Below are 57671 nucleotides of genomic sequence, written 5' to 3' on the forward strand. Positions count from 1 at the left end.
ACAGGATTTGGGTTTTCAGTCCGCTAAAACTGAAATTAAGTCCCGGTACTTTCGGTTTGGTAAACTGAAATGCTTTTGGATTTCCTTCCTGTGCATACTTGTCAATTAACGGTCCGCCCGGATAAGGCAGACCTAATATTTTGGCACTTTTATCAAAAGCTTCGCCTACAGCATCATCGGTAGTTTCGCCAATTACTTCCATAGTAAAATAATCGGTTACCTTAACGATTTGCGTATGCCCTCCGCTAATAGTCATAGCCAGGAAAGGAAATTCAGGCTTATCGAAACCTTCTTCGGTGATAAAATGCGCCAGTATATGTGCCTGCATATGGTTTACCGCTATAAGGGGCACGTTTAATGCCATAGCCATCGACTTGGCAAACGAGCTGCCCACAAGTAGTGATCCCATTAGTCCCGGACCCTGAGTGAAAGCCACAGCACACAACTCTTCGCGCTTAACTCCGGCTTTTTTTAAGGCTACATCTATAACAGGTACAATATTTTGCTGGTGTGCCCTCGAAGCCAGTTCGGGTACTACACCGCCATATTCTTCGTGTACGGCCTGTCTGGCCACAACATTAGAGAGTACTTTGTCGTTTTTTAATATAGCGGCAGCCGTATCGTCGCACGAACTTTCTATGGCTAATATATATGTGGGTTTTTCCTGCATAATTTAGGCACGGATTTTGAATTACAAAATTGGGTTAAAGCAATTTAAACAAAGGTCAAAAATTCCTACTTTTGCAGTAAATTGCACAAATCCCTTTTCAGACGCAAAATTAAAACAAATAGCAGTATCAAAAAATTTAAAAAAATACTTATTCGCACCATAATAGGAATAATCCTGTTTTTGTTACTGCTCGCTATTGCGTTATCGCTTCCTTTTGTACAAACACAAATAGGCCGAATAGCTACTAACAGCCTTAATAAACAGTTTGGTACACATATCACTGTAGATAAAGTTGCCATAACCATTTTTGGTAGTGTAAAGCTTAAAGGTGTACTTATTATGGATCACCATAATGATACGCTTATATCGGCAAACAGATTACAAACAAACCTGCTTAGCTTTAAAAATGTAGCAAACAGCAGGCTGGAATTTGGAGAGATAAAAGCCGATGCCCTTAACGTACACATGAAAACCTATAAGGGAGAAGACAACTCAAGCCTTGATGTTTTTGTAAAATCGTTTGATAACGGAAAACCGGGATCGGGTAAATTCAGACTTAAATCAGGTAAGGTGTATGTGGAAAACGGAAGATTCCGTCTTACAAACGAAAATACCAATACGCCAAAAGCGCTCGATTTCCAAAAGCTTAACGGCGAATTAAAAGACTTTTATATTAAGGGTAGTGATATATCGGCAGATATTCAAAAGCTATCGCTACTGGATCATAGGGGGCTTTTTGTAAAGAACTTAAAGGCACAGTTTTCATACACCTTAACCAATATAAAACTTGAGGAACTGGAACTTGTAACGGCAGAGTCGGCCTTAAAAGGTGATGTGACCCTGACTTACACCCGCGAGAAAATGCGCGACTTCCTTAATCAGGTAGAGTTTGACTTTAAGGTAGACAGGGCTAATGTATCGTCTAACGAGCTTAATTATTTTTATGATGAGTTTGGGGACAACCAAAAGTTCTATCTGTCAACCACATTAAAAGGTCCTCTTAACAACTTTATACTATACAACCTTAAACTGCTGGATGCCCAGCAGTCGGAAATTATAGGTACGGTAAACTTCAGGAACCTTTTTGATAAAACAGGACCGGGCTTTTACATGAATGGTGATTTTGACCGTATCACATCAAACTACCTTCACCTTAGGGATATAATGCCAAGAATACTTGGTAAGAGTTTGCCTCCGGTACTGGAAAATCTTGGTATGGTAAACCTAACGGGTAACGTGGTACTTACCAAAACCGACCTGACCACAAACCTGTATATGGGTAGTGAACTGGGAGAAGCTACCACGAATCTTTCTATCAAAGATTTTAATAATCCCGATATTGCTACCTATACCGGTACTATTGATACTGACAGACTGAACCTTGGAAAACTATTTGACCAAAAAGGATTAAAAAGTACTACTGCTCATTTAGAAGTAGAGGGTAGAGGCTTTAATAAGCAATCACTTAATACCATTGTTAAAGGAGATATTAAACAAATGGTGTTTAATGGCTATAACTACAAGAAAGTAGATATAGACGGGCGTATGAAATGGCCGTACTTTAAAGGGGTAGTAAACAGTAATGACGAAAACTTACGCATGTCGTTTAACGGACTTGTTGACATGAGTAAGAAAACTAAAGAATATGATTTCCACGCTGCTGTTGATTATGCCGATTTAGCCCTGCTTAAACTGGTTAAAAACGATACTATATCCATATTTAAAGGAGACTTTAATTTTAAAGCAAAAGGTAATAACCTTGATGATCTTGCCGGCAAGCTTGAAGTTACCCAGTTGTCTTATCAAAACAGTTATGGTAATTACTTTTTTGAAGACTTCCAGTTAGAGTCGGTTTTTGATAAGGATGCTGTAAGGACTATTACCATAAATTCACCCGATATTATTGAAGGTAGGATAAGAGGTAAGTTTTACACCAAGGAAATACCTGATTTAGTAGAAAATGCACTAGGTAGTCTTTATGCCAACTATTCGCCTAACAAAATTAAACCGGGGCAGTTTTTAAACTTCCACTTTAATATTTATGATAAGATTGTAGGTATACTGTTACCGGGAGTTTCTATTAGTAAGGATACGCATTTAAAAGGAAGGATAAACGGAGATGAAGGGATATTTAAACTTGATTTTGATTCGCCTAATATTGAAGCGTTTAAAGACGTTTTCTATAATATAAATCTTGATGTAGATAACAGGAATCCGCTTTACAATGCCTATGTAAATGTAGATAGCATGAGAGTAAAGAGGTACAAAATTTCTGATTTTGAACTTATTAACATTACTCAAAACGATACGCTACACGTAAGAACTAAATTTAAAGGAGGTAATAAAAATCAGGATTTCTTTAACCTTAACCTTTATCATACTATTGATGAGGAAAACAAATCGGTAGTAGGTTTAAAAAAATCAGAGGTTAATTTTAAAGAGTACATGTGGTATCTTAATGAGGATGATACCCGAGACAATAAACTTGTATTCAATAAAAAGCTAACTGATTTCACTATTGATAAAATCGCTTTATCACACAAAAATCAAAAAGTTGAGCTTGCAGGTGTGATGAAGGATTCTACCTATAAAGATTTAAGGTTAAGTTTTAAGGATGTAGACCTGCATAAGGTAACACCAAGTATTGACAGTCTTGATTTTGGCGGTAAGCTTAACGGTCAGGTAAGCTTTAAACAGCAGAAAAATATATATGAGCCATCGGCAAAAATAAATATAGATACACTGTCTCTAAATAATCACAAGCTGGGAGATCTTAGTCTTGATGTTGTAGGTAACGAATCGTTAAGGCAGTTTAAGGTTAATACCTCTATAGTTAAAGATTATAAGGAAACTTTCTTTACGGTAGGTACGCTTGATGTTGTAGAGGGGCAAACACAAATGGATCTTGATGCCACGTTTAGTGATTTTGATTTAGAACCGCTTGAGATATTCCTTAAATCAATATTCCCCGATATTAGGGGACAGGTGTCGGGTAGGGCTACCATTGCAGGTCCGGCAAAAGAACCGAAGATTGACGGTAGGCTATACGTGAAAAACGGAGGGCTTAAGGTTGGGTATCTTAATACCGATTATAACTTTGAACAGAATGCCGTTGTAGATATTACTGAACATACCCTGTACTTTAGGGATATGGAGCTAACAGATACTAAGTTTAATACTAAAGCAATACTTAGAGGTCATATAAACCATACTTATTTTAAAGACTGGAAACTGGCTCTCGATTTACAGGCTCTTGATAATGTATTGGTGCTTGATACAGAAGATAGTGAGGGGGTGTTGTTTTACGGGCGTGCATTTATTAGTGGTAAGGCAAGTATTAGCGGACCTACAAGTGCACTGGTAATTAAGGCAAATGCAAAATCGGAAAAAGGTACAAACATCAAAATACCTATTGCTAATGTGAACGAATCATCTGACGGAGATGTTGCTTATATACATTATTACAGTCCGGAAGAGAAAAACAACCTTAACAACGGTACCTATGTAAAGACCAAAACCTTTAATGGTATTGAGATGGATTTTGACTTTGATGTTACCCCCGATGCTACTATTGATATTATTATTGATAAAGATAGTGGGCACAGTCTTTCGGCACAGGGGTATGGTACATTACTGCTTAAAATCAATACGCTTGGTAAATTTGATATGAACGGAGATTTCTCGGTAACTAAAGGTAAATACTTCTTTAAGTACGGAGGGATATTTGATAAAACCTTTACAGCAAGGCCGGGAGGTACCATTGTTTGGGATGGCGACCCTACCAGGGCACGTATTAATATAGAGGCGGTTTATACAACATGGGCAAACCCATCGGTACTATTGGAAAATCCGGCATATAACCGTAAAATACAAATTAATGTGGTTACCCTGCTTACGGGTAATATAATGAATTTTGACCCTGAGTTTAATATTGAATTCCCTAATGTTAACTCTGTAATGAAAGCCGATTTGGATTACAGGTTAAGTGATCCTAACAATAGGAAAACACAGGCGCTGGGGTTATTAACCACAGGTAGCTTTATTAGTCCTAGTAGTGTAAATGCTTATGGTGCATTGACCGAAACTGCCAGTGGTATGTTTAGTAACCTGTTTAAGGAAGATAACAGTAAGATTAATGTAGACTTTAGATATAACGGTGCCGAACGTAACCCATATGCTGATACGTATTCGACATTGGGATTAACGCTTAACAGCCAGATAAACGACAGGATTACCATTAACGGTCAGCTGGGTGTACCTGTAGGCGGGGTGAACGAATCGGTGATTGCGGGTAACGTTGAGGTACAGTTACGCCTTAATGACGACGGTAGCCTAAAAGCCCGTGTGTTTAATAGAGAAAACGATATTAACTTCCTTGGAGAAGGTATAGGTTATACCCAAGGGGTAGGTATAAGTTATTCGGTAGGATTCAATACGTTTAGTGAATTATGGAAAAAGATATTTAGTCCTGAGGTAAAAAAACCAGGAGATGATAATAATTCTAATGACATACCGGATTCTGAAATGAGCCCTGAATATATTCAGTTCATTAACGACAGGGATAAGAATAAGAAAAAAACGAATGTAGAAGAAAAAGAGCCGGAAAGGGTGCCTGATCCTTATGGTATGTAATTTTTGTTCGATAAAATTTTATATTTCGTAAAAAGCGGATGATTTTTCAGAATTATCCGCTTTTTTCATTTTCGTAATGTTGAAATGTAAAAAAACTTATTAACGAAAACGATTGAAATCTTGCATATTTAATAATATAATATATATTATAGTGAAATAATGGTATAAAATTGTTAGTTTTACAATTAAATACTAAAAAATGTCTAGTAATATTAAAAAAATAGGTGTGCTTACATCGGGTGGTGATTCACCGGGAATGAATGCCGCCATCAGAGCCGTTGTTAGGGCGTGCGCATATCATAATATAGAATGTACCGGTATTTACCGTGGTTACCAGGGAATGATTGAAGGAGATTTTAAGGAAATGGGTGCCCGTAGTGTAAATAACATTATTAATAAAGGAGGAACTATCCTTAAATCAGCAAGATCTAAAGAGTTTATGACTCCTGAAGGTCGTAAAAAAGCTCACGAAAATCTTGTAAGTAATAATATAGATGCTCTTGTAATAATAGGTGGTAACGGTAGTTTTACCGGAGGACTTATTTTTAACGAAGAGTATAATTTCCCTGTAATAGGTATACCGGGTACCATTGATAATGATATTTATGGTACAAGCCACACTCTGGGTTATGATACTGCACTTAACACCGTTGTAGAAGCGATTGATAAAATCAGGGATACGGCGAGTTCTCACAACAGGCTTTTCTTTGTTGAGGTTATGGGGCGTGATGCAGGTCACATTGCTCTTAATGCAGGTATTGGTGCAGGTGCCGAGGAAATATTGATTCCTGAAGAGGATATGGGGCTTGACAGGCTATTGGATTCTTTAAGGAAAAGTAAGGCATCGGGCAAATCTTCAAGCCTTGTAATAGTGGCAGAAGGGGATAAGATTGGTAAAAACGTATTTGAACTTAAAGATTACGTTGAGGAAAACATGCCGGAGTATGATGTTCGTGTATCTATACTTGGGCACATGCAGCGCGGTGGTTCGCCATCATGCTTTGACAGGGTACTGGCGAGCAGGCTGGGCGTAAAAGCTGTAGAAACGCTGCTTGAAGGCAAATCAAACTTCATGGTAGGTCTTATTAAAGATGAGGTTGAACTTACACCACTGGATATGGCTGTTAAAGGTAAATCTCATATTGATAAAGAATTAATTAAAGTATCGGATATTGTTTCGATATAATTAATAATAAGTGTATCTATAAACAACAAAAAACAATTTAATTCAAAATGGCAACAGTAAAATTAGGAATTAATGGTTTCGGAAGGATCGGCCGCATCGTCTTTCGTGAAACTATTAACCGCGATAATGTTGAAGTAGTAGCTATAAACGATCTTCTTGATGTTGATCACTTAGCATATCTTTTAAAATATGATTCAGTTCACGGTAACTTTAAAGGAACAGTTGAAGTAAATGACGGTAACCTTTATGTGAACGGAAAACACATACGTGTAACTGCAGAGAAAGATCCTGCTACCCTAAAATGGGATGAGGTAGGTGTTGATGTAGTTGCAGAATGTACTGGTATATTCACCACTTTAGACAAAGCTCAGGCTCACCTTGATGGTGGTGCTAAAAAGGTAGTTATCTCTGCTCCGTCTGCAGATGCTCCTATGTTTGTAATGGGTGTTAACCACGATAAAGTAACAGCTAACGATAAAATCGTTTCAAACGCATCTTGTACTACTAACTGTTTAGCTCCTCTTGCTAAAGTAATCAACGATAACTTTGGTATCGATGAAGGTTTAATGACAACTATCCATGCTACTACAGCTACTCAGCTTACTGTAGATGGGCCTTCAAGAAAAGACTTCCGTGGAGGTAGAGCAGCTTTACTTAACATTATCCCTGCAAGTACAGGTGCTGCTAAAGCAGTAGGTAAAGTAATACCAGAACTTAACGGTAAACTTACAGGTATGTCTATGCGTGTTCCTACTGCAGATGTATCGGTAGTTGACCTTACAGTTAAACTTAAAAAAGAAACTACTTACGAAGAGATTATGAGCGTACTTAAAAACGCTTCTGAAACTGATCTTAAAGGTATTCTTGGTTTCACTGAAGACGATGTAGTATCTCAGGATTTCATTGGTGATTCAAGAACAAGTATTGTAGATGCTAAAGCCGGTATTGGTCTTAACTCTACTTTCTTTAAACTTGTATCATGGTATGATAACGAATATGGTTACTCAAGCAAGCTTATAGATCTTTCTGTACACGTTGCTTCGTTGTAATAACTTTTATATTATCCCGTCTTTCTAAGATAAAGACGGGATTTTTTATTTTTACAGACTCAAACTTAACGCTATTTTAATATAAGGTAGGCTGAGTACATAATAACAAAACTCAAACTTAACTCAAAACACACTTAATTTTTAAAGATGAAATTACTAGTAGACAGCGGTGCTACAAAAGCCGACTGGATTGCTCTTGATGATAATGGCAATCGGCTTTTTACAACGCAGACTTTAGGACTGAGTCCTGAGGTTATTGGTAAGGAAGAAGCCATACAAAGGCTTGAGGCCCGCTTTGATATTTCTAACAATCGTAAAGATGTAACTCATTTATATTTTTATGGTGCCGGTTGTGGTACAGACAGGATGAAAAAATTTATGACAGATATTTTTGTTGAATTTTTTCCAAATGCCGAAGTGTCTGTACAGGAAGATACTTATGCTGCTGCCTATGCAACAAATCCTTCAAAAGAAAAATCTATTATTTGTATATTAGGTACAGGTTCTAACTGTAGTTACTTTGATGGTGAAGTGCTTCATCAAAAAGTACAGTCTTTAGGTTATATCGCTATGGACGACTGTAGCGGTAACCGTTTTGGTAGGGATCTTATCCGTGCTTATTACTTTAATAAAATGCCGGAAAACCTTGCAAAACTATTTGCTGCAGAATATAATCTTGACCCTGATGTAATTAAGCATAACCTGTACAAGGAGCCAAATCCAAATGCTTACCTTGCTACTTTTGCTAAGTTTTTAATTCAACATAAAGATGATAGTTTCATAAAAGGAATTATTGTTGATGCTATGCAAACTTTTGTAGATTGCTACATCACTCAGTACGACAATGCACATGAAGTGCCTGTACACTTTGTTGGTTCGATTGCATTTTACCTTAAAACCGAACTGGGTGAGGTATTATCTAAAAACGGACTTAAACTTGGTAATGTATTGAGAAGGCCTATAGATGGTCTTATTGAATACCATAAGTTAAACTAACAATATATACTCTTTACTATGGAAATTGCTATTATTGCCCACGATGGTATGAAAGCCGAAATGGTACAATTTTTAAACAAGAATAAGCCTCTTTTGGATAAAGAGCATATTAATCTTGTTTCAACAGGTACTACGGGCAGTAAGGCAGAAAAAGCCGGGTTTAAAGTAAATAAGATGCTTTCGGGACCACTGGGCGGTGACGCTCAAATTGCCGCCAGGGTAGCCGAAGGGAAAACACAAATGGTTTTCTTTTTTAAAGATCCGCTTGCGAGTCATGCTCACGAAGCGGATATTAATATGCTTATACGTGTTTGTGATGTGCATAATGTGCCACTTGCTACAAACCCTGCCACGGCAGAGCTGCTTTTACAGGCTATTTCACAGCAACCATAGAAATTTCTACGTTAACATTTTTTGGAAGGCATGCTACCTGAACCGTTTCTCTTGCAGGTGCAGTTTTTTCGTCAAAATAAGCGCTGTATACGCCGTTTATTTTCCCGAAGTTATTCATATCACTAATAAAGATAGTTGACTTAACCACGTCGCTAAAAGTCATGTCAGCCGCTTCAAGAACTGCTTTCATGTTCTCCATTACCTGTTTGGTTTCGGTTTCAATATCATCAAGTACCAGTTCTCCGTTTGCAGGATTAATGGCAATTTGTCCTGATGTATAAAGTGTATCGCCGCTAAGTACAGCCTGATTGTAAGGTCCTATAGGAGCAGGAGCCTTATCTGTAAAAATTATTTTTTTCATACTATATGATAATGCTAAATCTGCTTTTCAGATAAAATCAGATTTAAGGTTTTAACAGTAAAAAATTATATAACGATTACTAGTTACCTACGGTTCTGTCTGGCACCTGGCGTTTATCCCACTTAATATCGCTAAGTACTGATGACTTAATACCGATAAAGAAGCTCCAGTATTTATTATATCCGTTAGGTACCCAGTTAAAGTCCATACGCCAGCTGGAAAGATCGCGTTCAAAACGCAGCTGTGTAAATGTTATACCGTTATTTACAAAGTCGTAACCGGTAGAAAAGCCCATTTTCCATTTAGGTGTAATATCTATATTACCCGACACCATTAGGGAGTTACCCGTAATTTCCTTTTGTCTTCTGGCGTTATTGTAATTAAGTGAATAAGCAAGCCTTAAATCAAAAGGGATAACGGCATTAAAAAATGTTCCTCCGGCTTTATCCGGTTTATCTTCATCATCCTCATTAAACATACTTTGTCTTTGGTCGCTCATATCGGTACCTGTACCAAAAAGGTCATCTTCACGACCACCGTTACGTGCTGTTTGGTTATCAGAGTTCTTTTTAGAGCCCGAATCACCACGGCTTGTAAACGAATATCCTAATGTAAGGTTAGCATTTGTTAGCCTGAAAAGACTTCCACCATTGTTAATGTTGTAAGTATCTATTCTGGTTCCGCTATTATCTAAGGCATAAGGGTCAAGAGAGGCGCCAAAGTTTACGTTAAGCTTTTGGTTAAATAATGCTGTACCACCTGTTATTCTTAAAGGTGACCATGCAAGCGAATCGGCTGCAATGTTATAGTTTGTTGTAAAATTAAGGTTGTTAAGCAGCATTACTTTTTTAGGCTCATCTGATGATTCGTCATCATTTCGCATTTTGGCTTCAAAGGTATTGTTAAGGCCAAGACCTATACTGTTTGAGATATTTCTTCCGGGAGCACCAAAAAGACCACCTTCAAATCGGGTATAGTATTTTTCGTAATTTTGATTGGCATCAGTAGGATAAGTATCATAATACTGATCGAAAGAAGGGGTATAGCTATACGATACCGATGGTCTCATAACGTGACGTATTGCCTGTATTTTACCATCGGGATTAAAGTTAAACGTACCGTAAATAGTGGTACCTATACTTGAAGTAAAGTTATAAGTTCTGTATGCATCAAAACCTTTAAGATCTGTAGTTTCTACTTTACCGCTTGTTTGGTTGTACTCTCGGTTAATAGTGTTTAGCACCCAGGTTTCCTGAAAGTTTGTTCCTGCAGAAACACTAAAATATTTAAATACCTTAAAGTTGGTGCTTATAGGTATGCTGTGTTGTAAACCTGTTCTCATGTCTTTAAACATTTGAGGTTTAAAGAAAAGGGAGTCGGTAGTGTTTACACTGTTTTCACCTCTAAGGTTATACTGAAGGTTTATGTTTTTGATGAAGCCTTTTTTAGGCTCATCTGCAGATGCAAAAGGGAATATCCTGTCTACACTGGCTTGTAGTGTAGGTAGGCTCATGGTAATGGTTTCGGTATTGGTATTTTGCGAATGTCTTGCTGTTAACGACAGGTTTACCTGAGGCACAGTTTGGAACGTTTTGGAATAACTAACAGATGAGCTTAAGGTATTATTAAGACTCGAACCTACGTTTACTGTATTTAACGACTGCCTGAAGTACTGGCTACTACCTAAGTTAACACTGGCAGAAAACCTTGAGTTTGGATTTGCTTTGGAGTCCTGACTGTGTGACCATTGTATATTGTATTGCCTTGCGCGAGAATAATCGGGAAAACCGCGCTCACTTTGTACAATATTTTCAAAACGTACATTTACATTACCTCTATACTTATATCGTTTTGCGTAGTTTGACTGTCCTCTTAAACCATAACTTCCGTTTGTATAATAGTCACCGGTAACGGCTAAGTCCATATAATCACTTATGGCAAAATAGTAACCACCGTTTTGTAAAAAGTATCCCTGATTGTTGTTATCACCAAAAGTTGGTACTATAAAACCCGATGCAGCTTCTTTTGTCATAGGGAAGTAAAAAAACGGACCTATAATAGGCGTAGGTACATCCTGTATCCACATTACAGTTACACCAACAACAACTTTTTTATTGGGTACAAATTTAATTTTATTGGTTCTAAATTCGTAATCAGGATTCTCTATGTCTTTAGAAGTAGTGAAGCTACCACGATATATGTAATATACAGAATCGTTTTCTTTTTTTGTTATCTCGCCTTTAACCCAAAATTCACCCTGGTCTGTTCGGGTATTCCAAACACGTGCTTTTTTAGTAATGGTGTTAAAGTGAATAGAGTCGGCTTCAATAACCTGGCTTCCCTGTTTAAAATAAGGGTATTGAGAGTAAGCGCCTGTAGAGTCTTTCATTCTACCGGCAAAAACCTCATTGGTAACTTTGTTGTATTTAATAACACCGGCCTTAAGCTGCATGTCCTGATACTCAATTTCAGCATTATCATATAAAGTACCAATGTTGGTGCGCATATCGTACCCTTCATATTTAGAAGCTTTACGTTTAATTATATCATTAATACCACCATTTTTCTTATTAGTGTCGTTTTCTACCTTTTTAACGGGTTCCTGTAATGATACTTCAAGTGTGTCATTAGGTTTAGGTTCAGCTATTTCGGTAGTTTCCTTATTCTCAGCAGGTATCTCTTTTCCTTCTGTGCGAATTTCCTGTGCATGGGAATTCCAACTCATAATTGTTAGGAAAATTGCTGATAAAACGATATGAAATAAGTTTGTGCGCAACGGTTTTAATGCTATTTTTGTAAAAATATGGCTTACTTTTTGAAGTGTCAAACATACAATAATTTTGCCAAAAAAAATTGCTAAATCTTATTATAAACCTAAGCTGAACAATAACAAGAAGATAATGAAAGGGAACATAAAAAAAATGCTTGGGCTATTTCTGTTTATAATGGTGTTTACAACCGGTTACGGACAGGGAAGCCAAAAATTTAAAGTTGTACTTGATGCAGGTCATGGTGGTAAAGACTATGGTGCCAGCTATGGTGGATATGTAGAAAAAAACATTGTACTCGATGTTGCTTTGAAAGTAGGAAAGATACTGGAAAAAGAAAGTGATATAGAAGTTATATACACCCGTAAAACAGATGTATTTATTGAACTTATAGACAGACCTAAAATTGCAAACAAGGCAGATGCAAATCTTTTTGTTTCTATACACTGTAATGCAGAGTCCAAAAGAACAGCACACGGGGCGGAGACCTTTATTATGGGTTTAACTAAAAATGCTTCTAACCTTGAGGTAGCAAAAAAGGAGAATGCCGTGGTAGATATGGAGGATAATAAGGAGGTGTATAAAAACTTTGACCCTAATAACCCTGAGACTGTTATAGCTATTAAACTTATGCAGGAAGCATACAGGCAGGAAAGCTTTGAGGCAGCTGTTGCAGTACAACAGGGCTTTACCAGTGGTTTAAAACGTAATGACAGGGGAGTGAAAGATGCTCCTTTTTGGGTGCTTCATGGTATAGCCATGCCAGGTATATTAATCGAAATGGGCTTCATATCTTATAAGTCAGAAGGTGCTTACCTTAATTCTGATAAAGGGAAAAAAGACATGTCAGAATCTATTGCTAATAGTATAATTAAATATAAAAAAGAACATTTTTCTTCCGGGAGTGCTTCACCTGTAAAAACTACACCTAAAAGTAATGATAAAGATGATGTGAAACCTGCAGTACAGCCTGCTAAAAACGGAGCCGTATTTAAGGTTCAGATTTCTGCAAGCACTACAGATCTTGCTACTACACCATCTAACTTTAAGGGACTTAACAATATCAGTAAACTTAAGGACGGAAAAATGGTACGCTATTATTACGGAGAGGTGTCTGACTATAATGAGGCTAAAAACCTATTGAGTGAAGCTAAGGATAAAGGTTATAAAGATGCATTTTTAGTAGCCTTTAAGGATGGAAAAAAGATATCTGTTAGCGAAGCTTTAAAATAATATTTGCAATAAAATTATTTATTTACCCTACATTTGTTTTTTATTAAAATAATCAGTTTTGAAAGTAACGAGAGAAGTTAAAACGGCAATATTAGTTATAGGTGCTGTTTTATTATTTATTTGGGGCTTTAGCTTCTTAAACGGTAAGGATTTATTTAATTCTTACAAAACATATTATGTTGTGTATGATAACGTGGAAGATTTATCACCTTCTGCACAGGTAACTATAAACGGTCTTGCTGTAGGTAAGGTGCATGGTATAACTATAGATAAAGAAACCGGTAAGCTTAAAGTGGAAATGCAGGTAGATACTGATTTTCCTATTTCTAAAACCAGCCGTGCCGTATTATATTCTCCGGGATTGATAGCAGGTAGGAAAATTGCTATTGCTCCGGATATGAACAATCCTGTAGCTGCCGAAAACGGAGATTATCTAACAGCAGGAGTAGAGCCGGGTACTATTGATATGGTTACCGAAAAACTGGGGCCGCTTCAAAGCAAAGTAGAAGCTACTGTTGTAAGTGCTGACAGTCTTTTGACAAGTATAAATCAGGTTATGGACCTGAAAACACAACAAAACCTTAGGGTAGCTATTGCAGAGATGAGACAGACTATGGAGCAGTTTAATCAGGCTTCACATTCTCTTAATGGTATGCTGTCTGATAACAAGTCTAAAATTAACGGTACACTTACTAATATGGAAGTTGCTTCGGCTAACTTTGCTAAGATTAGTGATACTATTAATAATGCCAATATAGGTGAGGCGGTTAGAAAGCTGGAAAACTCACTTGATAATGTAGATAAAATGCTTGCCGATGTACAGGCAGGAAAAGGTACATTAGGTAAACTAATGAAAGACGAGGCTATGTACAATAACCTTACAGATGCTTCAAACGAACTTAAAGAGCTGCTTGCCGACTTTAAAAACAACCCGAAACGCTATGTGCATTTTTCGGTTTTCGGAAAGAAAGCAACACCATATAACGAAACAAAAGAATAAAGGAAACGAGGTATATATAACATAATCACCCTACAATAACATGAGCTATATAGACAATATACTTTTTGTACTTATACTTGCCGCAGGCTTTGGTTATTTTGCGCGTAATATAAAAAAACTAATCAGGAACATTAAGCTGGGCAGGGATATAGACCGTACCGATAACCCAAAGGAACGCTGGGCTAACATGACAAGAATAGCCCTTGGGCAGTCTAAAATGGTTAGAAGACCGGTTGCCGGTATACTGCACATTATTGTTTATGTGGGATTTGTTGTTATAAATATTGAACTTTTAGAAATTATTATAGACGGTATTTTTGGTACCCACAGGCTGTTCTCATTTATGGGAGGCTTTTATAATGTTCTTATAGGATTTTTTGAAATACTTGCACTGGGTGTTATCGTTTCTGTTGCAATATTCTATATCAGGAGAAACATAATTAAACTGTGGCGTTTTGCTCATGGCGACCTTAAAGGCTGGCCAAAAAGTGACGGTAACATTATCCTGTACTTTGAAACGGTACTAATGTTATTGTTCCTTACCATGAATGCTGCCGATTTTCATTTACAAATGGCAGGAGCCGAGCATTACATAGCAGCCGGCTCATTCCCTATATCTCAGTTTATAGAACCTATATTTAGAGGAATGAGTGAAGGTACTGTAATCATTATAGAGCGTGCTGCATGGTGGATGCACATTACAGGTATCCTTATTTTTATGAATTACCTGTATTTCTCTAAACACTTACACATATTATTGGCTTTCCCTAATACATTTTATGCTAACCTTAAACCTAAAGGTCAGTTTGATAACCTGGAATCGGTTACAAATGAGGTTAAGTTAATGATGGACCCTAATGCCGATCCGTTTGCTGCTCCTGCAGGAGATGCTGCCGAGGCTCCGGCTAAATTTGGTGCCAGTGATGTTCAGGATTTAAATTGGGTTCAGTTAATGAATGCCTATACCTGTACTGAGTGTGGTAGATGTACATCTTCGTGCCCTGCAAACCTTACAGGTAAAAAACTTTCGCCTAGAAAGATTATGATGGATACCAGGGACAGGGTAGAAGAAGTAGGCAAAAATATTGATGCCAACAACGGTACGTTTGTAGATGATGGTAAATCACTACTTAACGATTATATCACTCAGGAAGAGCTTTGGGCATGTACAAGCTGTAACGGCTGTGTAGAGGCCTGCCCGGTAAATATAGATCCTCTTTCCATTATAATGGATATGAGAAGGTATCTTGTAATGGAACAAAGCGCTGCCCCAACAGAGCTTAACAATATGATGACGAATGTGGAGAACAATGGTGCTCCATGGCAATACAGTCAGATGGATAGGTTAAACTGGAAAGATGAAGCATAATGAAAAAAGAAGAAATAGATAAAAATTTACTTCCGTTAACTATTAACGGTGAGCATTTGAGTCCGGTACTTCCTCCGGGGATAAAAAACTATCTTATCGATATAGACGGTACTATTTGTGACGATATCCCAAATGAAGAGCCGGAAAGAATGGCAACTGCCGAGGTGTACCCAGATGCTTTAGTTACCCTTAATAAGTGGTATGATGAAGGACACGTGATTTTCTTTTTCACATCACGTACCGAAGAGCATAGAGGTGTAACCGAAGAGTGGTTAAAAAAACACGGCTTTAAATACCACGGTATGCTTATGGGCAAACCAAGGGGAGGTAACTATCACTGGATAGATAACCACCTTGTTAAGGCTACACGTTACAGAGGAAAATTTACAGATTTAGTAGAAAAAGAAGTGACCATCCAGGTTTTTGACGATGGCAAACACGAATAAGATATGAGTCAGGAAAATTTAACAGTGCCAACAATGGCCGAAATGATGGCCCAGGGTAAACAACCCGAAGTTTTATTTTGGGTAGGTTGCTCAGGGAGTTTTGACGACAGAGCAAAAAAAATAACAAAAGCATTTGTTAAGATACTTAATCAGGCTAATGTTCCGTTTGCAGTATTAGGTACAGAAGAGAGTTGTACAGGAGACCCTGCGAAGAGAGCCGGAAATGAGTTTCTTTTCCAAATGCAGGCCATGATGAATATTGAGGTACTAAACGGTTATGAGGTTAAGAAAATTGTAACTGCTTGTCCGCACTGTTTTAATACAATTAAAAATGAATATCCCGGTTTAGGGGGCAAATATGAAGTGGTTCACCACACTGAGTTTTTAAAGTCGCTTTTAGATGATGGCAGGCTTACAATTGAAGGTGGCCAGTTTAAGGGTAAGAAAATTACTTTTCACGACCCGTGCTACCTGGGCAGGGCAAACAATGTATATGAAGCACCACGCGACCTTATAGAAAAGCTGGATGCCGAACTGGTTGAAATGAAACGTTCCCGTCGTAACGGGCTTTGCTGTGGTGCCGGTGGCGCGCAGATGTTTAAAGAGCCTGAAAAAGGGGATAAGGATGTAAATGTGGAAAGGACAGAAGATGCCCTTGAAACCAATCCGGAGATTATTGCAGCGGGCTGTCCGTTTTGTAATACCATGTTAACCGACGGTGTTAAGGCCAAGAACAGGGAAGCGAATGTTCAAGTAATGGATGTGGCAGAACTAATTGCCAATGCGAAGGATTTATAAAAATTAATTATGTACGTTCCCTTTGATACACTACCTGAGGAATCCAGAGTTTGGATTTATCAGTCAAACAGGAAATTCTCCGATGAGGAAATTTCCGAAATAGATGAGGCATTAAAAGCTTTCATAGAAAACTGGGCTGCACACGGCTCGGGCTTAGAGGCTTCTTATCAAATAAAATATAGCAGGTTTATTATACTGGCTGTTAACCAGGATAGTCAGGCAGCAACAGGCTGTTCTATAGATGCTTCAGTGCATTTTATACAGGAGCTTGAAAAGAAATATGATGTAGACCTGCTGGACAAAATGAATGTAACCTTTAAGCAGGGTGAGCACATTACTCATAAACCGCTTATTGAGTTCAGGAAAATGGCAAAAGCCAAATCGGTTTCTGCAAATACCATCGTTTTTAATAATCTTGTGAATACCGTAGGAGAATGGCAGGATTATTGGGAGGTACCTGCAGGAGAGAGCTGGCACAGTCGTTTCTTTTAAAAAGGACTGATATTAGTATGTAAATCATCATTCTACGCCAGTATAGTGATGATTTTGTTATTTTTAAAAAGCATATATTTAATGAGGTTTTACACGATACTTTTTCTTCTTTCGATAAAAGCTGCCTTTGCGCAGTACAATCCCGACTTTACTGACTATAAAACGGAAGCCGAACGAAAATGGGCTGACAGTGTTTATACTTCGCTGAGTTTTGAAGAGAGGGTAGGACAACTGTTTATGGTAGCGGCATATTCTAACAAGGATGCAGCTCATGAGCAGGAAGTGGAAAACCTTGTTAAGGATTATAAGGTAGGCGGACTGATATTTTTTCAGGGTGGTCCTGTTAGGCAGGCAAAGCTTACCAACCGTTATCAGGCAGCAGCAAAAACACCTCTTTTTATAGGTATAGACGGCGAGTGGGGATTAAGCATGAGGCTGGATTCCACCTACCGTTATCCGTGGAATATGACACTTGGTGCCGTTCAGGATATGCGCCTTATTGAAAAAATGGGAGAACAAATGGGCATGCAGTCCCGCCGAATGGGAATCCATTTCAATTTTGCTCCGGTATTGGATATTAACGTAAATCCCGAAAATCCTATTATCGGTAACCGTTCTTTTGGAGAAGATAAAGAGAACGTAACCGAAAGGGCTCTAGCCTTAATGAAAGGTTTGCAAAGTCAGGGAGTGTATGCAACTGGTAAACACTTCCCGGGACATGGTGATACGGCTTCTGATTCGCATTACTCATTACCATACTTACCATTTACCGAAGAACGTTTAAGAAACTTAGAGTTCTATCCGTATAAAAAACTCTTTAACGAAGGACTTGCCAGTATAATGGTGGCTCACCTTAATGTACCAAGTATAGAGGCTACCGAGAATTACCCTACGTCGTTATCATACAATGTGATAACCAATATCGTGAAAAACGAAATGGGTTATGACGGACTTATTTTTACTGATGCACTTAATATGAAAGGTGCCAGTAATTATATGCAGCCGGGCGAGATAGATCTTGAGGCTTTTTTAGCTGGTAATGATGTTCTACTGTTTGCCGAAAATGTGCCACTTGCTATAGAGAAGTTTAAGGAAGCCTATGCTAACCGTGTACTTAGTGAGCAAAGGCTGGCTTATTCGGTTAAAAAAATATTGGCTTATAAATACAGGGCAGGACTTAATAAATACAAAGCTATAGACCTGAAGCATCTGTATTCAGACCTTAATGATTATGCTTACGACGATTTAAATTACCAGTTATACGAAAATGCGGTAACCGTATTTAAAAACGAGGATAATATATTACCTGTTCGCAGCCTTGTAAACGAAAAAATCGCCTATATAAAAATGGGTGATGCCGATAATGATGACTTTGTAGAAAAGCTTCAGGCGTATGCCGATATTACTATTCTTGAAGAAGAATCATTACCGCTTTATAAGGAAAAACTAAAAGATGTTACTAAAGTAATTATTGGTTTCCATAAGGCAGACGGAGCCTGGAAAAACCATAATTTCAAACAGGAAGAACTAAACTGGATTCAGGCTATAGCTAAGGAAAGACCTGTTATACTTGCTGCTTTTGTAAAACCTTATGCGTTGATGCAAATCAAGGACTTCGGTAATATAAAAAGTGTAGTATTGGCATACCAGAATAATACTATTGCCGAAACTGTAGCTGCCGAGGTTATTTTTGGTGCTGTGGGTGCTAAAGGTAAACTGCCTGTTTCTATAAACAGTATGTATAAGGTTAATACGGGTATTGATACCGAAACTGTAAACAGGCTGGGCTTTACAACTCCGGGGAATGCCGGTATGGATGCAGCAAGGCTAACACAAATTGACCTTGTTGCTCAAAAAGCCATTGATGGTAATATGACTCCTGGATTACAGGTGCTTGTTGCCCGTAACGGTAAAGTGGTATATCAAAAATCATACGGTTATCATACTTATGATAAGGATACTAAGGTTAGTAACGCTGATACGTATGATGTGGCTTCGCTTACCAAAATACTATCTACATTGCCACACGTAATGCAACTGTATGATAAGGGTAAAATAAAAATGGACACTAAACTGGGTGATATGCTTGCCGAGTTTAAAAATACTGATAAAAAGGATATTATATTAAAAGACATGCTGCTACACCAGGCACGTTTACAGCCCTGGATGCCTTTTTATGTAGCAACGCTTGACAGTACAAATCATCCGTCGCAAAAATATTACAGGGATACTTATTCGGCAGAATTCCCAAATCAGGTGGCAGAGATGCTGTACCTTAGAAAGGACTACCCCGATACTATTGTACAACGTATAGCCGATAGTAAACTGCTTACCGAAAAGAAATATCGTTATAGTGATTTTACCTTCATTTTGCTTAAAACATATCTTGAAAGGCTTAACAAAAAAAGTCTTGCAGTGTTAAGTGATGAGGCTTTTTATAAACCACTGGGTGCGGCACATACTACTTATAACCCGTTACGTAAATGGGATATGAGTTTAATTCCGCCAACAGAGGTTGATAACTACTTCCGTTACCAAACCATACAGGGTTATGTACACGATATGGGGGCAGCAATGGAAGACGGAGTAGGTGGCCATGCCGGACTGTTCTCTAACAGTCTTGACGTTGCCAAGATTATGCAGATGTACCTTAACGGAGGAGAGTATGGAGGACACCGTTTCTTTTCTCAGGAAACTTTTGATACCTTTAATACCTGCTATGGTTGTGATGAAGGCAATAGGAGAGGACTTGGCTTGGATAAACCTCAAATTGAGAATCCGGGACCTACGTGTGACTGTGTTTCAAAATCGAGTTTTGGTCATACAGGCTTTACCGGAACTATGGCATGGGCCGACCCTGTAAACGGAGTTGTGTATGTTTTCCTTTCTAACAGAACGTACCCTGAAGCAAAAGAAAACAAACTTTCTAAAGAGAATATAAGGGAAGATATTCAAAAGATAATACAGGACGCCGTTATCAAATAGTAATAAACTATAAAACCAAAGGATATGCAGTATAAAGCCGACAGTGTTGAAGAATACCTAAACGCCATCCCCGAAGAAAGAAGGGATGTAATTGAGAAACTTCGTGCAACTATTGTAAGCAATTTGCCAAAGGGTTTTCAGGAAGGTATTTCGTATGGTATGATAGGATGGGTAGTACCGCATTCTGCTTACGCACCGGGGTATCATTGTGATCCTAAGCTGCCGTTGCCTTTTATGAGTATTGCTTCCCAAAAAAACTTTATAGCTTTATACCACATGGGGGTATATGCTGATAAGGAACTTTATGACTGGTTTGTGGCAGAGTATCCTAAACATGTTAAAACCAAACTGGATATGGGGAAAAGCTGTATACGCTTTAAAAAGCCCGAAAACATTCCGTTTGAACTTATAGGTGAACTGGTTTCTAAAATGACACCACAGCAGTGGATAGATTTGTATGAAGCCAATTTAAAATCAAAATAATTTTTATTAGGGTATTTATTACGTTAATTTCTGAATAAAGACGGTTCCGACCGTTTTTTTTATTTAATTTCGTTACTCTTTATTTAGTTTAAATCTTATATGAAAATCGCTATAGTTTGTTATCCAACCTTTGGTGGTAGTGGAGTTGTCGCTACCGAACTTGGCTTGGAACTGGCACGCCGCGGTCACGAAATACACTTTATTACCTACAGTCAGCCCGTGCGCCTTGCCCTATTGAATCCTAATTTACATTATCACGAAGTACACGTTCCCGAATATCCTTTGTTTCATTATCAGCCTTATGAACTGGCACTTTCCAGTAAACTGGTAGATATGGTAAAGCTTCACGGTATAGAACTACTGCACGTGCACTATGCCATACCACATGCCTATGCAGGGTATATGGCTAAAAAGATGCTGAAGGAACAGGGAATTAAAATCCCTATGGTAACCACACTTCACGGTACCGATATTACCCTTGTTGGTAACCACCCGTTCTATAAGCCGGCAGTAAGTTTCAGTATTAACCATAGTGATGTGGTAACATCAGTATCTCAGGCTTTAAAAGATGATACCTACAAGCTGTTTGATATTAAAAGAGATATTGAGGTTATCCCTAACTTTATAGAGGTGGACAAGAAAAAACTGGAGGAAAACTCTCCGTGTCACCGCTCTATGATGGCTACCGAAAAGCAAAAAATCATTACACACATCAGTAACTTCAGGAAGGTGAAACGTATACCTGATGTTATAAGGATATTTAACGAGGTACAAAAGGTCATGCCTGCCAAGCTTATGCTTGTGGGTGACGGACCAGAAAAAGAACCTGCAGAAAAGCTTTGTGATGAACTGGGGCTTACCGATAAAGTTATCTTTTTTGGTAACAGTAATGAGATCAACGAAATTTTATGTTTTAGTGACTTGTTCCTTTTGCCATCTGAAACTGAAAGCTTTGGTCTTGCCGCTCTCGAAGCCATGGCAAACGGAGTTCCGGTTATATCAAGTAACACGGGAGGTTTACCGGAGGTTAACAGGGAAGGCTATTCAGGCTACCTTGCCGATGTAGGTGATGTAGAAACTATGGCAAAAAGGGCAATCTCTATTTTGGAAGATGACGAGATATTACTTAAATTTAAAAATAATGCCTTAAAAGTGGCTCAGGAGTTTGATATTCAGAATATCGTACCTTTATACGAAAGATTATATAAAAAAGCCTTAAAACACAAATAATGAAAAAACTAGCCAGCCTTTTTATCGTACTTTTGGTAGTAACCGGATGCCGAATCAACATTGTTAATAATATTAATGCTACAGGTATAGTGAGCTTTGAAATTTTACAGCAGTCGGCTTACGGCGGGAGAGAACAACGTTCTGATATGGTTATAACCAACCAGGATGATTTACAGTCGTTATACAGCGAACTGAACCTAGGAGATGCTCCTCATGTTGATTTTGATACGAATAACGTGGTGGCGCTGTTTTTAGGTCAAAAATCATCGGGAGGTTACAGTATAGGTGTACGCAGTGTAATGGTTGAAGGTAATGTTGCTACGGTAAAAGTAAGCATAAGGAAACCGGAACCGGGAGAAAATGCAACAATGGCAATTACTACTCCATACAGTATAACTGTAATACCAAAAACTGAACGAGTAATAATAGAAGAATAAATAAAAAATCCCGGTACTACCGGGATTTTTTATTTATAGGAGTGTTTTATTTTACTTTTAGCTCCACATACACCGGTAAGTGGTCTGAAGGATACCTACAATCCTTAGAGTCGCTTAAAACAGCATATTTTACAACTTTCACACCTTTTTGAGGTACAAATATGTAATCTATTCTGTTGGTTACCGGTTTATGAAATTCAAAGGCATTGAATGTACCGTCAGGCCCAAAAACCATCTTAGCTACTTTTTTAGAATCGTTAAGCAGTGATGACATCAGTTTAATACTTTCGGTATTTTCTTCCAGATTAAAGTCGCCCGTAACCGCAAACGGAAGATTGTCTTTATTTACTTCCTTAATCTTATCTGTTATCATTTTAACGCTGTTTGTACGTGCAACATTGCCTACATGGTCAAAATGAGTATTGAATATCCATATTTTCTGTTTGGTTTTGTTGTTTTCAAACAATCCGTAAGTACAAACGCGGTTGTAGGCAGCATCCCATCCTTTAGAAGGTACATCGGGAGTTTCAGATAACCAGAAAGTATGATTTTCCAGCATTTTGTATTTTGACTTATTATAGAATATAGCCGAGAATTCACCTTTATTTTTTCCGTCATCACGACCTACACCTATATGATCATATTGAACCAGTGTACTGTCCAGATACTGCATTTGGTGTGGTAGTGCTTCCTGCACTCCCATAAAGTCGGGTTCAAAAAAAAGTACCTGCCCTGCAAGCATGTCTTTACGGTTATCCCATCGGTTTTCTCTGTCGCTTGCTACATCAAGACGGATGTTGTAGCTCATTACTTTTACATCCTGAGCTTTTGCCACTACGGCAAACATGGCTAATGCCAAAACAAAAATATTTCTCATTGTTATTGATTTACGGCTCTTAGGTAGCCGTGGGTTATTAACTTTAGGGTTGTGCATTGCCTGCAGAAAGGTTTGAATTAGTCGCGTTTGTTACGACTTACAAGAAGTTTATCTATAATGCTTTTTGACATTGGGTCGGTGTCCTGCTCATCACCGGTTACCAGTATACCTTTAATTCCGCTTTTAGATTCAATACCATATACGGTAGCTTCATCTCCAGGATTGCTATCGCCTTCGTAGTAGTAAATATGAGAGATTTCAAAATCATCTACCTGAAACTTATCGGTATTGCAAACAAGGCAGTTTTCATGTAGGTTAAAGTCTTCGGTAAATCCTTTTTCTCTTAATTGCTCAATGGCTTTTAGTACCGTGGCATAGTGATATACAGGTTTCATAGTAGTAATAATTATAAGTAGTCTTATCAAATTTAAGCTTAATCCCCCGATTACAGGTTACAAAAAAGTAAAAAACAATCGTTATTACAGCTTTTTTGTGAACTTAAAATGGGTATCGGCAAAACCGTTATTAATATAAAAACGGTGTGCTTCCGTTCTGCGTTTGTTAGAGGTTACTTCCAGTAGGTTGTATCCTTTTTCTTTAAGCAGGCTTTCCATTGTTTCCAGCAAAAACCGTCCTACTTTATTGTTGCGGTATTCCGGAGTTACATATAATTCCTGTATTTCAAAAACCATGCTAAGATGATGCAGTAGTAACTGACCATGGCAACTGCAAAAGCCAATTACGTTTTGTACGGCATCTGTCACCACTATATAGATGTAGTTTTTGTTTTCCAGATTTTCAAAATAGTACTGTTCAAAAACTCCGTAATCAAAAACGGTATTTTCGAGTTCGTTTATAAAGCCGTAAATAGCTTTTACATCCTGTTTTGTGGCAAAACGTGCAGTCATATCACTAATAATAAGTGATTTAAATATAAACAAAAAAAACGCTGGTTTAATACCAGCGTCTTTTCTTTTTCTTTGAAGCTTCCGATTTTCTTGATTTCGAGTTGTTGCTTCCCGGTTTTGATTTGCCACTGCGGGCATTATTCTTTTTATTTCTAAGGTCAGGTTTCTGTCCTTCTTCATTTTTGCTTTCTCCTTCCTGATTCCCATAAGGATAAGGATGCTCATCAATAACTTTAATTTTTAGCCTTATAAGTTTTTCAATATCTTTTAGGTAAGGAAGTTCGTCCCGACCGCAAAACGATATTGCCAGTCCTGAGTTACCCGCACGTCCTGTACGTCCTATACGGTGTACATACGTTTCGGGGATATTAGGCAGGTCAAAGTTTATTACAAACGGCAGACTTTCTATATCAATACCCCTTGCAGCAATATCTGTAGCTACAAGAACCGATATTTCCTTGTTTTTAAAGCCTTCAAGCATACGCTGGCGTGCACTTTGTGACTTATCACCATGTATGGCTCCGGCTTCAATACCATTCTTTTTAAGAGCCTTAACCACATTATCGGCACCGTGTTTGGTACGTGTAAATACCAATACGTTTTTAAGGTTCTCGTTGCGTATAAGGTGGTACAGCAATTTACGTTTATCGGCTTTATCTACTAAGTAAAGTTGTTGTTTAACTAACTCGGCAGTACTTGATATTGGTGCTACCGAAACATATTTAGGGTCGGTTAGGAAAGTATCTGCAAGCTCACGTATAGGTAACGGCATAGTAGCCGAGAACAATAGTGTTTGTCTGTTATCAGGTGTTAGCTTTATAATCTTTTTTACATCATTAATAAAGCCCATATCCAGCATTAGGTCGGCTTCATCAAGCACTAAAAAGTGTAGGTGGTCTAAATTAATAAACCCCTGTTTGTGAAGGTCCAAAAGTCTTCCCGGAGTTGCAATAAGTATATCAACCCCTTTTTTAAGCTGGTCTACCTGTGGTGCCTGGTTAACCCCACCAAAAACGGTTAACTGACGTATATTGGTGTATTTACCATAGTTATCAAAGCTTTCGCCTACCTGTAACGCCAGTTCGCGTGTAGGTGTGATTACTAAAGCCCTGATACTTTTTCTTTTCTTGGCCGAACCCACTATAGGGTGCAGCATATTAATCATAGGTATAGCAAAGGCTGCAGTTTTACCTGTACCTGTTTGTGCCGTACCCACAAGATCTTTTTCGTCTAAAATGGCAGGTATTGCCTGTTGCTGTATAGGAGTAGGGCTCTCATAACCTTCGTCACTAATAGCTTGGAGTATAGTTCGGTGTAAATTTAAGTCGCTGAATTTCATCATATAAAAAAGCATGCCCGATTAAAGTTTACCGGGTGCGCTGCAAAGGTACGTTAAATAAAATTAGTGTTACTCTCCGTTTTTAGCTTTAATAAAATCGGTTACCAGATAAGCGATAAGCTTTCCGGTTAAATGGCTGTTCTTTTCGTTATCTAATGCCGGGGCTCCTTCACAAAGATGAAGGTAAGCTGCATTTTTGTTTTTCCCGAAGTAATGTATAAACTGCCTTACCTTTTCTACACTAAACCCGCTGGGTGTCATGGCACTACTGGCAACATTAGGTAGGGAGTCAAGATCGATTTCAATACCGAATTTTTCATCTTCTATATAACCAAGGGCATGAGCCATTTCGTCACTAAAGCTCTTTTCTTTCCTTACGGCAATTTGCTCATACGTATTATAACGTACGCGCTCACTTAATTTTTTAATACTTTCCATTACACCTTTTGAGGCATAATTTTCATGTAGTCCGAAAATATAGTACTTTTTAAGGAAGCCTTCTTCCATAGCATAAGAGAATCCGTTACCACTATGACGGCCTTCCAGCTGACGGAAATCAGTATGGGCATCAAAGTTAATAGCGTTTACAGGCTTACCGTTAGCCAGTGCTGCACCTTTTATATTACCGTAGGCATTGTTGTGACCTCCGCCAATAATAATAGGTGTTTTACCTGCTGTTATAATTCGGGCAACAATGTGAGAAACCTCTTTGTCAACTTTTTCTACCAGAAGAGAAAGTTTTTTACGGTCTTCCTTTTCGTTTATGTTTAAGGCTTCTGCCTCCTTCATGGCATCTGTAACATCAATATGCCCAAGGATAAGCACTTTATTTCCTTTACTGAATTTATTATGCTGAAGGTTAACAATAGCTTTTATAGCACTTTCCCATGCCGATGAAGCACCTGCACGCCCAAAGTTAGCGCGTACACCTAAGTCTTCGGGCACGCCCAAAATAACATAATTGGCTTCGCATGATTTAAGAAATTCAAAGGGTTTTTCGTCCTTTGGAATGGTAAGCATACGCTCCCCAAATTTAATCTCTCCGCTACGGTGGGAGGTATATTTAGATAAGTCTGTGGCTGTAAACCTGATGATGTTTTCCATACAATAATAATACGATTCAAAAATACGATTTTCCTATAAAATTTCGTTAAAATGAACCCATAGAATTAAAATATGTATAAATTTGGCAAAAACAATTTAATAAATAATGGAACAACAAAAAAGTAACTCTAGTTTAAAAGCGATTATAGTAATACTATCCATATTACTAGTTGGTAGCCTTGCGTACATGTACAAAATGAGCACCGACAACGAGGCAACAGAAAAGCAGTATATCTCTGAAAAAGATCAGCTTCTTAGTGATCTTGAGAGCGCTAAAGCCAGCTATGATGCTGCTATTGCTGATAACTCCGGTTTAAAAAGCGAACTTGAAGCTGAACGTGCAAAAATTGAAGAACTTATTGCACAGGTTAAAAAAGCAGAAGGTGATGTTGCTTCTTTACAAAAATATAAAAACAGCTACTTTAAGCTGAAAAACGAGATGGATAACCTTCTTGCAGAAAACGAAGAGCTTAAAAAACAAAACGAACTACTTACTGTAGAACGCGACAGTACTGCTGTGGCTCTTAATGAAACAAGACAGTATAACGATACACTTGTTGCACAAAACATGAAAATTACTGAGAAAGCTTCTAAACTTTCAATTGTTAATTTAACTGCCGAAGCATTTAAAGAAAGAAGCTCAGGTAAACTTGTTGCTACAGATAAAGCAAGACGTGTAGACAAACTTAAAATATCGTTTACAATAGCTGCTAACGAAGTAGCTCAAACCGGTAACAGAATGTTTTATGTACAGGTTATAGACAGTAAAAACAATGTTCTTGGTGAGAAACAAACAGAAACGTTTGGTGAATACACTTTAACTTACAGCTTTGTTACCAATGCTATTTATGAGAACAAAACTGTTACTGTGACAGAAATCCTTTCGGGATCTGACTTTGAAAAAGGTCTTTACCACGTAAACCTTTTTGATAAAGACAAGCTTGTTGCAAATGATACTTTTACTTTAAGATAATAAGTAACAGATATAAAATAAAAAAGGAGCCATATGGCTCCTTTTTTATTTTGATTTATTCTATAACTTTTCCTTCAACAATTACCGTGTCTATAAGATTACTGCCAAAAGCATAAGGCAGCTGATAATAGGAGGTAAGCGGTTTAGTTATAATAAGGTTGGCTCGTTTACCTTTAGTGATACTACCGTGTGTTTTTGATAAATCCATGGCATAAGCACCATTTATGGTTGCTGCATTTATGGCCTCTTCCGGTGTCATTTTCATTTTAATACAGGCGGTTGCCACTACGAGGTTCATGTTGCCGGACGGAGTAGTACCCGGGTTAAAATCGGTAGCAAGTGCCAGAGGTAATCCGGCTTCCATCATTTTACGTGCCGGTGTATAAGGTATACTTATAAAGAAAGAACATGTAGGCAGTGCTACAGGCATTGTTTTAGTGTCTTTAAGTACTTCAATATCCTCATCGGTTACAATTTCAAGGTGGTCTACACTAAGCGCATCATACTTCACACAGGCTTCAATACCCTTAATAGCGGTAAACTGGTTTACGTGAATTTTAGCCTGTAGTCCGTATTTTTTACCGGCTTCCATAATACGTTCGGTTTCCTCAACAGAGAAGTAACCCGTTTCAAGGAAGGCATCAATATAGTCTGCCAGTTTTTCCTCTGCTATTTTAGGAAGCATTTCGTTTATAATAAGGTCTATATAGGCACTGTGATTCTCCTTGTATTCTGCCGGGAAAGCATGTGCTCCTAAAAAGGTAGCCTTGATGGCTATAGGATATTCTTCTCTTAAACGCTTAATAACCCTCAGCATTTTAAGCTCACCTTCAACGGTTAGCCCATAACCCGATTTAATTTCTACAGCTCCCGTTCCCTGTTGCATTACCTCTTCCAGTCGGGTGCGTGATTGTAGATATAAATCCTCTTCAGATGTTTCGTTAAGCTTTTTAGCCGAGTTAAGTATACCACCACCACGGGAGGCAATTTCCTCATAACTAAGTCCGTTTATGCGGTCTACAAACTCCTGTTCGCGGTTACCGGCATAAACAATATGGGTATGGCTGTCACACCATGAAGGCAGTACGGTTTTTCCGGTAGCATCTATGGTTTGTATACCTGATGTAGCAGGGCAGTTTTCCATAGTACCATAATCGGCAATAATGTTGTTTTCAATCAGTAAGTATGCGTTTTGTAAAGAAGGCAGCACAGCCATGTCTTTTCCTGAGACTTTCTCAATTCCGTCCTCCCTTACCTGCAGCAATTCTTTAATATTCGTAATAAGTATCTTCATGAATTAAACTTTTTGTAAAAATAGAATGGATTTTAAAAAACTCCTATATTTATGGAAACAAATCGACATGAAGAGGATTAAATATCGAAAAGTACGCAAAGTTCAGCCTAATTATTATGAGTATACAGGTGCCTATAAAAATGATCCTGTTGAAATGCAACTTTTTACTTATGATGAGCAGGGTTGTAAGGAATACCAAAAAGTACAGCTTGATGTTATACAAAAGGAATGCACTTCTCCTCAAAATCAAAATACAATTAAATGGCTTAATATACATGGGCTTCATGATGTGGAGCTTATAAAGCAGATAGGTGACCTGTTACATGTGGAAAGTTTTATAATTGGTGATATACTTAACACCTCCCGCCGCACCCGTATTGAAGAACTGGGTAACGATATACTGTTTTTCAGTGTAAAATCAGTACTGCCGGAAGAAGAGGAGGGAAGTATGGCTACCGAACAGATAAGCTTTTTGCTGAAGGATAACATGATAATTTCCTTTCAGGAGAAAAAGAGTGATTACTTTTCACATATCCGTGAGCGTATAAGGACAGGAGTGGGGATAATTCGTAAAAAGAAAAATGATTACCTGCTTTATTTAATGCTTGACGCTATAATGGAAAACTTTTTTGTGACTATCGAAAAGTATGAAGACCGTATTGAGGCACTGAATATGCAGGCGAAAACCGACCAGAGAGCCGATTTTATAGCCGATGTTGAAAAAGCAAAAGAAAACCTGAACTTTCTGAAACGTTCTATAACCCCCATACGTGAGGCCTTATTCAATATTAAAAATGATGAGGATGAGCAGGATTATGAGGTTATAGAAAGTACCAGTTATACCTTTTTTACCCGACTACACCAAAAAAGCCTTGAACTACTGGACCAGATTGAGTATGATATGAACTCACTGGACAGTGCTTCTAACTTTTATTATTCGGCACAGGGACAGCGCATGAATGAGATTATGAAAACCCTGACTATTTTCTCGGTAGTATTTATGCCAATGACTTTTGTGGTGGGGGTTTACGGGATGAATTTTGACCATATCCCCGAACTGCATTTTAAGAATGGTTATTTTTATGCTCTTGGGCTTATGGTAGCACTAGCCCTGATTATGATAGTTTATTTTAAACGTAAAAAATGGTTTTGATATGCAGAAGTTTACCAGTGATATATCCAAAAAGCAGTTTCCTGATTCCGAAAAAGTATCGGCTAAACTAGTACGTGAGCCTATACTGGATATCATTAAAAAAGACCATCCGGATTTTGATAAGAACTGTAACCTTTCGCTTTCTGAATTAAGCCATTACAGGAAGAAGTATATATCCGATTTTATGAATACCCAAATGGGGGAACTTACCGATATGGAACAAAAGGTGGTAGAGTCCCTTAATGAAAAAACGCTTATTAGTAATACTCTTGCCGATGAGGAAGAGAGTACTACTTATACGGTAGGGCAACGAGTGGCTGATAAGGTAGCAACCTTTGGTGGTAGCTGGACCTTTATCATATCATTTTTGGTTTTCCTGTTAGCCTGGATAGCTCTTAATGTTTTCTGGCTTGCCAATAAAGGTTTTGATCCTTATCCGTTTATATTACTTAACCTGATTTTGTCCTGCCTGGCTGCATTGCAGGCTCCGGTAATTATGATGAGCCAAAACAGGCAGGAGGAGAAAGACAGGGAGAGGGCTAAAAACGATTATCTCATTAACCTTAAAAGCGAACTTGAAATAAGATTACTGCACGAAAAGCTGGATCACTTAATACTGCACCAGGAACAATCGCTTATTGAAATACAAAGGGTACAAATTGATATGATGAATGATATTCTAAAGCGTATGGAGAAAAGGCACTAAAGTTATAAATGAAGTTCCATAAACACTACATCCAGCCAGCGATTAAATTTAAAGCCCACTTCCTTTAATAATCCCGCTTCCCTGAAACCGAATTTTTTGTGGAATTCTATGCTGCCTTTGTTTTCGGCATCTATACCGGCTATCATGCTGTGCATTCCCTGTTTTTTGGCAAGTACAATCAGGTCGGCTAAAAGCATTTTCCCAATGCCTTTACCATGGTAGTCCTCATTCACGTAAACTGAATGCTCTACCGTGTATTTGTAACCATCTTTAGTACGAAAGGTACCGTAAGTTCCATAACCGGCTACCTTCCCTTTAATATCAGCAACAATAACAGGCCAGCCTGCTTCCTGTTTTTCTGTAAACCATTGTTGCATGTACTCCATAGATTTTACATTGTAGTCATACAATGCGGTAGAGTGTAGTATGTTATGGTTTACTATAGCCAGTATACCTTCAAGGTCGTTTGCTGTGGCAGGGCGCAGGGTTGTTTCCATATAACAAATATAATTTATTCCTGCTTTTGTTTTGTGTCTAAAATTATTTTATAGCTGTAAAAAAAAAAACATTGTTAATTAATTGTCAATAAGTATTTTATGATTTATAAATGTGATTTCTTATTTTAGTAAAAGTATGAATCCCAAAAATACTGTAAAATGAAAAAATTTATTGAAGTTACTTATGACGGAAAGCGTATGGTTATAAATATTGACCATATAGTTAATTATGTTGAACAAAAAAGTAAAGGTGTTTATATTACTTTAATTGATGGGTCTAGTAGGACTATAAAAGAATCTTATGAAGAGATAACCAATCTTATAGAGGGAGTTGAGAAAAGTATTTATAGTGATCCTGATGTTGAGTTTAAATGCTAATATAATCCATTTAATATGCAGATATTTACACCTGAATTATATACAAAAACTCAAGCAGAAGCTTTGGTTAAACATTATTCACTTCTTTTAGTAAATCAACCTTTCTTGTCAGAATATTACTCAAGAATTAAAAAAGTCGATAAGGAGGAGCTTTATAAAGGTAAATATGTTGTTAAAATTTATGCTCACGATAAATATTATTCAATTTCTCTTAAAAGCTGTGCAGAATATTTAAAAATAAAGATGCCTCTTGAATATTTAGAAGAAAACAATATTATATAAAAAAGTCCCGCTATTGCGGGACTTTATATATAAAGTTAAATATGTCTTATTTTAAAGAACCTACCATGTCTTCCGGTTTAACCCAAGCGTCAAAATCTTCAGGAGACACATACCCTAAACGTACAGCCTCTTCTTTAAGGGTAGTACCGTTTTTGTGTGCTGTTTGAGCGATTTCGGCAGCTTTGTAGTAACCAATTTTAGTATTAAGCGCAGTTACAAGCATTAATGAGTTGCTTACAAGCTCGTTGATACGGGTGTGGTTTGGCTCAATTCCTTTTGCACAGTGCTCATCAAAAGATACACATGCATCACCAATTAATCTTGCCGACTGTAGGAAGTTAGCCGCCATAACCGGTTTGAATACGTTAAGTTCGTAGTGACCCTGAGTACCACCTACAGTGATAGCTACATCGTTACCCATTACCTGAGCACAAACCATAGTTAAAGCCTCACACTGAGTAGGGTTAACTTTACCCGGCATGATAGATGACCCCGGTTCGTTTTCAGGGATAAGGATTTCTCCAATTCCCGAACGCGGACCAGATGCAAGCATACGGATATCGTTAGCTATTTTGTTTAATGAAACAGCAAGTTGTTTTAATGCACCGTGAGTTTCTACAATAGCATCGTGTGCAGCAAGAGCCTCAAATTTGTTCTCTGCAGTTACAAATGGATGTCCTGTAAATTTAGCGATGTACTCAGCTACTTTTACATCATAACCTTCTGGAGTATTAAGTCCTGTACCTACAGCAGTACCACCAAGGGCAACTTCAGATAGGTGAGCTAAAGTATTTTTAAGTGCTTTTAAACCGTAGTTAAGCTGTGCCACATAACCAGAAAGCTCCTGACCTAAAGTTAGGGGAGTAGCATCCATAAGGTGAGTACGGCCTATTTTTACTACGTTCATGAACTCCTGAGACTTTTTGTGTAAAGTATCGCGAAGTTGCTCTACACCCGGAATAGTGATTTCCACAACAGCTTTGTAAGCAGCAATGTGCATACCTGTAGGGAAAGTATCGTTAGAAGACTGGGATTTGTTTACGTCGTCGTTAGCTTTAAGTACCGGCTCACCTTCGCCGATTTTACCTCCGGCAAGAACCTGAGCTCTGTTTGCAACAACCTCGTTTACGTTCATGTTACTTTGCGTACCCGAACCTGTTTGCCATATTACAAGCGGAAACTGATCGTCCAGCTTACCGGCAAGGATTTCGTCGCAAACCTGAGCGATAGCATCACGCTTCTCTACAGATAGTACGCCTAAATCGTGGTTAGCATAGGCAGCAGCCTTTTTAAGGTAAGCAAAACCTTCTACTATTTCTTTTGGCATAGAAGCGGCATTACCTATCTTAAAGTTGTTTCTTGAACGTTCGGTTTGTGCACCCCAGTACTTATCTGCAGGGACTTTCACTTCACCCATGGTGTCTTTTTCTATTCTGTATTCCATTTTTTGTGTATTTATTGTAATTCAGTTTGATTTGGTTTTTTAAAACGTAACTGACTGATGTTGTGAACGCGTTTTAAAAACTCAGCCAAAAATAAGCAATATCACCAGGTATTGAAAACGATTTCATAAAATTATTTTGTGTGTTTTTTGGTTTTTTGTGTTGGTAAAAATAAATTTTAGGATTATCTTTGGCGTGAATTAGAATAAACATATATACGATCATGTTCGAATTTCATCAATACTTAGGTTTCTTAGGTTTTCTAACTATTTTAACAATAGGTTTTTGGTTAATGATGTTCCTTGTAAGCTTCGTGTTTTACTGGGTAGGCGGTGCAACTGTTGAATTAATCAAAGAGAGAAGAGCTAACAGAAATAACGAAAACTAATAAAAGCTGCCTCAGGTAGCTTTTTTGGTACTGGCAATGATGTCTGCCTTGAACCGCCCTTAACTGGGCTGATGGCGTCTACAGTTACGGCAATTGCCGTGTAGATGTATTATATAAACAAGGTAACATGAATAAACAATCTTTTAGAAGGCTCATTGCATCTGTCGAACAGATTCCACAATTTTTTTATCTTTTAAAGTGGCTGCTTATTTCGGTAATTGTCGGAATATTATGCGGTTCTGCTTCTGCATTCTTTTTAGTTTCGCTTGAATGGGCTACAAATTGGCGTGAAAACCATATTTGGATTATTGTCTTATTACCATTGGGCGGACTCATAATCGGACTCTTATATCATTATTTTGGCAGTAGTGTTGTTAAAGGCAACAATATGCTATTGGAAGAACTCCATACTCCTAAACAGATAATTCCTTTCCGCATGGCACCACTGGTGTTGTTTGGTACTATAGCCACACACTTTTTCGGTGGTTCTGCGGGGCGTGAGGGTACTGCCGTGCAAATGGGTGGTGCTATTGCCGATCAGTTTACCAAACTTTTTAAAATGCGTCCGCGTGACCGTAAAATACTTATTATAATAGGTATTAGTGGTGGTTTTGCCTCTGTATTCGGCACACCATTGGCAGGAGCTGTTTTTGCGCTTGAGGTTATGGTATTGGGAAGAATGCGTTATGAGGCGATATTACCAAGTTTCCTTACTGCTGTGGTGGCTAATTATACCTGTCATTTATGGGGAGTGGGGCACACGCATTATCATATTCCCTTTGTTCCCGAAATGACACCGCTTAACCTACTGTTTGCAGCAGGGGTAGGTATTGCATTTGGACTTACAGCCATGCTTTTTTCCCGAATGACACACTTTTGGGGCGAACTTTTCAAATCGAAAATTAGTTATTCTCCGTTACGACCTTTTGTAGGGGGTATAGTAATCGCTGTTGCCGTATTTATAATAGGGACTACAAAATATATAGGTTTAGGTGTTCCGGTAATTGTAGATGCTTTTAATCAGGATCTTACGTCATACGACTTTTTGCTTAAAATACTGTTTACTTCCTTTACTCTTGGTGCAGGATTTAAAGGAGGGGAAGTAACACCATTATTCTTTATAGGGGCTACACTGGGGAATGCGTTGGCATTTTTTGTACCATTACCTTTGGCTTTACTGGCGGGAATGGGCTTTGTGGCTGTTTTCTCGGGAGCTACTAATACACCAATTGCCTGTACGCTTATGGGTATAGAACTTTTTGGTGCCGAAAGCGCCGTGTTTATAGCGATTGCCTGTGTGGTTGCTTACCTGTTTTCAGGACATACAGGAATTTATTCGGCGCAGATAGTGGGCAGTTCTAAGCACCTGTTATTTGGCAGGGAACAAGATAAAACACTGGCTACTGTAGGCAGTTCGCGTAAGGAAAGGAGAGCCAATTATCTGGCTACTCTGTTTGCCGGAAAATAAATACTGATTACTGCACCTTCATCTAAATTCCCTGTTGCCGAAATGTACCCGTTGTGATTTTGTACTATCTTTTTACAAAGTGCGAGTCCAACACCCGATCCTTTATACTCGGAAGAGGAATTCAGTCTTGTAAATATATTGAAGATCGATTCGGCATATTCCTGTTCAAAGCCTATACCGTTATCGGCTACATAAACAAGTCTGTAAAGCATTTTGTCTACATCGTTGTATGCTACCGGTACTGCTTCTGCAGATATTTTTACTATAGGGTTTCTGTCGTGAGCCGAATATTTGATACAGTTACTTATCAGGTTAGAGAACAATTGTTTTAAAAGGAATGGTACTCCCTGTATTACAGGAAGCTTATCTACCTGTACTTCGGCTTGTTTTTCTTCTATTGTTTCGTGTAGTTCAATAATAACGTCGTTAACAATATCTGTAAGGTTAACCGGTTCAAAGTTACTGTCCTCGTGTTTAAGTCGCGTGTATTTAAGTATATCGATAAGCAGGTTTTGCATCCTGTTTGCTGAACTGTTCATTCGCCTTATAGAATCTTCCACTTTTTCAGGAATATCCTTTTCGGTACTCAATATACGTGATGATATAAGCTGTATTTTACGTAATGGTTCCTGTAGATCGTGCGTGCTTATCCAGTTGATGTTTTCCAGCTCTGAATTGGTTTCCTTTAATAACTCACTCAGTTTACGATACTTTTCTTCTTCCTGAGTAATGATAAGCAGATTGATTTGTCTTTGAAGACTATGAGCATAAGTAGCTGCTGTATCAAGTTCGGGTTTTTCCCAAGGCTTACTCTGGCAGTCTACTATTTCCTTCCAAAGTTTAAAAGAGTTTCTCGGTGAAAGCCCTTTTTCGTCTTTTATAATCGATTTGTTTGGATCACCACCCCAGTTTACTTCTTTTTTGGTTTCGGGTCTGTACCATATAATACAGTTATTACTTTCAATATCAAGCGAATGGTATATAAGTCCCGATGCATTTTCACACATATCCTTATATTGCGGTAACAGGCTGATAAGCTTCTCGGTATGCGTATGTCCGTTTTGCGTATAGGTTGCCAGCCAGCTGGACAGTTTTTGTATTTCCTCATCAGGAGGGGTAAGTCCGTTTTTGTATACCGTATTGTTAATCAGTATTGAAACCCCCGATGCATTACAGAGTTCCAGTAAATATGGCGAGGCTATAAGTTCGTCAAAAGTATGATTTTCAGTTATGGAAATGGCGTTTAATTTCTCGAGTGCCGTATTTGTTTTTTGTGACAGTTCATACTCCTCGTTTTTTTGCCTTAGGTCAATTTGTGAGGTAATGAAATGTCCCTGTAACTGAGCTGCTAACCTTAGTTCGGGTGACAGGTTTTTAGGCGAATAATGATGGCATGCTATAAGACCCCATAGTTTTTTCTGGTAAATAAGCGAGATGGTAAGCGTGGCGCCAACTCCCATATTATGCAGGTATTGCACGTGTATAGGTGAGGTACTTCTTAAAATAGACAGGCTTAAGTCCAGGTTCTTATCTTCACTGTCATCGATGGTATATACCGGAACCGGAGTGTAGTCTACATCAGTAATAATACGCAACAGGTTTTGCATGTATAGTTCGCGAGCCTGTTTAGGGATATCGGTATGTGGATAATGAAGCCCTAAAAATGGCTCCAGGTCTTCGCGAACACTTTCGGCAAAAACTTCTCCGTTATAATCTTTATCAAAACGATAAATCATTACACGGTCGTATCCTGTTATATCTCTTGTTCCTTTGGCTACAAGCTGACACAATTCCTTAAACGTATTAGTATCGTGCATGTAAGACAGGAACTGTGATGTTTGGTTGTATTCGCGTGAAGCGTCTATTTCATTCACGCTTGCCGGTTCGGCCTCAATAATATAAAGGGAATCGCTTTTGTGAACCGTACATACAAAATGCTTATCAAACAGGTTTATTTTTAGAAGACTTGAAGAAAGCATGAGCTTTTTTTCAATATAGTCCTTCAAATCAATAAGCGCCTGTTCACCAAAAACAGTATCAAAGGTTTTACCTAATGCCTGTTCATGACTAACACCGGTAAAGTTTTTACTGTTACCACTGCAAAATTCTATTTTGTAAGTGTTGGAGTGAACGGCAATTAAAAATCCGTGTGGCTGAATGCTTCCCGGAATATGTATGGGCTCCTGTTCACAATTGGTAAGATTTACAATATCACGATTTACGATATCCTTTATATTCATAAACTAATGGGGGTTAGTTTTGGGTAAAATGCCTGCTAATGGTATTAAAGGCATATTCTGCCCCGGCAATTATTTCATCTTCGTTGTTATGCTCTTCCTGATAAGCTGTTAATGCATTAAGGAAAGATTTCCACATACTGCCTGTTTTGTTACCGTAGCCGGCAAAGTAAGCAGTTCCCTTATCTTCGGTAAGGCCTAAAGATGTGTTGATATTTTTTAATATAACCCTTCCGCCAAGCGAAGAACCTTCAATAACATACAGTATGCCCATCCTAAAGGCAGGTGACATAGCTTCTATATTTTTAAAAGGTTTTTGGTGTTGCATTTTGGCATAGCCCAGTGCACTAAAATCACTTTCTATAAGTGATGCCTTGTTGCGCTCGGCAATATCGGGCATAATAGGAGTAAGGGCAGGAAAAATATCTTCTTCTGCCTGCTTAACCACATCATGCATAAGGTTTAGGTAATATAAGTACTGGGAAGCTGTTACTTCAGGATCCATTATTGATTCTGAAAGAGGAAGCTTTTCCAGATTTGTATGGGCTACCGATGTTTTGGAGCGTAATCTTTCCAAAAACGTTTCGGTAGTCGTAATATCATTATTCATAATAAAAAAAAATTCTTAGCTGAAATACACGAAGTTATTAGCCTCTACACTAAACTTATCCCAGTTGATTTTAAGGGTATGTTCTATAGATTTTTTAAGCTTATCGAAAGCACCCGATTTAGGGACATAAAAAGAGGCTCCAAGTTCTTTACTCTGCTGTATGGTAATATCATCGCTTGAAGTAGAGAACATTACCACAGGAAGGTCTTTATGCTTCTCTGATTCGCGCATACGTCTCAATGTTTCCAGTCCGTTCATTCCCGGCATATTAATGTCAAGAAATACAAGGTACGGAGTGGGAGGCGGGTTGTCTAAAGCATGGAGTAACTCTTCGCCGTTGCGTTGTGTAACTACTTTAACGTTAGTATCTATAATGTCGATAATTTCCCTGAAGAAGTCAATATCTTCCTGGTCGTCATCGGTATAAAATATTGTTAATTCATTATTCATGGCCTATTAATTTTAAGCGGGTTTGAAACAAATATAGTTTAATTAATACTGAATATCTGTTTACAAGCTGTTAATATTAGAGTCGCAGGAAGTTATGCAGAATGTTATAACATCTCTGTTTTAAATTATAAATACTTTACTTACTAAAAATTAAGTATAAAACTGTCTTTATTCAGTCCGTCTGTAATATACTGCCAGTTGATATGAATTACATCTGAAATGATTTTTTTCAGTTCGGTAAAATCTGACGGTTTTTTGATGTACACATTAGCCCCCGAGATAAAAGTCTGTTCCACATCATGATCTGATGAGGAAGTGGAATATATAGCTACCGAAATATTTTTAAGTCGCTCACTGTTCCTGATTTCCTTTAAACATTCCATTCCTGATTTTCGGGGCATGTTAAGGTCAAGAAAAATAATGTCCGGGAGAGGATTCTCTTTAACCACAAGATGGTTCATAAGTGATACTCCGTCGTTAAATGTGGTAAGGGTATACTTAATTTTAACCTCCTCGAAGGCTTCGGTAAAAAACAGGCGATCGTCTTCATCGTCGTCTGCCAGCATAATGTGTAAGTGAGTATGCAGCATATACAGGCTTATATATTATTTTCAGCTATTCTTTTTTGCCTCATTATTTTTTGAAAGGTGGTAGGAGTAACCCCGGTTATATTTTTGAACTGCTGCGACAGGTAAGCGACGCTGCTGTAGTTCATCATGAAAGAAATCTCGGTAAGGGAAAGACTTTCGGTCATTAACAGCTGTTTTACTCTTTCAATTTTATGAAGGATTATAAAATTTTCTATGGATATAAAAGTAACTTCCGAGAATACCTGTGAAAGGGTACGGTAACTTTCATTAAGCTTTTCAGATAGGTATGAAGATATTTTTAACGACTGTACCCCTTTGTCTGCATAAAGCATTTCTATAATAGCATTCTTGATTTTTTGTACCAATATGCTTTTTTGATTGTCAACGATTTCAATGCCATATTCCTTTAGGGAATCAATTAGCTGATTGTATTTTTCCATCGGGATGTTCTCCCTGAATTTGACATATCCGGGTTCGGTTACTTTGCAGTCAATATCAAATTTATCTAATTGCTGCTGTAGCAGAACTTTACACATCTGGTCTATGTTGTATTTTATGTAAAGCTCCATTCGTTATCCTTTAATTAGCGGGTAAAATTAGTAATTTTTATTAACATGTGTTTAATCGCTCTACTTTTCATAGCTGTCCTATAGAGTAATATTTGAAGGTGTGTTTTTTTAAAAAATTTAGTTTCAGTATTTTAGGTCTTTTTTATAAATTTAGAAAACCTTTAAAACTTAACATACTGCGTTATGCAGGCTCTAAGATGTTAAATAACCCTAAATGCAATATAATAAATTATGCTGTTTTTTCAAATACCTCCTCCCGATGGCGGAATAATTTACACTGAAACAAATTTGGATAACCTGTTTCCCGAACCGTTAAACGCTATTACTTCAGTACTGTTTTTGTTTTTGGCCTTTTACTGGACGTTTAAACTGTGGGGCAAGTCAAGTCAACACACCTTTTTGTTTAGTGCTGTTATACTGCTTTATATTGGCGGAATAGGAGGAACAGTATATCACGGACTGCGACAGTGGAGCATTTTTATTGTAATGGACTGGCTGCCTATAATGCTGTTATGTATAGCTGCTGGTGTTTATTTTTTAACCCGACTTACAAAATGGTATTATGCAACAGGGCTGGTACTGCTGTATATAGGTTTTCAGTTTGTTTTGCGAAATAAAATTACCGGCGATATACATTTGTTAATCAATATTAATTATGCGGCTATGGCTGCATTGGTACTCTTCCCCGTATTGGCTTACCTTATAAAAACGAAATTTGAAAATGGGTTATGGGTTGGTATGGCACTCCTGGCTTTTATTTTAGCGCTGGCTTTTCGTATTGGAGACGGCTGGGGCTGGGTAAGCTTCGGGACTCATTTTTTATGGCATTTGTTTGGTGCAGTGGCAGCACATTGTATGTTTCAGTATATATACCGTATAAACAACAGTGATTTACTTACTGCCTAAAAACACAAAACCCGCTTTGTTGCAAAGCGGGAATGGATAAAAGATAAGATGTGCTATTCGTTTGGCATGGCGCTCATATCCATATAGAATATTTCCCATTGGTGTCCATCTAAATCCTCAAAATTGCGGTTGTACATCCAGCCGTAATCTATAGGGTCTTTGTATTGTTTACCTCCTGCAGCAAAAGCTTTTTCTATAATACTTTCTACTTCGTCACGGCTGTTTACCGCTAATGCCGTGATTACCTCTGTTGCTTTTTTAGCATCTGCTACCGGTTTGGTAATAAAGGTACTAAAATACTTTTCGGTAAGCAGCATCGCAAACATGTTTTCTCCTATAATCATACAGGTTGCATTCTCATCGGTAAACTGAGCGTTAAAAGTAAAGCCCATTTTAGTGAAGAATTCGATAGACTTGTTAAGGTCTTTTACCGGAAGGTTGATAAAGATTTGATTGATTTTTGTCATAACTGTTCGTTTGTTGATTTGTATATTACAAAGTTATAAACGAAACCCTCACACAGGGTGTGTATATCTGACAAGCTAAGGGGGGAATCAGGACGATTTTAGTAATTAGAATTGAGAATTGAGAAATCTCATAATATCTTTTCATCTATTATCTCACTACTTTGTACTCAATACTTAATACTAAAACTATAATACCAAATCTTCAAACAGGCGTTGCGTTAGTTTTTCCATATCACCACAAAAGCCCGGGTGTGGCCTTGAGGTTTGTATAACCGAACTGCGCACTGCCGTTAACCACCTGAAACGTTCTGGGGCTTCCATTTGAGCAATAGGTCCGCCTTCTTTGGCGCCACGTGCTATTTTTTCAAACGATTCCAGGTTTTGTTTAATTTGGTCGATATCGGTTTCCGGTGAGAACAGCAGTATTTTAGGTTCGTTAATGGTATAAAGTGCCTTAACGAATTTTTGCCTTTTGCAAAACACTATCACCCCTACATTTAGGAACTCTTCGCGCTCCACACGGGGAACAACACGAATCACGGCATATTCATATAGGTGTTTATCTTGCATTTTTAGCCTGATTTACAAAAATATCACTGTTTTCTAATCTCGTTAGCAGGAACTGAGTGTACACTTCGCGCACCTGTTCCGGCTCAAGGTCGTTATCCTGCCAGTCCATCCATTCGGCAGGTATAAGTGCTGTTATGGAACGTATTTTCTCCTCGTTAAGCAATGCTTTGTATTCGGCATTCACTTCGTCCAGCAGGGTGGCCTGTGGCAGCAGTACATGATCTTTAATCAAAGCAAACGGAGTTACCGCAGCCGCCTGAGGATCGTTAAACGAATGGTGGAAATACAGCGAAGCACCGTGATCTATAAGCCACAGTTCCTTGTGCCATATAAGCATATTGGTATTACGGAAGGTACGGTCTACATTGGTAATAAAAGCATCTAGCCATACAATTTGTGAAGCCATTTTAGCTTCGACAGTAGTAACAACCGGATCGAAGTTTATAGCCCCCGAAAGGTAATGCAGGGCAAGGTTAAGCCCCTGGCTAAATTGTAGTAAATCCTGAATTTCCTCGTCGGCTTCGGTACGACCAAAAGCCTCATCAAGATTAGCAAACACCAGTTCGGGTACAGGTAAACCTAATAGCCGTGCCATTTCGCCACCTATAAGTTCAGCGATAAGGGCTTTGGTTCCGTGTCCGGCACCGCGAAATTTAAGTACGTATTTAAAGTCGTCGTCAGCCTCGGCAATGGCAGGCAGCGAACCGCCCTCGCGCAGCGGGGTAACATAACGCATTACGTTTACGGTGCGTAATTGTGGTGTTTTGCTCATGGTTACTAAGTACAGCTTTTACACAGCAGTTTTGTGATGTAAAAATAGCGAATTTTTATAAAGAAGCCCTGTTTGTTACCCTTATGGGAAACAGGTGTTTAAACCGATGGCATGGCAGTAGGGTACCAGTTCCTGTCTTCAAGGAAGGAAATAATATCGTTAAAGCCCTCTTGGGTTACTTCCTTTTTAGAGATGATGAATGCCGGTGTAGCCGATGTATCAAAATACAACAGCACATTGTTTTTATTGATTACCTTAAAACTGGTGCAGTTGTCCCAGCTTAGGGTTATTGCCACTCCGTTGGTCGTATAATGGAAAGCCTCTTTAGTAAACTCCAGTACTCCGGTTGTGTTTTTCCATTTTTGGACAGCAGCTTCAATAAGACGGTGTTGTTTTTTTCTGTTCTTACTGATGTTTATATAGTGGTTAATACAGTTGATAGCCAAATGCAACCCTACAGCTATAAACACATACCCTGCATTTGCCACGCCAAGCCCCGAAGCTAAAAACCAACCGCCAATACCGGTTATTAATATGGCCTGTACCAGTAATAAATGGGTGTTTCTTACCCTGGTGTACCAAAGGTGATTAAAAGCATCAATAGTTTTTTCCCTGTAAAGGGCAGGGTTAAAGGGTATTTCAAATTTCATTTATATATAGCGTGGTTTGCCGTAAATATAAAGAATAAATTTTGAGGTTATTGGATTATGATAAAATGTAGATAGAATGGAATATAATAAACTATATTTTATATTTACTATAATCAATCTCCTCTCTTGTAAGAGCAAATTGAAAATGAACTTTTTTTACTCTATATACTCTCATTCCTTTCAAAATTTTTGCTTTACACTTGGATAGTATATCTATAATCATATTTTCAGGAAAATTAAGACCTAAGTATAGTTCATCATACCAATCATCATTTGAAGTTATTTTAATGCCTTTCAGGTTTTTTTCTTCATCGAGAACTAATCCGTTAATATTTTTAGGTAAATTATATGTCATTAATCTATATTCTTCTTCATGGCACCAATCTTTTGATTTATAATAAGCCTGTTTATGAGCCTTTTCAGCAAATGATTGATTTGGCTTTAATATAGGGTATTCGTCATATGTAACTAAAGCTCCAGTTCCTATTTTACCTGAAAAGAAGATCTTTTTTAGATTAAACCCTAAACAGATACCAGTGTGATTTAATGCATAATATCCCCACATTGCAATACTATTCCATTTTTTTGAAGTGCAAAAAACACTATAAAAATTATTTATTTGTGAAAATTGATATTCATTATCCGATTTCATTTTTTCTAAATCCTTAAAATCGGTATTGTTCTTTAATTTTAAAAGTTCAGATTTCATTTTATGATCGCTCCAATTTAAATTTTCTATTTTAGATTTAAATCTTAATAATTTTTCTAGATATATATCAACTTCATCATTTGACATTAAATCATATCGTTTCTCTATTTTACAATCGAAAGGATCATTAAAATTTTTAGGAGACGAAAAAAAAAGCTCATTTTCTGTAAGTACTTTTTGATAATAAATATTATTCCAGTCAAGATATTTATAAATAATATTAGGTTGCTTTTTTAGTAACTCTTCATGATTAGGATTCGCAATAGTTTCATACATAGTGTAAATATTTTACCTAATGTAATAAACATTTGTTTGTTAAATATTCAAAAGGTTAAATTTCAGTATTTTACACATAGCTTATTACGTATAAACACGTAATAAAAAATCCCAAAGCATACACTTTGGGATTTTTTATATAGTAGAGTAGGAGTGTTTATTTTAAAAACAACCTCACCGTAGTACCCTTTTCCTCTTTGCTGTAAATATCAATAGCGATACCCAGTAGTGAGCACAGGCGTTTTACGATAGAAAGCCCAAGGCCCGTACCTTTAATATTACTGTGTTCGGTAGCTTTAGAGCGGTAAAACTGATTGAATATTTTTTGCAGGTCGTGCGCCGGTATACCCATACCGTTATCGGTTATGGTAATACAGGTACCGTCGTTTTCGTTTATGGAAACGGTTATAATACCATTATCGGGCGAATATTTAATAGCATTCGAGATAAGGTTATTTATAATAATTGAAAACAGGTATTCGTCGGTTTCATGATAGTAGTCCTTATCAAATTCGGTTACTAGCTGTATGTTTTTGTCCTTTACCGTTTGTGAATAGCGGGTAAGCGTGTCCAGTAATACCGAGTTAAGGTATACGCTTTCGGGCTTAATGGACTGTTTTTGGTTTTCAAAACGCGCCAAAAGCAATAGCTGATCTACCATGTGGTTAAGGCGGTTAACTTCGCTGATGCAAAAGTTTATTTTTTCTTCATATTCCTCACGGTCGCGTGGCTTGCGTATCAATACTTCCAGAGTTCCCTTAATCACGGCAAGGGGAGTGCGCAGTTCGTGTGAGGCATCGCTGGTAAACTGTTTTTCGCGCTCAATGGCGTTTTGTATACGGTCCAGCAGGTTGTTTATGGTTTGCGATAATGTGTACAGTTCGTCTTTATTTGGCGGTAACGGAATACGTGAGGTAAGGTTATCGCGTGTAATATCGTTTGACGTACTCATTATAGACGCTACAGGCTTAATACTGCGCCCGGCAATAATACGGGCAATAATAAACAGTACGACCAATACAAGGGGATAGGCTATCCATAGTATTTTGCTAAGGTTATCCAGTACCATAGCGGCATCTTCAAGCGGAGCAGCAACCAGTATATAGCCCACCACTTTATCGCTATGTATTACCGGAACTTCTATCTGCCTAACCGACTTGTTTTGCAGCCAGGTATCGTAAGAGAGGGTTTGCTTCTTTTTGTATTTTATGTGCAGGAACGATTCTTTAAGGTTTGGCGACTTATCGGTATAATTACCATCGGTATCTACAAACTCAATAAAAATAGGGTTAATGTCGAGTGTGTTGTGTTCTTTTTCCTTCCATTCCAGTGAGTCCTGTATGGCAAAGCCTGTATCGTTTATACTGATTTCGGTCATCAAATCGGCTATCTCAATGCTAAGGTCGCGTTCCACATCGCTGTATACGCTTTGACGCACAGTAAAGTAAATTACCACAAACACGGCAAACACAAGCAGGGCAGTGCTCACAATGTAATAAAACGCAATACGGTTGCGAAAAGAAAACGATATGGCTTTCACTGGGGATTCTTTATGGGTTATTCTTCTGCAATATAGCCTATTCCGCGTACTGTTTTAATAAAGTCGTCCTCTTTTTTAAGGTTGAGCTTTTTGCGGAGGGCATTTATAAAAACATCAATAACTCCGGTGTCATATTCAAAATGAATATCCCAAACGTCCTGTATTATTTGCTGGCGTGTGCAAACATTACCCTTATTTTGGATTAGGTACACTAACAGGTCGTATTCCCTTTGGGTAAGGGCAACCTCTTTACCGTTATGCCATACCTGATGCTTGTTTTGTATAATACGGGTATTACCTATGGTAAGTTCGTTGCTATCCTGCATATAACGGAAGTGAATGTTAATGCGCTCTACCAGTTCCTGAAAGCTAAACGGTTTTTTGATATAATCGTTAGCTCCCGCTTTAAGGCCTTCAATAGTTTCCTGCACGGTATCTTTTGCCGTAAGGAAAATAATAGGGGTTTTGGTGTCGGTTGCCCTTACGGCACGGCACACCTCAATACCCGTAAAGCCGGGCATCATCCAGTCCAGCAGTATCAGGTCGGGGTTTTTATCTATTATATCGTTATAAGCGTCTTTTCCGTTTTCAGAAATGAATACCTCAAAACCTTCTTCCTCAAGCCCCTGCTTAAGGAAGTTGGTAATGCCTTTTTCATCTTCTGCTATAAGGATTCTCATAATTTACTGTTGTACAAATTTGATACCGAAAGATACGATATTTGCGTCTAAACCATCACTACGGGAGTAGTGGTTAAAACGCAGGTCAATGTTTTTGATTCCGTAGCCCCAAACTCTTGCTGCGGCAAAAATATCGGTATAGTTTACACCGAAACCATACTGATGGGCATCGAAAGTTGAAAGGTCATAATCACTGGTGTAATACTGCTCTGTAGACAAATGCGTGTTATATGGAGCAAAATACTTAGATCCCTGTTGTGTGTAATACCTGTACATGGGGAACACCGTGAACCTGTCGTTCAGTTTTATTGGTAATTCTATATTGGCAGTGTGTGAACTTAACCCCCAGTCGTCTGTATAAAAACGATAGTAGGTGCGTACCACAAGCCATTGGTTAACATAATAGTTTAGTCGTGCCCCTAAAGGCAGTTTAAAGCGGTTATCCGGCAGGCGTTCTATATCATCGGCAAGATGGAACTCATTGATAAAAGAGTCGGCCACATCGGCAAAATACACCCTTTGGTAAGGCGTAGAGAGTAATCCCTGCTGATATAGTAAATCGGCAAATAAGGAAAACTGCATTCTTTCGGTTGCCACCTGCGAGAAGCTGAATGACATAGAGTAGGAGTTTCTGTTCTTTTTAGGATGTGGCGAAAACCTGCTAGGGTTATAATCTGTATTACCGGTAATGGTAAAGTAATTGAATATTCCTCCGTTAAGGTCGTAACCATTGTTGTAAAAATCCTGTAACTCCTTAGGGTAAATAGGTCTCCAGCTGTCCAGGTATACATTACCCGAAACGTTAATTTCACTATTCTTATCGTTAAACAGTTTGGTATAACCACCACCAAAGCCTAATGATGAATAATCATACTCGGTAGATCCCGAAAGGTGAGCATTCCAAATGTCGTTTCTGTCGTCTGAACTATGGCTGTAATTTACCACAAGCGAGGTAAGCATATCTGAGGCGGATGCTCCTGAACTTGCCTGCCACGGACTGGGCGTACTGCTGTCAAACGGATTGATGTTCCCCGAAGATGCGGATGAATAGGCCGACAATCCGGCATCTACGGTAAGAACATCGTCATCATTCAATGGCATTGCTACCACTATAGTAGGAGTAACGTCAGACAGTTTCTCCATACCTTTACCTCCTGCAACAGCAGAGTGTACACCATCCTGCTGGTAGTAACTCATTAAAAAGTCGACTTCGGTACTTTCCAGTACTCTCTTTTTATAAGTTACCTGTGTGCTATCCTGTTCCTGTTGTGCCACTGCGGCAACCGAGGTTAATAATAATATGCTAAATAATGTAAATCGTTTCATGCTTAATTACAGCCACAGCCTCCTCCTGTTTTTCCTCCGTTAGCACCTGCTGCGGCTTCCCTGTATACCTGAAAATTAGTTTCAAAACGTTCGGTAGGGCGTGCCGATAGTTTCATATCGGGATCGTTTATATACTGTTTTTCGTATTCTTTAACCGAGTTGCACGATTGTAGTGCTATTAGCACTACGCCCAGTATTAGTATCTTTTTCATGGTTTGTATTTCTCTATATCTATATTCTGTGAAACATGAATGTTTCCTTTATCGTCTACTATTATGCATTCTATGCCTTTAAGCTGGTTTATAAGGTTGAGGCCAACCTCAATACCCATTACAAAAACCGAGGTAGCCAGTGCATCTGAAATTTCGGTGGTTTTAGCAAATACCGAAACACTTACAATTCCCGTTGCCGGATAACCCGTTCTCGGGTCAATAATGTGGGAGTAACGCTTACCGTTAAACACCACATATTTCTCGTAACTGCCCGATGTTTCAATAGCGCTGTCTTCCAGCGGGAACATAGCAAACACCTTGCTTTTGTTCATTGGGTTTACAATGCCTACCGTCCATTGACTTCCGTCCGGTTGCTTGCCCCAGGCATTAATATCGCCCGATACGTTTACAAGCCCAGATGTACATCCGTTGGCATAAAGCAGTTCTTTTATTTTATCGGCTATATACCCCTGACCAATACCGCCCATTCCCAGTTTCATTCCCTTGTCTCTAAGGAATACGGTACTGTTTTCTTTATCAACTATTATTTTTTCATATCCTATTTTCTCTACAGATTTCTTAATAGCTTCTTGAGATGGCATTTCTTTCATGCTGCCGTCAAACTTCCAAATCCTGTCCATAGAGGCATACGAAATATCAAAAGCCCCATCGGTTAGCTTGGATATACTGATTGCCCTTTCAATAAGTGCTATCAGCTCTTCGCTAACCTTTACGGGCTTTATTCCGGCGTTATCATTGATTGCCGAAACCTGCGTAGTGGGGATCCAGTCGGATATAATATTTTCTATACGTTTTACTTCTGCAACGGCAAGATCTATGTATTTGTTAGCCTGTACCGTATCTTTTGCTACTACCGTAATCTCAAAAGGGCTTCCCAGCATGGAAAGTTTCCTTTTGTGGGCTATTTGTCCGTAGCTGCCTGTAAAACATAGCAGCAGCAAAAAGAACATTATTTTTGTCATGGCCTATTTTTCCATTGAATGTAACAGTTCGATGTATTCTTTAGGGGATATATTTTTAAAACCGGTTTTACCCAGTACTTTTCCTGTTTTGTCTATTACCACAACCAGAGGGAAATAACCTTCACGGTTGTATTTTTCTGCCAGTTGGTCATTATGCTTTTGTTGGGCTTCCGGCAGGGCATTTTGTTTCTTTTTAGGGAAGTCGGCTTTAAGAAGCACCCATTTTTCGGCTGATTCTTTTTTAAACTCATCCGACTGCCATATGTTCCTGTCCAGTTTTATACAGGGAGCACACCAGTCTGACCCCGAAAAAACAAGAATAATGTTTTTATTTTCTTTAGCGGCCAGCGCTTTGGCATCATCTATATTGTTGTTCCAGTTTTGGGCAAAAGCCGGAGCACTTATCAGCAATAGTAAGATTAGTATTTTTTTCATGATTATAAATTTATACAAATTAACGCTTGGTTTGTTACTGTAGGTATACCTGTAGCCGTTTCTTAAGCCAATTTTAAGAAACAAAAATCCCGAAGCACAGGCTTCGGGATTACATAGTAAGTGTTTTATTTTTAATTTGTTAGTTTACACTTTTAAAGAAAGCAGGGGAGTTACCGTATATGGCGGTTTTACCATCCCATTTCTCTATAAACTGCTGTTGTATAAGCAGGCTGTTTAACGATTGTTTACGTAGTTCGTTAGCACGGGCTTCGGCTTCTGCCTGTACAATTAGTTTTTTAGCTTCTGCCTGAGCAATTTTAAGCTCGTTTTCAACTTTCATGGCCTGTTGTACGGCAGCATTTTTGGCATTAATAGCCTGAGTGATTGATTCAGGGTACTCTATACCGCTCGTCATTTGTTCCAGCGTAAAACCTTCCCTGTTCAGTAAGTCTCCCATATTGGTTTGAATAGAATGCTCAAACCTTTCTCGGTTACTTATAATACTGTCGGTACTGTACTTATTGAACTCAATACGGAAAGCATCCTTAATGTAGTTGAACAGTGTTGTTTCGGTAATTTCCTTGATGTCTTTACGGTACTTTTTAAATATTACCGGACTGTGTCCGTCTTTTACCTTAAAGGATAGGGTAGGATCTACCGAGAAAACCGAACCGTCTTTAGCATTAACCGTAAACGATTCATAGTTTATGGTTTGTACATAGGTAGGGAATTCGTATACATCCTCAGTAAGCGGATTGTACCAAACCCTACCGGTAACAAGGCTCACATCCTGAACCCCTTTGTCACTACCGTACAGTTTAACCAGGATACCTTCGTAACCTGCGTCTATACGTTCGTTACATGAAATAAATGCAATAAGCATGAATACGCCTAAAATAATGGCGGTAAAAATAAATGTAATTCTCTTTTTCATTGTTTTTAAAATAGTTTTTTACGTATGTATAATATTGATTTAAGAAGGAAGAAAAAAGTAATACACAGCAAAACCACACCACCCAGTACCTGAGTGTCTGATTTTGCACTAAGCATATGGAATGCCTGTGTGGTTATCCATAATACAGCCAGAATTAAGAGCGGTATTGCTGAAAGGATAACAATTTTTTGTGTTTTCATTGAAGTAATTGTATAAGGTGTTTTTAACAAAAATTTGCTCTGTTAAATTACGAAATATTTTTCGATTTTGCAACTATATCAAGCGATAGCGCGCATGTAACTATGATTTAGGTAATTGCGTAATGTTAAAATATTAAGGTAATGGCCTTCCCATTTCTTCCCTGAATATTTTTTTGATGCTTTCTATCTCATCGGCATATATTGTTTTCTTTCTCGTACCGAAGTTTAGGGTATTCACCACCTTGTTTTTTCCTTCCCAAAGCAGTTTTAACTGTTTGCTTTCTATCTCTTTTCTGCATAGGAAATCGGGGATAACAGCAAGCCCTGTACCGCTGCTCAGGCAGCGCACAATAGAGTTGAGGTTGGGAACTATATAGTTAGGCCTGAAATCAGGGTGTTTGTCTAGGTTTTGTTTCCAAAAACGCCTTAAATGTTCCATATCGCCCGTTGTTCCATACCATTTTTGTTCCTTCAACCACTTTTCAATGTCTTTAGGATTATCTTTTTTAATGAGTGAATTCAGGGTTTTATCGTCTGTATTATTACCACCTACAAGGACTATGGTTTCGTATGAAAAAGGCTCGTAATCAATATCCTTACTGTTTATAGCCTGAGGTGTAATAATAAGGTCGAGTATTCCTTTTTCAAGACTATCCACCATTTCAGGATATTCCCCAAACTTAATAATGATATTAAACGGAAAGGAAGCTATATAAGGCTCCAGTGTAGTTTGAAAAGTTTCAAAGCACATACCTATACTTATTGTTGGTGTATGCTTTTCGGTACTGCGCTGAAAGCTTTTTTCTGCCTCTTCCAGTTTGGTAACCGGTTCGATAATAAAATTGTATAGTGCCTTACCCCTTTCGGTAGGTATCATTCGGCGTCCTCTTCGTTCAAAAAGCTTATACCCCGTGTAGTTTTCAAGTGAGCTTAAATGCAGACTAACACCGGGTTGGGAGATGTAAAGTTCTTCGGCAGCACCGGTAAGTGTCCCGGTTTTGTATATGGTTTTAAACGTGCGATACCATTCTAAATTTACCATAGCTAAACTATTATTATAATAATACAAAGGTATGAATTATGTTATTTTTATAATAGGTTACCCCGTAATAACTTTGCATTGTAAATTTTAAAGGAAACATAAAATGAAAAAAATATTTGTAATAAACGGAGGGCAAAGCTTTGGTCATTCTGGAGGGAAGTTCAATGAAACCATAGCTAACGAAACAGTAGCCTTTTTTACTGATAATGAAGATTATGAAGTGCAGGTTACACATGTTAGTGATGATTATGATCCCGTAGCCGAGGTTGATAAGTTTACCTGGGCCGATGTGATTATTTATCATACCCCGATATGGTGGTTTCAATTGCCTCATAATTTTAAAAAGTACATTGATGAGGTATTTACCGTTGGACATAACAATGGAATATACAGGAGTGACGGAAGATCATCTGAAAATCCGGCGATAAACTACGGTACGGGAGGGCAGATGCATGGTAAGAAATACATGCTTACCACTTCATGGAATGCACCGCAAGAAGCCTTTACCTTACCGGGTGAATTTTTTATGGAAAAAAGCGTAGATGAAGGGCCATTATTCGGTTTTCACCGTATGAATGCTTTTACGGGTATGCAGCCACTTAAAAGTATCCATTTCCATGACGTGGAAAAGAATGCCGATGTAGAGAAGGATGTTAAAGTATATAACCAACACCTTACAGAAGTTTTTACCCATGCCGCAAATTAATTTAACCGCCATAGTAAAGAGTCTTCCTGAAAAGATAGAGGAAACAAAGGCTATGTTGCAGGAAATGGTGTTTTATTCCATTAAGGAAAAAGCCTGCCTTAAGTATGAATTGCATCAGTCACAAACCGAACCGCATGTTTTTATTTTCCACGAAATCTGGAAGAGTAGGGAAGACCTTGATTTACACAATAAACAGCCCTATATAACAGGATTTATTGAAAAGTCAGCCGAATTGCTACAGGAACCTGTTTCGGTTTACATTACCGACATTATATAAAAAATCCCCTCAAGTGAGGGGATTTTTTTACATATAAAGCATATCTGCCAGTCGGTCATCACGTTTATAAACATCATCAAAAAATACTACGTTACCGTTCTTATCGGCCCAAGCCGTAAAATAGGTAAGGAATACAGGGATTTTTTCCTTGAGCCTGTATATGTTTTCGCTGCTTTTATGCATAGCGGCATCTACCTGTTTTTCGGTCCATCCTCCGTCTTTTGAGGTAATAGCTATAGCAAGTTCACGTGCTTTTTGTACCCTTACACACCCGTGGCTAAAGGCTCTGTCTTCTCTACTAAACAGGCTTTTTGCCGGAGTATCGTGCAGGTAAATATTATTTGAATTAGGGAACATAAATTTAACCAATCCCAAAGAGTTGTTTTTACCCGGTTTTTGCCTTACACTCTTACCGTTCCATTCCATATTGTGTTGGGCTAGGTAATCAGGATTTTTAGCAATAGCAGGTTCTATTTCGTTTCTAAGGATACTTGTAGGTACATTCCAGTAAGGGCTAAATGCCAGGTAGCTCATTTCTCCGCTAAAAATTACAGTTTTATGTAGTGCCTTACCCACAACCACATTAGAGATCAGCACGGTATCTTTATCTCTAAAATAATATAACCTGTATGAAGGGATGTTTACCGCTATGTATTCCTTCTCGCTGTTTATGGATGATGGCACCCAGCGGCAACGTTCCATGTTAACGGTAATGGTTTTTATACGCTCTTCTACCGGAACGTTAAGTTCAGCAAGAATATCTTTAGTGATAGCTTTACTTTGGTTTCTGTAATGTACTTTTTCATACCTGTTAATGGCAGTAAGCAATTCGTCGTCAAATACTTTGTTGCCCGAATCGTTTTTAAGGTAACCTTCTGTAAAAAGCCTTTTTCTAACCTCTGTTACAGTAACCGATGAATCTCCGGGCTTAATTGATTTTACACCGTCTTCAAAAGCAATTTTGGTATTCCAACCACCGTTCTTTTCAATAGTACGGTATTTTTCAAGTCCTTTTCTAAGGTTGTAATACTGAGTGAAAACTTCGTCTCTGTCTTTTTTAATCAGTTCGGGCTTTCTCATCAGGGTGTCAAGGTAGCTTACATAATCTACCCTGTCACGCGGCAGATACCAGCCTGTCGCTTCACTTTCTGAAGGGTCAAGCCCCTGCAGTACATTCTTGGCATAATAGAAATACATGGAGCTTACCAGTAGTTCAGATTCTGTGTCGGGCTTACTGTTTCCTGCAAAAAATAACTGGTCTACACTATCTTTGTAGGGCATATTTTTTTTAACCCCTTCCTCTTCAAGATTTGAGGATAAATGATGCAGTACATCGGCAAATTCAATGAGTCCCTTATCATCATGCCATATATAATGATCGTGCTTGCGGTATAGTTTTTTTATTTCACCTTCAAACTTTTTAAAATCCGGATATTTTTGAAAAAAGGCATCAAATTTTGTGGTGTCTATAGGTATAATATTATCATGTTCATGTACATCTGCACGGGCAATTTCCTCAATTTCTTTTTCTTCTTCGGTTTTCTTTTTACAGGAAAATACTGTAAGTAAGGTAATTACGGTAAATAGGGTTAATAAAAGGGGTCTTTTCATAGTTTTCAAACTTTTTTTCTAAAATTAAATAAAAAACACATGGAAATCTTTGTTTTAATAAAAATGTAATCTATATTTAACTAATGTTTATTATTTTTTGCTAAAAAAAAATTTAAGTTTCTTAAAATTTTAAATAATTAGTAAAATTTTAGTATTTTTTTGAATTAGTGTACGTATTTTTGTGACATAATGAGGAAAGAGAAAATGTCATGTCTGAGTATACTAGCATAGGGAGTCGCATAAGCGTTTCTGCAATAAGGGATTACCTGTTTGCAAAAAAGATTGAAAAAGGTGATTCGTTAGTGCTTAACAGTGCCGATTATGAACACCTTGTAGAAGAAATTAAAAAGAAAAGTGAGCCAATAGAAATACCTTTAAACATTTTTGGCGTGCTTATTGTTAAAGATAAAAGTGGGAGAGTGCCCACAGGAAAAGTACAGATTGTTGAAGATGACAAAATGTAGTGAGGCTAACAATCTCCATTTAAACAGAAAAAAGCTTCGTAGTAGTGCCCGAAGCTTTTTTTATTTGTGTACCTTTATGATAGTATCTCATTGTTAAAGCTGTCCCTCAATAGGCTTAAATTATAATGTTATTTACTCATGAACGATTACATTGGGCGGAACATAAAGTTTTTATGTGACAGGTACTCGTTGTCACAAGATGAATTTGGGGCTCAATTTGGTCTCAATAAGAGTGTTGTAGGTACATATGTGAGAGGTATTTCTCATCCTAAAATTGATACTATCCAGAAAATTTGCAGTAAATACCAGTTTTCCATGGACGATTTTGTAAATCATGATCTTAGTGAGAAATATACTGGGCATACTCCGGCATCAGAAATGCAAAAGGTTATGGAGGAAGCTGCTGTATATAAGGCGGAAAATGCTGCACTACTAAAAACCATAGAAGCTCAAAGGGATACTATTGAGGCTATGCGTGTAACTATTGATACTTTGCTTAAACGATAAATTGCTGTGTGATGAAAGAGAATTTTAAAATAATATTAGCTGCTTTACAGGAAGCAGGCATGGAAATGGGGCAGGCTCAGTTTAGTATTACAGAGTATTCGCTTAAAACCCGACTTAGTTTTAAATTTAAGCATATAGATGAGTTTCTGGATTTTTTACAGTTAGAAGCATCTCATAATGATGAAAAATCAGATCACATCAAAAACATATTTATAGAAGAGGGGATTAATCCCGATAACTTTTTTTACGTTAACTTTTATAAGACAAAGGTTACTGAACTTTAAAATTTTCAATAACTGTTAAAGTGAGAAAATTAACCTAAAAAAAAGTTAATAACACATAATAATTTCTAATTTTGCCCGATATAAGTATGTTAACATGTAAGCGGGTAAACTCAGGTAGCATGAGGGAATGAAAATGGTAATATACTTTTCCCTTCAAAAACCATATTGGTTATTCCTTACATTTTATTGCTGGCAAAAAAAGAAAAAGAAAAATGAAGCTGTTTTCACTGCTGCTGTCTGTTATTATGTTTTTTGTATCACTGTATTTTTTTAGTATACAATTAGGTAGTATAGACAGTTTAAACGATGTAATTTACATATCTCTTCTAGTTACCCTTATGGCTATTTGTGTAGTAGGGGTAATTATTAATTGGGATATTTTAAAGAAGAAGAAAAAGAACAAAGAGAATGTAATACTCTTTGTGAGTAACAGTTTTTCAAGAAAAGAAAAGAAGAACAAAAAATAAAAAACTCCGGTACTGTACCGGAGTTTTTTTATTTATATCTAAGGATTTATTTACCGTCTTTATCTACAACAGGTCTTTCGTCTCTGTTTGCAAGCTCCCAGGCAGTAACAAAAGCAAGTTGGGCTCTTTTTGCCAGTAGGTCGTATTCAATTTTATCGGGAGTATCGGTTGGCTGATGGTAATCAGCATGTACACCGTTAAAGTAAAATATAATCGGGATTCCTTTTTTAGCGAAGTTGTAGTGATCTGACCTGTAGTAAAACTGGTTTGGATCGTTTCGCTCATTGTATCTGTAATCCAGCTGTAGGTTAACGTATTTTTTGTTTGCCTCTTCGTTTATGTTGTGTAAATCGGTACTTAACCTGTCTGACCCGATAACATATACATAATTACCATCTTCTTTATGGTCGTCGTCCCTGCGGCCTATCATATCGATATTTAGGTCGGTTATAGTATTAGCAATTGGGAATAACGGATGTTCAGAATAGTAACGTGAACCGTGAAGCCCATGCTCTTCACCTGTAACGTGAAGGAATAGGATGGAACGTTTTGGACCATGACCTTCTTTTTTAGCTTTCATGAATGCCTGTGCTATTTCAAGAAGCGCTACAGTACCCGATCCGTCATCATCGGCACCATTGTATATCTCTCCGTTTTTCATACCTACGTGGTCATAGTGAGCAGAGATGATAAGTATTTCTTCCGGCTTTTCAGTTCCTTCAATAAACGCCCAAATGTTTTCAGAATCGTTAAGCTTAGGACTAAACGGTCTTCTCATAAACTCAGAAGGTACGGTTTGGTACCAGCCTTCTGCTGCTTTAGGGTACGATATATCATTAGCCTTGTACTGGCTAATAAGGTACTTACCTGCTTTTTTTTGTCCTTCTTCTCCTGTATTACGCCCCTGCATCTCATCAGATGCTACAATGTAAAGATGTGTTTTTAAATCATCTGCCGTAATTGTATTCATGTATTTGGATACATAATCTTTATTTTTTGTGTTTGTCGACCCGCACGATATTGCAAGGCAGGACAACGAAAGCAGCAATAATTTATTCATAAATATATTTTGGTTTATTAAGAGCTTTAAAGATAGGAATTTAATGCAGGCTGTAAAATGCAATTTTTATAAAAATAAAAGTTAAGAACAGTACTGAAATAAAGTTTATGATTAGCATCAGTAAACATTTTGTAAAATTAATTATCCATTTTTCATGATACATTTTTCTATGTGATCTAAAAAAGTAATATACTGTCCATAGGGTTACTAATCCAATTATAATAGGAACTACTATTTCTTCAAATACCGCTCCTAACGGACTTATAAATCTAGATAGGGTTATCATTATAAATGATGTTAACAACAGAAAGGAAAAATAATGTAATGTGAAAATACCGTGATCAAAAAAATACCATCTTTTTTTGCCATGGAAAAGCCATAATATAAAAGCAAAAAACGGCATATATATAAAAAGGGCTTTAGGGAAATTATGCTTAATAGATTCCTTAAGTTTTTCTCCTACTTGTTCTGGAGAATTATGCTCATATAGTTTTAGTATTTTTTTACCTAATATATAGTCAGATTTACTAAGCCTTAAATGTTCTGGTTTTATTTTTTCAATGGAGTCCATTTCTTTAATAGAACTGTATGTCATAGGTGTTTCTACAATAAATTCAGTACTGTTAATTGTAGCCGTTTTAAAACCTACATTTTGTTTAGTGTTGATTTTCTCCTCTAGGGTTACTTCTTTATGTATTACTACTTCTTCAGTATGATGTTCGTTATTTAGTAACCCATTAGTATGATTTTCAAAATTCGGATAAAGGCTTGGAATAAAAAATGTTATAAAACTTATAAAA

General features: G+C 37.8%; 62 protein-coding genes and 1 riboswitch (2 of these 63 cut by a window edge). Of the genes, 29 read left to right on the top strand and 33 right to left on the bottom strand.

Translation table 11 applies throughout. The annotated features are described in order from the left end of the window. Nucleotides 1-670, bottom strand: partial view of a tRNA (adenosine(37)-N6)-threonylcarbamoyltransferase complex transferase subunit TsaD gene (gene tsaD, locus Q763_RS09655; RefSeq protein ID WP_035133636.1) — the 5' portion only. Its footprint begins 353 nt before the window's first position; only the first 670 of its 1023 coding nucleotides appear in the window; the start codon lies at nt 668-670; the stop codon falls past the left edge of the window. A 180-nt stretch (nt 671-850) separates the two neighbouring features. Between tsaD and Q763_RS09660 the strand changes: the two genes are divergently transcribed. From Q763_RS09660 to Q763_RS09680, 5 genes are all read left to right on the top strand, one after another. Then, a complete protein-coding gene (locus Q763_RS09660) occupies nt 851-5302 on the top strand; it encodes a translocation/assembly module TamB domain-containing protein (protein ID WP_035133797.1) in 4452 nt (1483 codons plus the stop codon). 199 nt (nt 5303-5501) lie between these two features. Further along, nucleotides 5502-6488: a 6-phosphofructokinase gene (pfkA, locus tag Q763_RS09665; protein ID WP_035133638.1), complete on the top strand. Its 987-nt coding sequence runs from the start codon at nt 5502-5504 to the stop codon at nt 6486-6488. Nucleotides 6489-6535: 47 nt separating this feature from the next. Beyond that, the gene (gap, locus tag Q763_RS09670; RefSeq protein WP_035133640.1) at nt 6536-7537 is read left to right on the top strand and encodes a type I glyceraldehyde-3-phosphate dehydrogenase; all 1002 of its coding nucleotides are present in this window, start codon (nt 6536-6538) and stop codon (nt 7535-7537) included. 147 nt (nt 7538-7684) lie between these two features. Next, a complete protein-coding gene (locus Q763_RS09675; protein ID WP_035133641.1) occupies nt 7685-8533 on the top strand; it encodes an N-acetylglucosamine kinase in 849 nt (282 codons plus the stop codon). A gap of 18 nt (nt 8534-8551) precedes the next feature. After that, a complete protein-coding gene (locus Q763_RS09680) occupies nt 8552-8926 on the top strand; it encodes a methylglyoxal synthase (RefSeq protein ID WP_035133643.1) in 375 nt (124 codons plus the stop codon). Here Q763_RS09680 and Q763_RS09685 read toward each other — a convergent pair. Together Q763_RS09685 and Q763_RS09690 are read right to left on the bottom strand one after the other, a co-directional pair. Further along, nucleotides 8907-9287, bottom strand: coding sequence for a RidA family protein (locus Q763_RS09685; RefSeq protein ID WP_035133644.1), 381 nt, complete (start codon nt 9285-9287; stop codon nt 8907-8909). The genes Q763_RS09680 and Q763_RS09685 overlap by 20 nt on opposite strands. Before the next feature lie 79 nt (nt 9288-9366). Continuing rightward, on the bottom strand, nt 9367-12012 hold the full coding sequence (locus Q763_RS09690) for a putative LPS assembly protein LptD (RefSeq protein WP_232297518.1): 2646 nt from the start codon (nt 12010-12012) through the stop codon (nt 9367-9369). Nucleotides 12013-12187: 175 nt separating this feature from the next. Between Q763_RS09690 and Q763_RS09695 the strand changes: the two genes are divergently transcribed. The 10 genes from Q763_RS09695 (at nt 12188) to Q763_RS09740 (ending at nt 22528) form a co-directional block, all read left to right on the top strand. Then, a complete protein-coding gene (locus Q763_RS09695; protein WP_035133803.1) occupies nt 12188-13288 on the top strand; it encodes an N-acetylmuramoyl-L-alanine amidase family protein in 1101 nt (366 codons plus the stop codon). Between the two features lie 58 nt (nt 13289-13346). Continuing rightward, complete coding sequence (locus Q763_RS09700; protein ID WP_035133646.1) at nt 13347-14288, top strand: MlaD family protein; 942 nt, start codon at nt 13347-13349, stop codon at nt 14286-14288. Nucleotides 14289-14328: 40 nt separating this feature from the next. Beyond that, nucleotides 14329-15657 carry a (Fe-S)-binding protein gene (locus tag Q763_RS09705; RefSeq protein ID WP_035133648.1) on the top strand — a complete coding sequence of 443 codons (1329 nt, stop codon included), beginning with the start codon at nt 14329-14331 and terminating at the stop codon, nt 15655-15657. Then, nucleotides 15657-16103, top strand: coding sequence for an LNS2 domain-containing protein (locus Q763_RS09710; protein WP_035133649.1), 447 nt, complete (start codon nt 15657-15659; stop codon nt 16101-16103). Before Q763_RS09705 ends, Q763_RS09710 begins: the two co-directional genes overlap by 1 nt. Before the next feature lie 3 nt (nt 16104-16106). Further along, on the top strand, nt 16107-16901 hold the full coding sequence (locus Q763_RS09715; protein ID WP_035133651.1) for a (Fe-S)-binding protein: 795 nt from the start codon (nt 16107-16109) through the stop codon (nt 16899-16901). Between the two features lie 9 nt (nt 16902-16910). Beyond that, the gene (locus Q763_RS09720; RefSeq protein ID WP_035133653.1) at nt 16911-17393 is read left to right on the top strand and encodes a hypothetical protein; all 483 of its coding nucleotides are present in this window, start codon (nt 16911-16913) and stop codon (nt 17391-17393) included. Between the two features lie 81 nt (nt 17394-17474). Next, nucleotides 17475-20378, top strand: a complete 2904-nt coding sequence (locus Q763_RS09725; RefSeq protein ID WP_035133654.1) for a glycoside hydrolase family 3 N-terminal domain-containing protein — start codon at nt 17475-17477, stop codon at nt 20376-20378. A 24-nt stretch (nt 20379-20402) separates the two neighbouring features. After that, nucleotides 20403-20861: a DUF1801 domain-containing protein gene (locus Q763_RS09730; protein WP_035133657.1), complete on the top strand. Its 459-nt coding sequence runs from the start codon at nt 20403-20405 to the stop codon at nt 20859-20861. 99 nt (nt 20862-20960) lie between these two features. Next, the gene (gene bshA / locus Q763_RS09735; protein WP_035133659.1) at nt 20961-22091 is read left to right on the top strand and encodes an N-acetyl-alpha-D-glucosaminyl L-malate synthase BshA; all 1131 of its coding nucleotides are present in this window, start codon (nt 20961-20963) and stop codon (nt 22089-22091) included. Beyond that, nucleotides 22091-22528 (top strand): protease complex subunit PrcB family protein, encoded by a 438-nt coding sequence (locus Q763_RS09740; protein WP_035133660.1) that lies wholly within the window; start codon nt 22091-22093, stop codon nt 22526-22528. Before bshA ends, Q763_RS09740 begins: the two co-directional genes overlap by 1 nt. 46 nt (nt 22529-22574) lie before the next feature. On the opposite strand, the gene Q763_RS09745 is transcribed toward Q763_RS09740, so the two are convergent. From Q763_RS09745 to Q763_RS09765, 5 genes are all read right to left on the bottom strand, one after another. Next, nucleotides 22575-23405, bottom strand: a complete 831-nt coding sequence (locus Q763_RS09745; RefSeq protein WP_035133662.1) for an endonuclease/exonuclease/phosphatase family protein — start codon at nt 23403-23405, stop codon at nt 22575-22577. Between the two features lie 77 nt (nt 23406-23482). Then, a complete protein-coding gene (locus tag Q763_RS09750; RefSeq protein WP_035133665.1) occupies nt 23483-23800 on the bottom strand; it encodes a hypothetical protein in 318 nt (105 codons plus the stop codon). A gap of 84 nt (nt 23801-23884) precedes the next feature. Further along, entirely contained in the window at nt 23885-24346 is a 462-nt protein-coding gene (locus Q763_RS09755; RefSeq protein WP_198133454.1) for a GNAT family N-acetyltransferase, read from the bottom strand. A gap of 13 nt (nt 24347-24359) precedes the next feature. Beyond that, nucleotides 24360-25652: a DEAD/DEAH box helicase gene (locus Q763_RS09760; RefSeq protein ID WP_035133804.1), complete on the bottom strand. Its 1293-nt coding sequence runs from the start codon at nt 25650-25652 to the stop codon at nt 24360-24362. 69 nt (nt 25653-25721) lie between these two features. Then, nucleotides 25722-26756: a formimidoylglutamase gene (locus Q763_RS09765; protein ID WP_035133668.1), complete on the bottom strand. Its 1035-nt coding sequence runs from the start codon at nt 26754-26756 to the stop codon at nt 25722-25724. 106 nt (nt 26757-26862) lie between these two features. Here Q763_RS09765 and Q763_RS09770 point away from each other — a divergent pair, with 106 nt between their 5' ends. After that, entirely contained in the window at nt 26863-27729 is an 867-nt protein-coding gene (locus Q763_RS09770; protein ID WP_035133670.1) for a hypothetical protein, read from the top strand. Nucleotides 27730-27784: 55 nt separating this feature from the next. Here Q763_RS09770 and hutI read toward each other — a convergent pair whose 3' ends face one another. Next, nucleotides 27785-29023: an imidazolonepropionase gene (gene hutI, locus Q763_RS09775; RefSeq protein WP_035133672.1), complete on the bottom strand. Its 1239-nt coding sequence runs from the start codon at nt 29021-29023 to the stop codon at nt 27785-27787. Between the two features lie 67 nt (nt 29024-29090). Between hutI and corA the strand changes: the two genes are divergently transcribed. Together corA and Q763_RS09785 are read left to right on the top strand one after the other, a co-directional pair. Beyond that, entirely contained in the window at nt 29091-30176 is a 1086-nt protein-coding gene (gene corA, locus Q763_RS09780) for a magnesium/cobalt transporter CorA (RefSeq protein WP_035133807.1), read from the top strand. A gap of 1 nt (nt 30177) precedes the next feature. Next, a complete protein-coding gene (locus Q763_RS09785; protein ID WP_035133674.1) occupies nt 30178-30882 on the top strand; it encodes a DUF1003 domain-containing protein in 705 nt (234 codons plus the stop codon). A gap of 2 nt (nt 30883-30884) precedes the next feature. Here the strand turns inward: Q763_RS09785 and Q763_RS09790 are convergent, their stop codons facing one another. Continuing rightward, entirely contained in the window at nt 30885-31379 is a 495-nt protein-coding gene (locus Q763_RS09790; RefSeq protein ID WP_035133676.1) for a GNAT family N-acetyltransferase, read from the bottom strand. A gap of 159 nt (nt 31380-31538) precedes the next feature. Here Q763_RS09790 and Q763_RS09795 point away from each other — a divergent pair, with 159 nt between their 5' ends. Together Q763_RS09795 and Q763_RS09800 are read left to right on the top strand one after the other, a co-directional pair. Further along, complete coding sequence (locus Q763_RS09795; protein ID WP_035133678.1) at nt 31539-31757, top strand: flagellar FlbD family protein; 219 nt, start codon at nt 31539-31541, stop codon at nt 31755-31757. A 15-nt stretch (nt 31758-31772) separates the two neighbouring features. Further along, entirely contained in the window at nt 31773-32039 is a 267-nt protein-coding gene (locus tag Q763_RS09800) for a hypothetical protein (RefSeq protein WP_035133680.1), read from the top strand. 46 nt (nt 32040-32085) lie between these two features. On the opposite strand, the gene fumC is transcribed toward Q763_RS09800, so the two are convergent. Further along, nucleotides 32086-33483 (bottom strand): class II fumarate hydratase, encoded by a 1398-nt coding sequence (gene fumC, locus Q763_RS09805; protein ID WP_035133682.1) that lies wholly within the window; start codon nt 33481-33483, stop codon nt 32086-32088. Between the two features lie 221 nt (nt 33484-33704). Between fumC and Q763_RS17945 the strand changes: the two genes are divergently transcribed. Both Q763_RS17945 and Q763_RS09815 read left to right on the top strand, forming a co-directional pair. Further along, a complete protein-coding gene (locus tag Q763_RS17945; RefSeq protein WP_035133684.1) occupies nt 33705-33869 on the top strand; it encodes a hypothetical protein in 165 nt (54 codons plus the stop codon). A gap of 23 nt (nt 33870-33892) precedes the next feature. Continuing rightward, nucleotides 33893-33957, top strand: a riboswitch (Fluoride riboswitch). A gap of 39 nt (nt 33958-33996) precedes the next feature. Beyond that, the gene (locus Q763_RS09815) at nt 33997-35337 is read left to right on the top strand and encodes a voltage-gated chloride channel family protein (RefSeq protein WP_198133455.1); all 1341 of its coding nucleotides are present in this window, start codon (nt 33997-33999) and stop codon (nt 35335-35337) included. On the opposite strand, the gene Q763_RS09820 is transcribed toward Q763_RS09815, so the two are convergent. From Q763_RS09820 to Q763_RS09840, 5 genes are all read right to left on the bottom strand, one after another. Further along, nucleotides 35307-37577: an ATP-binding protein gene (locus Q763_RS09820; RefSeq protein WP_035133686.1), complete on the bottom strand. Its 2271-nt coding sequence runs from the start codon at nt 37575-37577 to the stop codon at nt 35307-35309. The genes Q763_RS09815 and Q763_RS09820 overlap by 31 nt on opposite strands. Before the next feature lie 13 nt (nt 37578-37590). Further along, on the bottom strand, nt 37591-38184 hold the full coding sequence (locus tag Q763_RS09825; RefSeq protein WP_035133688.1) for a biliverdin-producing heme oxygenase: 594 nt from the start codon (nt 38182-38184) through the stop codon (nt 37591-37593). Between the two features lie 15 nt (nt 38185-38199). After that, nucleotides 38200-38634, bottom strand: a complete 435-nt coding sequence (locus Q763_RS09830) for a response regulator (RefSeq protein WP_052123360.1) — start codon at nt 38632-38634, stop codon at nt 38200-38202. Nucleotides 38635-38777: 143 nt separating this feature from the next. After that, the gene (locus tag Q763_RS09835) at nt 38778-39224 is read right to left on the bottom strand and encodes a response regulator (protein WP_035133690.1); all 447 of its coding nucleotides are present in this window, start codon (nt 39222-39224) and stop codon (nt 38778-38780) included. Nucleotides 39225-39232: 8 nt separating this feature from the next. After that, complete coding sequence (locus Q763_RS09840) at nt 39233-39793, bottom strand: helix-turn-helix domain-containing protein (protein ID WP_035133692.1); 561 nt, start codon at nt 39791-39793, stop codon at nt 39233-39235. A 231-nt stretch (nt 39794-40024) separates the two neighbouring features. Here Q763_RS09840 and Q763_RS09845 point away from each other — a divergent pair, with 231 nt between their 5' ends. Continuing rightward, nucleotides 40025-40699 carry a hypothetical protein gene (locus Q763_RS09845; RefSeq protein ID WP_035133694.1) on the top strand — a complete coding sequence of 225 codons (675 nt, stop codon included), beginning with the start codon at nt 40025-40027 and terminating at the stop codon, nt 40697-40699. A gap of 53 nt (nt 40700-40752) precedes the next feature. Here Q763_RS09845 and Q763_RS09850 read toward each other — a convergent pair whose 3' ends face one another. The 14 genes from Q763_RS09850 to Q763_RS09915 form a co-directional block, all read right to left on the bottom strand. Further along, nucleotides 40753-41166 (bottom strand): VOC family protein, encoded by a 414-nt coding sequence (locus tag Q763_RS09850; RefSeq protein WP_035133696.1) that lies wholly within the window; start codon nt 41164-41166, stop codon nt 40753-40755. Between the two features lie 186 nt (nt 41167-41352). Continuing rightward, nucleotides 41353-41736 carry a DUF3037 domain-containing protein gene (locus Q763_RS09855; protein WP_035133697.1) on the bottom strand — a complete coding sequence of 128 codons (384 nt, stop codon included), beginning with the start codon at nt 41734-41736 and terminating at the stop codon, nt 41353-41355. Next, nucleotides 41726-42508, bottom strand: coding sequence for a HipA family kinase (locus Q763_RS09860; RefSeq protein ID WP_035133700.1), 783 nt, complete (start codon nt 42506-42508; stop codon nt 41726-41728). Before Q763_RS09860 ends, Q763_RS09855 begins: the two co-directional genes overlap by 11 nt. A 98-nt stretch (nt 42509-42606) precedes the next feature. Next, nucleotides 42607-43158: a hypothetical protein gene (locus Q763_RS09865; RefSeq protein ID WP_035133702.1), complete on the bottom strand. Its 552-nt coding sequence runs from the start codon at nt 43156-43158 to the stop codon at nt 42607-42609. Between the two features lie 91 nt (nt 43159-43249). Beyond that, a complete protein-coding gene (locus Q763_RS09870) occupies nt 43250-44143 on the bottom strand; it encodes a DUF2971 domain-containing protein (RefSeq protein WP_035133704.1) in 894 nt (297 codons plus the stop codon). Between the two features lie 157 nt (nt 44144-44300). Beyond that, the gene (locus Q763_RS09875; protein ID WP_035133706.1) at nt 44301-45683 is read right to left on the bottom strand and encodes a sensor histidine kinase; all 1383 of its coding nucleotides are present in this window, start codon (nt 45681-45683) and stop codon (nt 44301-44303) included. A 17-nt stretch (nt 45684-45700) separates the two neighbouring features. Continuing rightward, the gene (locus tag Q763_RS09880) at nt 45701-46363 is read right to left on the bottom strand and encodes a response regulator transcription factor (protein ID WP_035133708.1); all 663 of its coding nucleotides are present in this window, start codon (nt 46361-46363) and stop codon (nt 45701-45703) included. A 3-nt stretch (nt 46364-46366) separates the two neighbouring features. Further along, nucleotides 46367-47689, bottom strand: a complete 1323-nt coding sequence (locus Q763_RS09885; protein WP_035133710.1) for a DUF3570 domain-containing protein — start codon at nt 47687-47689, stop codon at nt 46367-46369. A gap of 2 nt (nt 47690-47691) precedes the next feature. Next, a complete protein-coding gene (locus Q763_RS09890) occupies nt 47692-47901 on the bottom strand; it encodes a DUF4266 domain-containing protein (RefSeq protein WP_198133456.1) in 210 nt (69 codons plus the stop codon). Beyond that, on the bottom strand, nt 47898-48884 hold the full coding sequence (locus Q763_RS09895) for an FAD:protein FMN transferase (protein WP_035133712.1): 987 nt from the start codon (nt 48882-48884) through the stop codon (nt 47898-47900). The genes Q763_RS09890 and Q763_RS09895 overlap by 4 nt, the downstream gene beginning before the upstream one ends. Before the next feature lie 3 nt (nt 48885-48887). Next, nucleotides 48888-49319 (bottom strand): thioredoxin family protein, encoded by a 432-nt coding sequence (locus tag Q763_RS09900; RefSeq protein WP_035133714.1) that lies wholly within the window; start codon nt 49317-49319, stop codon nt 48888-48890. Between the two features lie 139 nt (nt 49320-49458). Then, the gene (locus Q763_RS09905) at nt 49459-50253 is read right to left on the bottom strand and encodes a prohibitin family protein (protein ID WP_052123361.1); all 795 of its coding nucleotides are present in this window, start codon (nt 50251-50253) and stop codon (nt 49459-49461) included. 5 nt (nt 50254-50258) lie between these two features. After that, on the bottom strand, nt 50259-50453 hold the full coding sequence (locus tag Q763_RS09910; RefSeq protein ID WP_035133715.1) for a hypothetical protein: 195 nt from the start codon (nt 50451-50453) through the stop codon (nt 50259-50261). Between the two features lie 133 nt (nt 50454-50586). Continuing rightward, complete coding sequence (locus Q763_RS09915) at nt 50587-51495, bottom strand: LysR family transcriptional regulator (RefSeq protein WP_035133717.1); 909 nt, start codon at nt 51493-51495, stop codon at nt 50587-50589. A gap of 103 nt (nt 51496-51598) precedes the next feature. Here Q763_RS09915 and Q763_RS09920 point away from each other — a divergent pair, with 103 nt between their 5' ends. Both Q763_RS09920 and Q763_RS09925 read left to right on the top strand, forming a co-directional pair. After that, the gene (locus Q763_RS09920; protein WP_035133719.1) at nt 51599-52201 is read left to right on the top strand and encodes an NAD(P)H-dependent oxidoreductase; all 603 of its coding nucleotides are present in this window, start codon (nt 51599-51601) and stop codon (nt 52199-52201) included. Next, nucleotides 52188-52478: a putative quinol monooxygenase gene (locus Q763_RS09925; protein ID WP_035133721.1), complete on the top strand. Its 291-nt coding sequence runs from the start codon at nt 52188-52190 to the stop codon at nt 52476-52478. The genes Q763_RS09920 and Q763_RS09925 overlap by 14 nt, the downstream gene beginning before the upstream one ends. A 27-nt stretch (nt 52479-52505) precedes the next feature. Here Q763_RS09925 and Q763_RS09930 read toward each other — a convergent pair whose 3' ends face one another. Next, nucleotides 52506-54089: a L,D-transpeptidase family protein gene (locus Q763_RS09930; protein WP_035133723.1), complete on the bottom strand. Its 1584-nt coding sequence runs from the start codon at nt 54087-54089 to the stop codon at nt 52506-52508. A 209-nt stretch (nt 54090-54298) separates the two neighbouring features. Between Q763_RS09930 and Q763_RS09935 the strand changes: the two genes are divergently transcribed. The 4 genes from Q763_RS09935 (at nt 54299) to Q763_RS09950 (ending at nt 55811) form a co-directional block, all read left to right on the top strand. After that, on the top strand, nt 54299-54553 hold the full coding sequence (locus Q763_RS09935; protein WP_035133725.1) for a hypothetical protein: 255 nt from the start codon (nt 54299-54301) through the stop codon (nt 54551-54553). A gap of 138 nt (nt 54554-54691) precedes the next feature. Beyond that, nucleotides 54692-55060 (top strand): helix-turn-helix domain-containing protein, encoded by a 369-nt coding sequence (locus Q763_RS09940; protein WP_035133728.1) that lies wholly within the window; start codon nt 54692-54694, stop codon nt 55058-55060. A gap of 11 nt (nt 55061-55071) precedes the next feature. Further along, nucleotides 55072-55344, top strand: coding sequence for a hypothetical protein (locus tag Q763_RS09945; protein ID WP_035133730.1), 273 nt, complete (start codon nt 55072-55074; stop codon nt 55342-55344). 212 nt (nt 55345-55556) lie between these two features. Then, nucleotides 55557-55811, top strand: coding sequence for a hypothetical protein (locus Q763_RS09950; protein ID WP_035133732.1), 255 nt, complete (start codon nt 55557-55559; stop codon nt 55809-55811). Between the two features lie 46 nt (nt 55812-55857). Here Q763_RS09950 and Q763_RS09955 read toward each other — a convergent pair whose 3' ends face one another. Next, complete coding sequence (locus Q763_RS09955) at nt 55858-56871, bottom strand: M28 family metallopeptidase (RefSeq protein WP_035133734.1); 1014 nt, start codon at nt 56869-56871, stop codon at nt 55858-55860. A gap of 40 nt (nt 56872-56911) precedes the next feature. Continuing rightward, nucleotides 56912-57671, bottom strand: partial view of a DUF3667 domain-containing protein gene (locus tag Q763_RS09960; protein ID WP_035133735.1) — the 3' portion only. It continues 266 nt past the right edge of the window; 760 of the gene's 1026 nt are visible here — the last part of the coding sequence; its start codon lies off the right edge, out of view — the gene reads right to left on this strand; its stop codon occupies nt 56912-56914.

Source organism: Flavobacterium beibuense F44-8, assembly GCF_000769915.1.
GTDB lineage: Bacteria > Bacteroidota > Bacteroidia > Flavobacteriales > Flavobacteriaceae > Flavobacterium > Flavobacterium beibuense.

Bases quoted from the DNA above. Each gene is read 5' to 3' on its own strand.
- Q763_RS09890 (WP_198133456.1), bottom strand. From the start codon at position 47,901: ATGAAAAAGATACTAATACTGGGCGTAGTGCTAATAGCACTACAATCG.
- Q763_RS09895 (WP_035133712.1), bottom strand. From the start codon at position 48,884: ATGACAAAAATAATGTTCTTTTTGCTGCTGCTATGTTTTACAGGCAGC.
- Q763_RS09880 (WP_035133708.1), bottom strand. From the start codon at position 46,363: ATGAGAATCCTTATAGCAGAAGATGAAAAAGGCATTACCAACTTCCTT.
- Q763_RS09820 (WP_035133686.1), bottom strand. From the start codon at position 37,577: ATGAATATAAAGGATATCGTAAATCGTGATATTGTAAATCTTACCAAT.
- Q763_RS09750 (WP_035133665.1), bottom strand. From the start codon at position 23,800: ATGAAACCTGTATATCACTATGCCACGGTACTAAAAGCCATTGAGCAA.
- Q763_RS09790 (WP_035133676.1), bottom strand. From the start codon at position 31,379: ATGGAAACAACCCTGCGCCCTGCCACAGCAAACGACCTTGAAGGTATA.
- Q763_RS09720 (WP_035133653.1), top strand. From the start codon at position 16,911: ATGTACGTTCCCTTTGATACACTACCTGAGGAATCCAGAGTTTGGATT.
- Q763_RS09945 (WP_035133730.1), top strand. From the start codon at position 55,072: ATGAAAGAGAATTTTAAAATAATATTAGCTGCTTTACAGGAAGCAGGC.
- Q763_RS09855 (WP_035133697.1), bottom strand. From the start codon at position 41,736: ATGCAAGATAAACACCTATATGAATATGCCGTGATTCGTGTTGTTCCC.
- Q763_RS09795 (WP_035133678.1), top strand. From the start codon at position 31,539: ATGAAAAAATTTATTGAAGTTACTTATGACGGAAAGCGTATGGTTATA.
- Q763_RS09950 (WP_035133732.1), top strand. From the start codon at position 55,557: ATGAAGCTGTTTTCACTGCTGCTGTCTGTTATTATGTTTTTTGTATCA.
- Q763_RS09935 (WP_035133725.1), top strand. From the start codon at position 54,299: ATGTCTGAGTATACTAGCATAGGGAGTCGCATAAGCGTTTCTGCAATA.
- gap (WP_035133640.1), top strand. From the start codon at position 6,536: ATGGCAACAGTAAAATTAGGAATTAATGGTTTCGGAAGGATCGGCCGC.
- fumC (WP_035133682.1), bottom strand. From the start codon at position 33,483: ATGGAATACAGAATAGAAAAAGACACCATGGGTGAAGTGAAAGTCCCT.
- Q763_RS09840 (WP_035133692.1), bottom strand. From the start codon at position 39,793: ATGGAGCTTTACATAAAATACAACATAGACCAGATGTGTAAAGTTCTG.
- Q763_RS09815 (WP_198133455.1), top strand. From the start codon at position 33,997: ATGAATAAACAATCTTTTAGAAGGCTCATTGCATCTGTCGAACAGATT.
- Q763_RS09865 (WP_035133702.1), bottom strand. From the start codon at position 43,158: ATGAAATTTGAAATACCCTTTAACCCTGCCCTTTACAGGGAAAAAACT.
- Q763_RS09920 (WP_035133719.1), top strand. From the start codon at position 51,599: ATGAAAAAAATATTTGTAATAAACGGAGGGCAAAGCTTTGGTCATTCT.
- Q763_RS09850 (WP_035133696.1), bottom strand. From the start codon at position 41,166: ATGACAAAAATCAATCAAATCTTTATCAACCTTCCGGTAAAAGACCTT.
- Q763_RS09830 (WP_052123360.1), bottom strand. From the start codon at position 38,634: ATGAATAATGAATTAACAATATTTTATACCGATGACGACCAGGAAGAT.
- Q763_RS09695 (WP_035133803.1), top strand. From the start codon at position 12,188: ATGAAAGGGAACATAAAAAAAATGCTTGGGCTATTTCTGTTTATAATG.
- Q763_RS09915 (WP_035133717.1), bottom strand. From the start codon at position 51,495: ATGGTAAATTTAGAATGGTATCGCACGTTTAAAACCATATACAAAACC.
- Q763_RS09940 (WP_035133728.1), top strand. From the start codon at position 54,692: ATGAACGATTACATTGGGCGGAACATAAAGTTTTTATGTGACAGGTAC.
- Q763_RS09885 (WP_035133710.1), bottom strand. From the start codon at position 47,689: ATGAAACGATTTACATTATTTAGCATATTATTATTAACCTCGGTTGCC.
- hutI (WP_035133672.1), bottom strand. From the start codon at position 29,023: ATGAAGATACTTATTACGAATATTAAAGAATTGCTGCAGGTAAGGGAG.
- Q763_RS17945 (WP_035133684.1), top strand. From the start codon at position 33,705: ATGTTCGAATTTCATCAATACTTAGGTTTCTTAGGTTTTCTAACTATT.
- pfkA (WP_035133638.1), top strand. From the start codon at position 5,502: ATGTCTAGTAATATTAAAAAAATAGGTGTGCTTACATCGGGTGGTGAT.
- Q763_RS09955 (WP_035133734.1), bottom strand. From the start codon at position 56,871: ATGAATAAATTATTGCTGCTTTCGTTGTCCTGCCTTGCAATATCGTGC.
- Q763_RS09860 (WP_035133700.1), bottom strand. From the start codon at position 42,508: ATGAGCAAAACACCACAATTACGCACCGTAAACGTAATGCGTTATGTT.
- Q763_RS09740 (WP_035133660.1), top strand. From the start codon at position 22,091: ATGAAAAAACTAGCCAGCCTTTTTATCGTACTTTTGGTAGTAACCGGA.
- Q763_RS09910 (WP_035133715.1), bottom strand. From the start codon at position 50,453: ATGAAAACACAAAAAATTGTTATCCTTTCAGCAATACCGCTCTTAATT.
- Q763_RS09715 (WP_035133651.1), top strand. From the start codon at position 16,107: ATGAGTCAGGAAAATTTAACAGTGCCAACAATGGCCGAAATGATGGCC.
- Q763_RS09725 (WP_035133654.1), top strand. From the start codon at position 17,475: ATGAGGTTTTACACGATACTTTTTCTTCTTTCGATAAAAGCTGCCTTT.
- Q763_RS09930 (WP_035133723.1), bottom strand. From the start codon at position 54,089: ATGAAAAGACCCCTTTTATTAACCCTATTTACCGTAATTACCTTACTT.
- corA (WP_035133807.1), top strand. From the start codon at position 29,091: ATGAAGAGGATTAAATATCGAAAAGTACGCAAAGTTCAGCCTAATTAT.
- Q763_RS09690 (WP_232297518.1), bottom strand. From the start codon at position 12,012: ATGAGTTGGAATTCCCATGCACAGGAAATTCGCACAGAAGGAAAAGAG.
- Q763_RS09675 (WP_035133641.1), top strand. From the start codon at position 7,685: ATGAAATTACTAGTAGACAGCGGTGCTACAAAAGCCGACTGGATTGCT.
- Q763_RS09845 (WP_035133694.1), top strand. From the start codon at position 40,025: ATGCTGTTTTTTCAAATACCTCCTCCCGATGGCGGAATAATTTACACT.
- Q763_RS09825 (WP_035133688.1), bottom strand. From the start codon at position 38,184: ATGAATAATGATATTACGACTACCGAAACGTTTTTGGAAAGATTACGC.
- Q763_RS09835 (WP_035133690.1), bottom strand. From the start codon at position 39,224: ATGCTGCATACTCACTTACACATTATGCTGGCAGACGACGATGAAGAC.
- Q763_RS09905 (WP_052123361.1), bottom strand. From the start codon at position 50,253: ATGAAAAAGAGAATTACATTTATTTTTACCGCCATTATTTTAGGCGTA.
- Q763_RS09710 (WP_035133649.1), top strand. From the start codon at position 15,657: ATGAAAAAAGAAGAAATAGATAAAAATTTACTTCCGTTAACTATTAAC.
- Q763_RS09925 (WP_035133721.1), top strand. From the start codon at position 52,188: ATGCCGCAAATTAATTTAACCGCCATAGTAAAGAGTCTTCCTGAAAAG.
- Q763_RS09680 (WP_035133643.1), top strand. From the start codon at position 8,552: ATGGAAATTGCTATTATTGCCCACGATGGTATGAAAGCCGAAATGGTA.
- Q763_RS09760 (WP_035133804.1), bottom strand. From the start codon at position 25,652: ATGAAATTCAGCGACTTAAATTTACACCGAACTATACTCCAAGCTATT.
- Q763_RS09785 (WP_035133674.1), top strand. From the start codon at position 30,178: ATGCAGAAGTTTACCAGTGATATATCCAAAAAGCAGTTTCCTGATTCC.
- Q763_RS09800 (WP_035133680.1), top strand. From the start codon at position 31,773: ATGCAGATATTTACACCTGAATTATATACAAAAACTCAAGCAGAAGCT.
- bshA (WP_035133659.1), top strand. From the start codon at position 20,961: ATGAAAATCGCTATAGTTTGTTATCCAACCTTTGGTGGTAGTGGAGTT.
- Q763_RS09870 (WP_035133704.1), bottom strand. From the start codon at position 44,143: ATGTATGAAACTATTGCGAATCCTAATCATGAAGAGTTACTAAAAAAG.
- Q763_RS09685 (WP_035133644.1), bottom strand. From the start codon at position 9,287: ATGAAAAAAATAATTTTTACAGATAAGGCTCCTGCTCCTATAGGACCT.
- Q763_RS09705 (WP_035133648.1), top strand. From the start codon at position 14,329: ATGAGCTATATAGACAATATACTTTTTGTACTTATACTTGCCGCAGGC.
- Q763_RS09745 (WP_035133662.1), bottom strand. From the start codon at position 23,405: ATGAGAAATATTTTTGTTTTGGCATTAGCCATGTTTGCCGTAGTGGCA.
- Q763_RS09900 (WP_035133714.1), bottom strand. From the start codon at position 49,319: ATGAAAAAAATACTAATCTTACTATTGCTGATAAGTGCTCCGGCTTTT.
- Q763_RS09770 (WP_035133670.1), top strand. From the start codon at position 26,863: ATGGAACAACAAAAAAGTAACTCTAGTTTAAAAGCGATTATAGTAATA.
- Q763_RS09730 (WP_035133657.1), top strand. From the start codon at position 20,403: ATGCAGTATAAAGCCGACAGTGTTGAAGAATACCTAAACGCCATCCCC.
- Q763_RS09765 (WP_035133668.1), bottom strand. From the start codon at position 26,756: ATGGAAAACATCATCAGGTTTACAGCCACAGACTTATCTAAATATACC.